This is a genomic window from Cupriavidus pampae (assembly GCF_914271485.1).
Taxonomy (GTDB): Bacteria; Pseudomonadota; Gammaproteobacteria; order Burkholderiales; family Burkholderiaceae; genus Cupriavidus; species Cupriavidus pampae.
On the sequence record NZ_CAJZAG010000013.1, the window covers coordinates 171,564 to 223,165 of the forward strand.

Here is a 51,602-nt window from a genome sequence, read left to right on the forward strand (position 1 = left end):
GCGATAGCCTTCCGCCGGCGCTGCGAACATCATGGTCTCCATAACAAGTACTACGGAGACAGTAATGCAACGCAGACAGTTCATTCTCGGGGCGGCGGCCGGGTTGGCGGTTCCCTCCCTCGTGTGGGCGGCCGATATGGCGGGCCCCGTGCGAATCCTGGTCGGGTTCGCGCCCGGCGGCGGCACCGACGTGCTGGCCCGTGTACTGGGCAACAAGCTCACGCAGATGTGGAACACCAGTGTGGTGGTCGAGAACAAGCCGGGGGCATCGGGCTCGATCGCCGCCGGTTATGTCGCCAAGCAGCCGCCCGACGGCACGACCCTGCTGATGGCGCACGTCAACAGCCATGCCATCGCGCCCGCGATGCTGGACCTCAAGTACAACCCGCGCGCCGACTTCTCCCCGATCGCGATGGTCGGCGTCACGCCCAATATGCTGACCTGCCGCGCCGAACAGAAAGTACGGACGGTCGCTGAAGTCGTGGCGCTCTGCAAACAGAAGCCCGGCAAGGTCTCTTTTGGTTCTTCCGGCATCGGCTCGTCGCAGCATCTGGCGCTCGAACTGTTCCGCATGCAGGCCAAGATCGATGTGGTCCATGTCCCCTACAAGGGATCTGGCCCGCTGGTGGCCGATCTGCTCGGTGGTCAGATCGACTATGCGTTCGATACGATGACCGCCGCCACGCCATTTATCCAGCAGGAGAAGGTCGTCGCCATCGCGCAGACGCGGCTGAAGCGCGCTGCCGCCTATCCGAACGTACCGACGCTCGCCGAGTCCGGATTTCCGGGTCTCGATGCCGCGTCCTGGTATGGGCTCGTTGGCCCCAAAGGCATGTCCCCCGCGCTGGTCGCGCGCATGAATGCCGACGTCAACCGCGCGTTGGCAATGCCCGATGTGGTCGAGCGGCTCAAGAGTTTTGGCGCAGAGGACTACGGTGGCTCCAGCCAGCAATTCGGCGACTTCATCGCCTCGGAAGCCACCAAATGGGCCAAGGTCGTGAAGGACGCCAACGTGAAGGCGGAAATCTAACGACCGCTCAACGCGCTACCCACCAGACAATCTCAGCAGGATACGACGATGACCGATGCGCACGACTCTCAGGCACCGCGCAGTGCCAACCCATTGCCCCTGGCTGGCGTACGCGTTCTGGATGTGACGCAGGTCATGGCTGGCCCCTACGCCTGCATGCTGCTGGCGGACCTTGGCGCCGACGTGATCAAGATCGAACCGCCCAAGGGCGGCGACCAGACGCGCGGTGCCATGGGCTTCAAGATGAAAGGCCCGGACAGCATGGGCTTTCTGAACATGAACCGCAACAAGCGCAGCATCACGCTGGACCTCAAGACGGCATCCGCGCGCGAGGTCTTCCTGCGGCTCGCCAAAACCGCTGACATCCTGGTCGAGAACTACCGCCCGGGCGTGATGAAACGGCTGGGAATCGACTACGAAACGCTCCGCGAGATCAATCCCAAACTGGTCTATTGCAGCATCTCGGGCTTTGGCCAAACCGGCCCGTGGGCCACGCGCCCCGGCTTCGACCTGATGGCGCAGGCCATGTCAGGCATCATGAGCGTTACGGGGTATCCCGACGGACCGCCGGTGAAGGCAGGCGTACCGGTGGCCGATATCGGCTGCGCGCTGTTCTCGATCTACGGCATGCTCTCCGCTTACATCGGCGCGAAGGAAACCGGCAAGGGCCAGTACGTCGACGCGTCGCTGTTCGACTCCGCGCTCGCGTTCTCGATCTGGGATACCTCGGAATACTGGGGCACCGGTCGCGAGCCGGAGCCGCTGGGCACGTCCAATCGCATGAGCGCCCCGTATCAGGCGGTCAAGGCTGGTGACGGGTACTTCGTGATGGGCGCGACGAATCAGAAGCTGTTCACACTGCTGTGCAATACGCTCGGCCGACAGGATCTGCTCGCGGACGAACGCTTCGGCACGGTGGCATTGCGTCTGGCCAACCGGAACGAACTGATCGCCGCGCTCGAGGAAAGCTTCGCTGCCGATAGCTGTGACAATTGGATCGAGCGTCTGCTGGAGGCTGGCATTCCAGCCGGACCGATCCTGACGTATCCTCAGGCGTTTGACAGCGAGCATGGCCGGCATCGTCAGATGCGCATCGAGATCGATCATCCGATCGAAGGCAAGGTGCCCAATATCGGCTTCGCCGTCAAAATGGGTGGTACCCCGCAACAGGTACGCCGTCACCCACCGCTGTTGGGCGAGCATACGGCAGAGGTACTGGACGAGCTCGGACTCTCGAAGGACGAACAGGAGTCGCTGGCCAAAGCCGGCGCATTTGGCGAATGACAGAAGGTTCTGCACAGGGACAGGTCGTCCTCTCCAGACAGGGGGCGGTCGCATTCATCACCATCGATCGGCCGGCCGCACGCAATGCGATGACGTGGGGCATGTACGAGCAACTGGCTGCGCACTGCCGCCTGCTGGCGGCCGCGACCAACGATGCGCCGCGGGTCGTGGTGCTGCGCGGCGCCGGCGGCGAGGCCTTTGTCGCGGGCAGCGACATCGCGCAGTTCCAGCAGTTCTCGGGCGGCGACGACGGCATTGCCTATGAAGCGCGGATCGACGAGGGCATTCGGTTGATCGAACAGCTGCCGATGCCAACGCTCGCCGTCGTCGACGGCTGGGCCGTTGGTGGCGGACTCGCGATCGCGACCGCTTGCGACTTCCGCGTGGCCACCCCGAAGGCGCGCTTTGGCGTGCCCATCGCCAAGACGCTGGGGAATACGCTGTCGGCCGAGAACCTCGCCAAACTGCGCGCGGCGTGGGGGCTGCAGCCGGTACGGCGCATGCTCCTGCTGGCACAGATTCTGGATGCGGACAGCGCGTTGGCGTGCGGCTTTCTTCATGGCGTGTACGTGCCAGAGGAAATCGATGCACAGGTCGCCGTGCTCTGCGACCAGCTCGGCGCGCTGGCGCCGGTCACGCAACGGGTCGTCAAGGAAGCGCTGCGCCGACAGACCGTCGAAGCCGTGGCCGACACCGACGACCTCGTGCGGGCGTGCTACGCCAGCGAGGACTTCCGGGAAGGCGTCGATGCATTTGTGAATCGACGCCCGCCTGCCTGGAACGGACGGTAAAAGTAAAACAGCCCGCTTCAGAAAGAAGCGGGCTGTTTGGGTACTACGTCGTTACGACAACCTTACTGCGGACGGTTCACCGAAATATCGAAGAACAGCGATGCCGGGTCCAGGCTGATCAGCACCCCGACGCCGGTATTGCCGAGCACCAGCGAGATACCCTCGCGTGCCGTCGTGTCCGACGACTTCCCGCGATAGCGCAGGCCCGGTGTGGGCGAGTTCTGCGTCCACGCGTCGATACGGCCGTCGCTGGCGCGCTTGCGCGTGTAGGTGCCCGTGGCGGCATCGACCGACTGGATCGTCGTCGACGCAATGTCCATGACCACCGACAGGTTCGGCATGAATGTCGCATCCCAGTAGCTATTCGTCGAGCCGACGACCGGCAGCGGACGGGCAACCTGCTTGGATGCGATGACGATGCCGGTCTCGCGGGTGATGACAGCGGTGTACAGACCGTCGGTGCCCTTGAATACCGCTACGGCTTCCGTGCCGCTCGTGTCGGTCAGCGTGAACGCACCGTTCGACGTTGCCGCCAGCGTGGGCAGGTCAGCAGGCTCCCAAGGCGTGCAGCTATTTACGCCCGTGCAGTCGGCGCCCGCCGTGAACTTGCCGTCGGCGGCCAGCGTGAACGTGAGGCGCGTCGGCGCGAACACCTCCGACGTGTTATCGCGCTCGTAGCCCACCGCATTCCAGGTGCCCGCCAGTTCCGCAAGCGAAATCTGTTGTGCGGGGATCAGCAGGCCAGGCAGCAGCAGGCTGCCACCGGGGTTCGAGACGTTGCGTACCAGCGCAATGCCCGACTTCGACACCATCACGTCATTGACGGTCGAGTTGGCATTGGTGGTGAAGCGGCAGGCCTGGCCGCCCAACGGCGTGAACGGCAACTGTGCAATGGCGTTGCCGCTGGAGTCTAGCGCGGTCAGCGTGGAGGCAGCGGCATCGAACGAGGACAGTGTCTGGCTGCCCTGGCCGATCGCCCAATACTTGCCCGTGCGCAGACCCGCGCAGCTGTCCGAAGCCGGCTGGAGGATCGTCTGGATGGCGGCCGCACCGGCGTTGTTGCCAACGGCCGAGGACAGATCCGCCAGCGAGGTCTTGGCCTTGGTCAGGCCAGCGCCCAGTTGGTCGAGCAGCTTGTCGAGCGCATTGCCGGCGTTGGCGCCATTGGCAGCTACCAGCGTGCCCTTGATCGCGTCCACGCCCGTCAGGTCGAACAGGCCGAGCAGCAGTTGACGTACCGTGCCATTGGCATCGGTCAGGTTGGCAGCCGTCAGGCGCGCCTGTGCGTTGGCGTCGAACTGCGCGAAGAATGCGTTGGTGTCGCCCTTGGCCAAAGCGGCAGTGATCAGCTCAGTCAGCGGCGTGATGTTGGCCACCACCGCCGTGCCCGTGCCAGCCTCGATGACCGAATGCAGGACGGTGCCGTCCGGCGCGCTGACGCTCAGCACACAAGGGCGCTGGAGGTTGGCGATATTGATGGTGAAGGTGCCGTCCGCCGCTGTTGTGGCGGTACCACTACCCGATGCGCACTTGGCCTGCACCGTAGCGTTGGCGATCGCCGCACCGACTGCCGCGGTACCGCTGATCTTCGTGGTCGGCGCGGCTGCCGCCGGCGCGCTATCCCCGCCGCCACCGCCGCAAGCGGTCAGCACGGCGGCCATCAGGCCCGTCAAAAGGAGCTTCGATTTCATCCCTGTCGTCTCTTCTAAGGTGGCTTCTTCGGCCGCCCGCCGGGTGACCGACCCCTGGCCCCCTTGTATTTATGCGCGAGCGGAACTGCCACGGCGTGGGATGCCAGTGGCAGGCGGCGTAAAGTTTGGCCTCAAGGGGTTACGGCAGCTACCCCCCCTCGGGAAGCATTGACAGATGTCGCCTTTTTAATGTTTTAGTTACATAACATGTCGGATTGACCGGCCTCGCGATGGTGGTGCCGGCACGATCTGTTTCCAGCCTTGCCGATCAGCCGTTCTGCCTCCTGTGCGACGGCTGCTGGCACAGGCAAGGCCAACAACGCCTGCGAAGCGGTCTGCATCACCTTTGCGGACAAATCCGCCCCCGACATGTCTTCGTAGCGCGCCGGAATTCGCTCCCTGAGTCGAAACAGCCGTTGATGCGCCGATCGGGTGATCTGGCCGTAAGTGACCGCCTGAACCCGACCGCGCAGAACGCCTTCTTCCTTTAGCTCTTTCTCTCGCGTCGTCTTCGCCGCGATCTCGTGCCCCACCACAAAGGCCCGGAACAGCGGCGTCCCGTCTAGCGCACCGCTGCCAAGAAAGTCCTGCACATAGCCGTCGGCCTGATTCATTTCTTCACGCCCGACCGTGGACTTCCCCTTCTTGAGTTCGATGATCAGCACGTTCTGAATGCGCGTGAGCGTCGGATCAGCCAAGTCGAAGCCTTCGGTCCCGACGATTGAACACGTGGCATCGGCCAACACCAGTATGTCGGGACGCTGCTTGTGGTTGATGAACGCCTCGGCAGACAGTCTCTTCTTGAAGATCTTCTCGGCCGCTGTGCGCAGACTGACGTTCGATGAATACTCGCTACTGTCAAACTCGGGACCAAACAGCCACCGAGCTTGAGTGACCAAGGGATGCAGCGTGTGCAGTTCGTCTGTGGCATCGTCCCCGCACAGCTTCTCTATGGCCGCGAGCACGGCCAGGCGATGATCGATCTCGTCGAGCACCGACAAGGCGTCGCGGACCGTCCACTGGCCCAGAAGACGGTCGAGCCCATCGATATCCGACTCGTCTAGCTTGGTGAGCATATCAAGCAGAGCGGAGCCGCCGCGCGCCTTCTCCAGATTGATCAACGCCTGGACCGCAGCGGAAAGGACGTCTTGAGAGACCGTAGGCGTGGTCGTCACCAGCTCGCGCGCGAAGGTCGCGACCTCAGCACGACCTAGCTGCGACAGTTCCTTGAACTGTTCGCGATTTCGCAGCAGCGCCTCTTCCGAGCTCTCCTCGACGAGACTCGAAGACAACGACGTAAACACGCGCTGGGCATAGATCCGGACCGCCGCGAAAAGCGCATCCGCGTTTGGCCCATTCTTGAATCGAGCCCAGTCCGGTTCTACCTCAGACATCCAGCCATCGCTGGTCTTGACCACAATCGAATAGCGCTTTGCAAATCGAGCACGACCGTCGAGGACCGCATCGGCGCCGACAACCCAACCGGGCGTGCCGACGAGGCGGCCATTTACCCAAAAGGCAATGCCTTGGTAGATCGTCGATTTGGCAACCCTCGTTGAATCCACGACGTAGGCCTCCGCCGGTGGACACCCTTCGATGGAAAGGTCCACTCGCTCGATGAGCCCCGTTTGGTCCCCCAACTCGACGGACTGGTTGTTGACCCGTACAACAAACTGCGGGTCGTGCAGGAAGCGGGCGGACAGGATCTCTCGAATTCTGTCCGGGTGGGGCAAATGACGCTCGACGATCACCGAGAGCTTCGTTCCGTGGTCCCCTTGCAGGAAGCTGCCCTCCTTCTCAATCTTGAAGGGCGACTCCTGACCCTGCGTGCCGATTTCAAAGGCCGCACCCTTGTCCTCGCGCCAGGTCTCTACCGAGTACTGATCAGCGAAACACAACAAGCCATGACGCCCGACACCATTGTGCCCATAGGCTCGACGCCGCCAATCATTCCGTTCCGGCGGAAATTCCACGTTCGAGCTTTGGTGCCTGGTCCGGTCATAACCGAGTTTCATCCACCGGGCCTTGAACTGCGCTGCCGTCATACCGTGGCCATCGTCTTGAACCGTCAAGACAAGGTTGCGCGCTGGTGGAATGGTGAGATCGACCAGCGACGCTCCCGCATCCCATGCGTTTGCTACCAGCTCGGTGAGAGCAATCTCAGGATCGTGTGCGATACGGCCTAGCGTACGGACCAGGTAGTGCTCTTCAAAGAGTGAACCCATCGAGTCGTACGACTCCCGCTTCGGCCTTATCACTTCGCCCCCACATGCTTTTTGGCCTCTTTTTTGACTTTGTTGTTCGACACGATGGACCAGCTCCGGTTGCTCTCAACGACGTTTCCGCGACTATGCGCAACCCTCATCGCTGTCACAATCGTTGTCTTACGATAAAGTCGAAAAGCAATCACAGACGTCAATCAACCGATGAGACAACGTCTCAAACTGGACGATAGAGCACCATTACCGGACTTCCGCATCGGACCCGTGATCTACACTCCAAAGCTGTCCTCGCGAAGGTGTGGGACGTGATTCTGGTGGATATCTCATGAAGAAGGATGCGGCAAGTCAACATATGGATCCTCCGCTGGCGCGGATCTCGGGGGATCAGCTGGACGGTTTGTTATCGGCGCTGATCGTGGAGTTTGTCCGATTGACCGAGTGCCTGGTGAGTCCGGGCTGGCGCCTGAACCTCGGCGGCACCTCCGCCCCGGGGATACATTACGTGCTGTCCGGCCATGGTCGCATGGTCCTGGAAGGACATCCCCCCATCGCGCTTTCTCCCCACACGCTGGTCATTACGCCGCCTAACCAGTACTTCCATGTGGAAGTGCTGCCCGAGGACGCCGATAGCCGAATTTCAAACGAAGTCGAGGGTCGTTGGAAATCATTCCCACCCGATGCGATTCGAAGATTCGTCGCGGGCGAGGACGGCCCACAACTGATATTGATCTGCGGCTACTTCCAGGCGTCCTACGGTACGTCGCTGAGCCTGTTCTCGACGCTGAGCGCGCCCATCGTCGAGCAGTTCGATAGCGCGCAGCACATCGATCGCACATTGCAGTTAGCGCTTCAGGAACTCATCAGCCAGGAGCTGGCCATGGGCACCATGACGGCGACCTTGCTCAAAGTCGTGTTGATCGCATTGCTGAGGCGCTCACTGACCTCAATTAACTTGTGGGTCGAAGGGTTCTCGCTGCTGGGAGATATCAATATTGCGAGAGCTTTCTCGCATATGGCGGCGCGGCCGGGTGCGGATCATTCCGTGGACGCCCTCGCTCAAATCGCATTCCTGAGCAGATCATCGTTTATGGCCAGGTTCACGGAGGTCGTCGGCCTGCCTCCCATGACAGTCCTCCGGAAATTGCGCATGCGTCAAGCCGCATCGATGCTGAACACCGAAGAGTTATCGGTCGACCAGATTGCGCGCTCGGTCGGATACGCCAGTCGCAGCAGTTTTCTGAAAGCGTTCCACGACGCTTACGACACGCTGCCTTCCGACTATCGCGCTCGCCGACGGGCCAGTGAATGAGCCGCTTTGAAGGCTACGATGGTGATACACCGCTTTGTTGAATGTTCGCTTCCCAATACGATTTGGCTTCCTCGGCGAACGTCCGACGAAAACCGGTCGGGTCCACGCCGTGAAGTTCATTGAACGCGAGGGAGAAATTGCTCCTGCTGGAGAATCCGACGCGTTTTGCGACCTCGGCCACCGGCAGCGCAGTAGTAATCAATAGTCCGCTGGCGCGTCGTAATCGCACCAGCTTGACCAGATTCATCGGCGATTGACCGAAGGCGCGCCGGAACGCTGCGGCAAACGCTGATCGACTCATCCCTGCAATCATCGCAAGGCTGTCCACCGTATAGGCGACGGCAGGTTCATTGAAGATCGCGCACAACGCACGACTCAGCCGCGCGTCCGAAACGCCCGCCAACCACGGCAGCGGTTGGGCGTCGCACGCGACCCAGCGACGCAATGCCAGCACCAGACACTGTTTGACCAACGCCTCGGTCAACGCACGTGAACCCACTCCCGGCTGAGTCGATTCGGCCAGCAGCATCGCAAACTGGTCTCGCAATCCATCCGTATCGTCAAATCGGGCCACCAGTGGCTCGCGCAATGACGCGAATGGGTCTGCACCCCCAACCAACTCCACGCGCAACTCACCGCATGCCATGACGATGCCTTGCTGACCCGTGCCGACGAAACGGTAAGCAACCCCCGGCTGCAACAGCACGAAGGTATGCGGTTCCAGTGGAATAGAAGGCCCGCCGTGAACGGCGAGTACGCCAGCACCCTCAAGGCAGTAATGCAAGCTCGCGGTCTTGAAGGCGTCGACACGCATTCCCCAGCTTTCGCGTATATCGCGGACCTTGATATGAGGCACACCGATATCCATGGCGGCCAAAAAATAATCCAGACCTGTGTACGGAGACGATAAAAATTCGAACATGCATCGAGTATGAACGCAATTCAAACATCTCGATTATTCGCAGCAAACCGGAAATGAAAATATAGATTCGCGGGAACCATATCGAGACTGAACCGAGCATCCGTCACTCGGCGAAGCTCGCACATCTGGACGAATCCGAACCATTTCGAGACCACAAAGTACGCACGCGAAGCTACGATCAATGCTCAATTACTCTCCAGCCGTCGATTAAAAATGACCACTCAATCTATTGAATCTCGCTTACAGATTTCCGAGAAAGGCGTTGGGACACTCAACCATCTGGCTCTGCTCAGATGGGCACTCGTAGTGGTCTTTCTCTGGTTCGGCGGCATGAAGTTCACTGCCTATGAGGCCAACGGTATTGCGCCGTTTATCGCCAACAGCCCCATCATGAGCTGGTTGCACGCCCTCTTCGGCGTCCAGGGCGCGAGTTACGTCATAGGTGCATTGGAGCTCTCGACCGCAGCCGCGCTGATCGCCGGCGCGTTCCTGCCCATCTTCTCCGCCTTGGGCGCGGCGATGTCGGCGGCGACCTACTTCATCACCCTCACCTTCTTCTTGAGTACCCCTGGCGTAGCGGAAGCGACGGCGGGCGGATTTCCGGCCATTTCAGCAATGCCGGGCCAGTTTCTTCTCAAGGATCTTGTTCTGTTGGCCGCATCGCTTTCGCTCCTCCGGGCGTCGATACGCGCCTCGTGAACGCCTAACCACCTGATGAGAGCCGCACCATGACCAAACCGACCACGGTGACCAATGCCGTCATCGAATGCATTCTGAGCCGCAGTGCCGCCAAGTACTACGACCCTGACGCCACGCTGAGCGACGAGCAGATTCGCGAACTCGTGCAAATCGGCACCAGCGCGCCAACATCCTTCCATTTGCAGAACTGGCGCTTTATTGCGGTGCGCTCGCGTGCCGCCAAAGCTCGGCTGAGCCCTATCGCGTGGAACCAGCCGCCGATCACCGAAGCAGCCGTCACGTTCATCGTCTGCGGTCAGCTCGCGGATTCCAGCGTCATTCCGGATCGGCTCGCGCCATTGGTCGAGGCGGGCGTCATGCCGGAAAAGATGGTGCCGGAATGGGAGATCCCCGCCCGCAATCTGTATATGGAATTCCCGCAGCGCCAGCGCGACGAGGCAGTGCGTACCGGCACCTTTGGTGCCGCCGCGATGATCTATGCGGCACGCTCGATGGGATTGGGATCGACGCCGATGATTGGCTTCGACGCCGACGCCGTGCACAGCACCTTCGGATTGGCGGCGGACGAAGTGCCGGTCCTGCTGTTATCCGTAGGCGTGGAACGATCCGGAAACTGGGCGCAAAAGCCCCGCCGTCCGATCTTTGAAGTGTTGGATATCGTTTAACGCCGCGTTTAACGAGTCATTAACTACTCAATTCTCAAGGAAGATTACGATGTCAAGAATCCCCGCTCTGAACCCGGAACAGGTGCCGGCCGCTTCGAAGGCAACGCTCGATACCTTCACCAAGAACATCGGGTTCACGCCCAATATGATGACTGCCTTCGCGCAGAGCCCCATCGCGTTCAACGCTTGGGCTACGCTCCTCGGCTCGTTGAGCAAGGCACTCGATGTGAAGACGCGTGACAGCATCGGATTGGCTGTGTCCGAAGTGAACGGCTGCAACTACTGCCTGACGGTTCACAGCTTTACGGCGCAGCACATGGCCCAGCTGCCGGCAGACGAGATCATCCTCGCGCGAAAGGGTCATGCCACGGACGCCAGGCGCGATGCCGCGGTCCAGTTCGCGCGCAAAGTCATCGAGACCCGCGGACAGATCAAGGACGCCGATCTGAAAGCGATCCGCGATGCCGGCTATACGGACGCAAACGTCATGGAGATCGTCGCACTGGTTGCCATGTACTCCCTGACAAACTTCTTCAACAACGTGTTCGATCCCGAAAAGGACTTTCCGGCTGTAGCACCGGCCGGTTCGATCTGAACTTAGGGCCGGCCCCGCCGCTTTCGGCTAAGATGCCGCGATGACTCGAATCTTCGTCTTCTCCTGCTGATCGCTTGAGCCCCGCTTGAGTCCAAGCCCTGGGCTCAGCGAGCGATCTGTTTTTGGTGCCGGACATACGCCGGCTGGCCAATTGCACCTGCGTTTCGACACGGCACAAGCGCGTGCCAGGCGAACGCCGCGTTGCCTATGGAAGATTTCTGTCATGCATAAGCCATCCCTTCTCGTCAGCGGGATCTCGGGCCAACTTGGTCGATCTGTGATTGAACAATTGTCTGGTCGCCCTGGTTACCGCCTGATTGGCACAACCCGTACCCCCACGTCGCGACTCGACTTTGCAACCCACGGTATCGATGTCCGATATGCCAACTTCGATGATCCGAGCTGCCTTGCGAAGGCATTTGACGGCGCAGATCGCATCCTGCTGATAAGCACCAGTGCCGAATACTGCGGGCCGCGCCGCGTGGAACAGCATCGCCATGCTATTGCGGCTGCTCGCGATGCCGGCGCACGGCAATTGATCTATACGTCGCTACTCAATGCCGACGCCTCTACGCTTGGACCGATTGCCAGCGATCACGCATTAAGTCTGAACCTCGAGGACAGTCAGATCCTGAACATCACAGGCGATGTCCCCGGCGAGCGACGACTTTCGCCTGCTCACCGGATACCGCGCGAGTGCTGTGGAGGATTTTCTGATCTCGCACCGCGAGTCGTTGCTACGTTTTCTCCGGCATCGCTGATGAATGATGGCTCGTAATCAACCATTGCGAGCCATCCCAGCGGTAAGTGTAGGTATAGCGAGCCTTAACAACCGCTCCAGTCCTTGCGAACGTGAACGTGTAGAGGCCGGCGTCCACGGCGGAATTACACCCTAGCTCAATGGTACGGAAGTCGATCTTTCCCGACGGACCGTTTTTCAGAAACTCATTGAAATAGTCCACTTTTTCTGCCGGCGTCAGCCGAGGCTTATTGGACACTGTCGCAAGAAGGATCGAGCGGTCCGCATAGTTGGCCGCTACCTTGGCGGAATCGCCTGTCTGCAACGATCGGTTCCATCGATCGAACAATGCCGCGATCTCCTGCTCCGAAGTCTGCTTGCAGGATTCCGTGCGCGACGATTGTGAGGCTTGTGGAGTGGGTGGCGTCCCTGGACTCGTAGCACATCCTGCCAGCAACAGAGCCAACGTCGCAATGGGAAGTATCTTCATGGCAGGGCCCTCCGACTGGCGCATTCAGGATCAACCACGTATTCAATGAATACGAACGCCCTGAACTCGGCTATTGACCTTTAGGGTAGCTCGCAAGCGACAATAGTCCCGTGATGATCAGTGGCGGATGATGGGTGATCGCTCATCGTGGGTCTCGCTATTGGCTTCTCTGGCTGATGGCTCGCTATTGCAATTGGCTGGAATGCGGTTATCCTTTGCGCTGGTTCGAGATCCCCATACATCGTGCATCGCATCGCTCGCCGGCATTCGTGGATTGCCGGATTCCTTCTGGTTGTGTTCCTGTCAGTGCAACTGGCAACGGCTGCCTACGCCTGCACGATGGGCAAGGCTGCGCCTGCGGAATCACCGATGGAAGCGCCGATGGAAGCGCCGATGGAAGCAATGACGTCCTGCGCGGAGATGGCCGATCAGGTTGCAGTGCAGAACAACGGACAGAAGGCCCTGTGCATGGCCCATTGCCAGGCCGACGCCAAGCACGCCGATCACGCCGCGCCGCAGGTCCCCGCATTTATCCCGGTGCTTGCGAGCATCATTGTCGAGCCCCCCGTGCTCGACGTTACGCCAGTCATCGCGCTGCATGCGCAGGCTCGGCCGCGCGCCCCGCCGCCGCCGCACGCCATCCTTCACTGCTGTTTCCGCACCTAGCCTCCGAAGCTGCGCCACGTTCTTGTCGCTCCCGATTTCCCGGGAGTAGTGGTCGTCGTTTCCGGAGGCTTTATGTCATTCCCGCGTTGCCTGAGGCTGGCGCTGCTTTGCGCGTCCACCTTCGGCATGTCGGTGTCGCTTGCCGCGCCCCCACATGCCATCCCCGCTCTATCCATTGAAGAGGCCGCCGCGCTCGCCACAGCGCATGCGCGCGATGCCGAGAATTCGTACGGTGCCATCGAGTCGGCAGTACAACAGGCGGTGGCTGCCGGGCAGTTGCCCGACCCCGTCCTCAAAGTTGGACTGAACGATGTCCCCATCAACGGCACGGACAAGTTCTCGCTGAGTCGTGACTCCATGACCACGCGCTCAGTCAGCGTGCTGCAGGAGTTCACGCGTGCTGACAAGCGACGGGCACGCACCGCGCGTTTCGAGGCCGAAGCCGCTTCCGCAGATGCGCGGCGCATGCTCGGCATGACCAACGTCCAACGCAACGCCGTGGCCGCATGGATCGACCGCTGGTACGCCGAGCAGGCGGCCGTCTTGCTCGGTCATCATTCGCATCCGTTGAATCTCGCGCAGGAAGCCGCCAATGCAGCCTATCGCGGCGGCCGAGGCACGCGCGCCGACGTGCTATCCGCACAACTGGAAGTGCAAAAACTGCGCGACCGAGAAAGCGAGAACCAGGCGGTGCTCGACACTGCCACCGTCAATCTATCGCGCTGGATCGGCGCGGATGCGACCCGGCCACTTGGCGAGCGCCCTGTGCTGGCCATACCGGACCGAGTCGAGCAACTCATCCGCACACGTTACGACGGCGTGCCGGAAGTTGCCGCCGCCCAGCGCGAGGTGACCCTGGCGGAGAGCGAGGTACGCGTGGCGGACGAAGCGCGCAAGCCCGACATCGCGGTGGAGTTGATGTACAGCCAGCGTGGCGCCGCATATTCCAACCTGACTTCGATCAACGTGAGCTTTCCGCTGCCGTGGGATCGCGCCAATCGGCAGGATCGCGAGGTGTCCGCTCGGCTCGCGCAGGCCACGGAGGCACGTGCAAAGGCTGAAATCATCCAGCGTAATACGGACGCCATCGTTGGCGCGCGCCTCGCGGAGTTGCGTCGCAACCTCGAACGCCTCAGGCGGTATGACGATGCCACGCTGCCGCTGGCCAATGCACAGGCCGAAGCCGCGCTGACGGCCTATCGCGCCAATACCGGGTCGCTGCTGGCCGTGGCGGAAGCCAACCACCGTGCCATCGATACCGCCTTGGAACGGCTGGCGCTCGAACAACGCACGACCCGCCTCTGGGCCGAACTCACCTTCCTGACCCCATTGGCCACCGCACAAACCGAACCCGCCACCAAGGACGTCAAATGAATCCACGACTGAAAGTTGCCGCGGCGTGCGTGGTGCTGATCGGTGCGGCCGGCTATGCCGGCTATCGTCTCGGCGTTTCCGAAGGCGCGTCCGCGATGCAAGGCCCATCGATGGCAGGCGCGACGGCGGCTCCCGGCAACGTCGATCCGCAAACTGGCAAGACAGTGCTCTACTGGCACGATCCAATGGTGCCGGGGCAGCGCTTCGACAAGCCGGGCAAATCGCCATTCATGGACATGCAACTGGTGCCGGTCTATGCCGATGGCAATAGTGCTGACGCGAGCGGTGTCACGATCGACAGCCGGGTCACGCAGAACCTCGGCATCCGTACGGCAGAGGTAAAGCCCGCGCAAGCCTCCTCCATGCTCGACGCCGCCGGCAACGTGGCGATCGACGAGCGCAGCGTCCAGGTCATTCAGGCAAGAACCAGCGGCTTCGTGCAGCATGTGGGCGTGCGGGCCACACTCGATCCGGTGCGACGGGGCCAGACCTTGGTTACCCTCTACGCCCCCGACTGGGTGGCAGCGCAGCAGGAATACCTGGCCGTGGCGCGACTGTCCCAAGGCGATCTCTCGGATGCGGCAAAAGCGCGCATGCTGCAAGCCGGCATGACACCAGCGCAGGCCGATGCAGTCGTCCGCTCGGGAAAGCTGCAGACGGCCCAGGGAATCGCCAGCCCGCTTGATGGCGTAGTGACTGAAATCGCGGTCCGCGAGGGAATGACGGTCACGCCGGGTATGACCTTGTTCCGATTGGCCGATCTTGGCCAGGTGTGGGTAATTGCCGAAGTGCCCGAGGCGCAGGCGCGTGGCATTACACCGGGGCAAGTTGTCACCGTTTCTACCACGGCCGCCCCCGAGCCGGTCACCGGCAAGGTCGATGCAGTTCTCCCCGACGTCAATCCCGCCACACGCACCATCAAGGTCCGCATCGTCTTGCCAAACCACCAGCGCAAGCTGGTGCCCGGCATGTTTGCCAACGTGCGGTTTCAAGGCGGTAAACAGCCCGACATGCTGCAGATTCCATCCGAAGCCGTGATTCGCACGGGTCAGCGCACCATCGTCATGGTCGATGCTGGGGCGCAAGGGTATGTGTCCACAGAAATCCGCACCGGTCACGAAACCGATGGCATGACCGAAGTCCTTTCCGGACTGTCTGCCGGCCAGAAGGTCGTGACGTCTGGCCAGTTTCTGATCGATTCCGAAGCCAGCCTGCGTGGCACGTCGACACGCCTTGCATCGCCGACAGAGCCATCCGCGCCCGCCATGCCGGAAAGCGGAAGCATGGGACAAGGAGCGAAGCCATGATCGCGCGCATCATTCTGGCATCGATCCGTCATCGCATCCTCGTGCTGCTGGCTACAGTCATGCTGATCGCCTGGGGGTTGTGGGCGATTCACGGCACACCACTCGATGCGCTGCCGGATCTGTCCGACACGCAGGTCATCATCCGCACACCGTTCCCCGGGCAGGCGCCACAGCTGGTGGAGAATCAGGTGACCTATCCGCTCACCACCACGATGTTATCGGTGCCGGGGGCAAAGACGGTACGGGGCTACTCGTTCTTTGGAGATTCGTTTGTCTACGTCCTGTTCGAAGACGGGACCGACCCGTACTGGGCGCGCTCGCGTGTGCTGGAGTACCTGAATCAGGTGCAGTCGCGACTGCCGGCGGCAGCCAGGCCTGCGTTAGGGCCCGACGCTACCGGCGTGGGCTGGATCTATGAGTACGCGTTGGTCGACCGCACCGGCCAGCATGACCTGAGCCAACTGCGCGCGTTGCAGGACTGGTTCCTGCGCTTCGAGCTGAAATCCCTGCCGAACGTCGCCGAGGTGGCATCACTGGGTGGCATGGTTCGCCAGTACCAGGTGGTTCTGATGCCTGATCGTCTGCGCGCCTATAACCTTTCGCAGGCCAAGGTGCTCGCGGCGATCCGTGGCGCCAATCAGGAGGCAGGTGGCTCGGTACTGGAACTCGGGGAAGCCGAGTACATGGTGAGGGCATCGGGCTATCTCAAGACGCTCGCCGACTTCAGACAGATTCCGATCGAGACCAGCGGCGCGGGCATCGCCGTCCGACTCGGGGATATCGCCAACATCCAGCTCGGGCCGGAAACGCGACGCGGAATCTCCGAGCTCGATGGCGAGGGCGAGGTGGCTGGCGGCGTGATCGTGATGCGTTCGGGCAAGAATGCGCTGGAGACGATCGATGCGGTCAAGGCCAAACTGGAAGCGCTCAAGAAAAGCCTGCCCGCCGGCGTCGAGATCGTCACGACCTACGATCGATCCGGGCTGATTCACCGTGCCGTGGACAATCTCACCCACAAGCTCATCGAAGAATTCATCGTCGTCGCACTGGTCTGCCTGGCGTTCTTGTTTCATCTGCGTTCCGCGTTGGTGGCCATCGTGTCGCTGCCTCTTGGTGTGCTGGCCGCCTTTGTCGTCATGCGGTACCAGGGCGTCAATGCCAACATCATGTCGCTGGGCGGCATTGCGATTGCAATTGGCGCGATGGTGGATGCTGCCGTGGTGATGATCGAGAACGCGCACAAGCATCTGGAGCGCTGGCATGCGGGACATCCTGACGAGCCGATGTCCGGCGCCGAACGCTGGCGCGTGATTGGCGAAGCCGCCGCGGAGGTAGGTCCGGCGCTGTTCTTCTCGCTGCTGATCATCACGCTGTCCTTTGTGCCGGTGTTCACGCTCGAGGCGCAGGAAGGCCGCCTGTTTTCACCCCTGGCCTTCACAAAGACGTACTCGATGGCGGCCGCTGCGGGTCTGTCGATCACGCTGGTGCCCGTGCTCATGGGCTACCTTATTCGTGGCCGTATCCCCAGCGAGCACGCCAATCCACTCAACCGTTGCCTGATCCGCGCCTATCAGCCGTTCCTCGCACATGTACTCCGGCATCCACGCGCCACCATCGTGGTCGCCGTTGTCGCGCTGGCGGCAACGGCCTGGCCCATCTCGCGCATCGGCGGCGAGTTCATGCCACCACTCGATGAAGGCGATCTGCTCTACATGCCCTCGGCACTCCCGGGACTGTCCGCTGGCAAGGCCGCTCAGTTGTTGCAGCAGACAGATCGGTTGATCAAGTCGGTGCCGGAAGTCGCCACCGTCCACGGCAAGGCCGGCCGCGCCGACTCGGCGACCGATCCAGCGCCACTGGAGATGTTCGAAACCACGATCCAGTTCAAGCCACGCGACCAATGGCGCGCGGGCATGACACCGGACAAGCTGGTGGAGGAACTCGATCGCGTGGTCAAGGTGCCGGGCCTGTCGAACATCTGGGTGCCACCGATCCGCAACCGCATCGATATGCTGGCCACCGGCATCAAGAGTCCGATCGGCATCAAGGTGGCGGGCACCGACCTCAAAGAAATTGACCGGATTGCGACGCGTATCGAGGAGACCGTGAAGACCATCCCCGGTGTCACGTCCGCGCTGGCGGAGCGGCTCACCGGCGGGCGTTATATCGACATCGATATCGACCGTGCGGCCGCGGGTCGCTATGGACTCAATATCAGCGACATTCAGAGCATCGTTTCCTCGGCGATTGGTGGCGACAACATTGGAGAAGTGGTCGATGGGTTGGCGCGCTTTCCGATCAATCTACGATATCCGCGCGACTACCGCGATTCCGTCGAGCAACTGCGCAGCCTTCCGATCGTGACGGATCGTGGCCAACAGATCGTCTTGTCCGATGTGGCACGCATCCACGTGGTGCAGGGGCCGCCGATGCTGCGCAGCGAGAATGCCCGGCTGTCGGGTTGGATCTATGTTGACCTTCGCGGACGCGACCTGCGTTCAGCGGTGCGTGACATGCAGGCTGCGGTGGCCAAGGCGGTGCCGATGCCGGCCGGCTATTCGCTGAGCTGGTCGGGGCAGTTCGAGTATCTGGAGCGCGCAAGTGCCAAGCTGAAGCTGGTGGTGCCGTTCACGTTGCTGATCATCTTCGTGCTGCTCTATCTGGTATTCGGGCGCCTCGATGAGGCACTGCTGATCATGGGGATGTTGCCGCTGTCGTTGATCGGTGGCTTCTGGCTGCTATACCTTCTCGGGTACAACCTGTCTGTGGCGGGCGTGGTCGGTTTCATCGCATTGGCGGGCGTCACGGCCGAATTTGGCGTGATCATGCTGCTTTACCTCAAGCACGCGTGGCGCGACCGACTTGAGCAGGGAGAAACGGGAACCACCGCGCTGCTTGCAGCCATTCAGGAAGGCGCCGTGCAGCGTGTGCGCCCCAAGGCCATGACGGTGGCCGTCATTCTCGCCGGGCTGATCCCGATCATGTGGTCGCATGGCACCGGTTCCGAGGTCATGCAACGCATCGCAGCGCCGATGATCGGCGGCATGATCACGGCACCGCTGCTGTCGCTATTCGTGGTTCCCGCGGTCTACCTGCTGATGCGCCGTCGTCAGGCGACGCCGGCCGCGACGGGGTCCGTGCCCAACATCAGGCGGCCTTGACTGCGAGCGTCTTCGACCATCCTGAAGAAACGGGCAGCGGTGTCCGCCATGATGGGTTCGGCGGGCATGCTGTCCTTGTATTCGTCGGCGCTGACGTGACCATCCTCGTTCGCGTCCATCGCATCATGGATGCTGGCCAGTTCATCATCGCTCTTGCCAACGAGCTGCTTTGCGAGCTCGCTTCGCGAGATGAAGCCGTCCTCATTGCTGTCGGTGGCCTTGAGCACTTCGTTCTTCTGTGCGTCAACCATGTCGACGACCTTGATATCGAAACCACGGGCGCGGAAGCCCGCCATGGCGTCCGCATTTGCCGCCGCAGTGTCAGCCGCCTGCGCGCGCCGCGTTGTCGACCACGCCTGGGCATTGCGCACCGCGTCCGCGCCACCGATCGTCAATCCATTCATCAAGTTCTCTCCTAGATAGACATCCACCGGGACATTCCGGCAATGGAATCGTAGTGGGCGGCTACTGGAATTGACGTTGGATTAAGTGCGGTTTACGGCGCTAATTTCAGTATTTTAGGCATTGGTTACCGCATCTTTTTGCTTTTTATTTCAAGCAAGGTATCCACCGACATATCACAGGGAAAGTGAATGCTGATGAGCTGCTGTCTCAGAAACTTTCACATCTATCACCAAATCTTTGACTTCTCGCCGATCGTGTCTCTGTGCAGTATTGAGTACTGAACTTGATGAGGTCGACGATGGCGGAACGGGACAAGGTAGACACCACTCGCAGGCTGCTCACGGTCCTCGGCGCGACTAGCCCCCTGACGTTGGCATCGCTATCGGCGGCGCCATTGCCGGCGGCGGCGGCCGAATCAAAAGGGGGGGCCCGCGAGCCCGCCACCGCCGCCAACAAAGAGGTTCAGCCACCGGCCGGCCTGCCGATGCACGCCGGCTATGCGCAGGTGATCGCGCGCATGGCCTATGTGTGGGGCTGGCCCATGGTCAATATGCTCAACCGCTTTGCACGCATTACCCAGGCGCCCCACCCCGGCCTGCTGAACGGCGTATTGCCAGCAGCGCCTCGCGGTCAGGTGGGCATGCTGCACGACTACATCGATCCCGCGGAAACGTTCGTGACCTGCCCGAACCAGGACGTGGTTTATGGACTGGGCTTTTTCCAGCTGGATGAAGAACCCGTCGTGGCACAGGTCCCCAATTTTGGCGATCGGTTCTGGGTCTACGCGCTGTACGACGCACGAACCAATCAGTTCGGTCAGATCGGCAAGCCCTATCGCACTAAGCCCGGGTTCTACCTGCTGGCCGGGCCGAACTGGAAAGGCAGCAAGCCCGCCAACGTCACGGCGATCATCCGCTGCCCGACGTCGCTGGCCAACGCTATTCCGCGGGTCTTTATGAACGACACGGCCGAGGATCGCAAGGCGATTCAGCCGGTTATCAATCAGATCGTGTTCTACCCGTTGAAGCAGTTCGATGGCCGCATGAAAACCATCGACTGGGCAAAGGCGCCCGAGATTCCCGGCCCCAAAGCCGATGCCGGCGCCAGCGACGGCGAGACCAAATGGGTCATCCCGGAGAAGTTCTTCGACCAGTTCGGACAGGTGCTGGACACCGTGCCGCCACTCCCCGGCGAAGAGGCGCTATACGCCCAGTTCCGTTCGCTGATGGAAGTCGCCAACCGCGATGCGGAAATCAAGAAGGTGCTCGTGTCGACGGCCGTCGAGACCGAGCGTGACGCGATCGGGCCGTTCTTCGAATGGCGCCGCAACGGCTTGCCCGCCGGCAACGGCTGGAACCGCTCGACCAACAACGCTCAGACCGGTTTCGACTACTTCGATCGCACCGGCACGGCCAAGTCGAACATGTTCGACAACCGCCCTACCGAGACCCAGTATTTCTACACCGACTTCGATGCGGCCGGCGTGGCATTGAGCGGCGCCAGCAACTACGAGATAGTCTTCCCCGCCGGACAGCAACCGCCAGTCAATGGCTTCTGGTCGCTAACGCTCTATAACGACAAGCACCTGTTCCACCCCAACAACCTCAAGCGTTATTCACTGGGCACCAAGAACACCACCCTCAAGCGAAACGCCGACGGATCGCTAACGATATATGCCGGCGCGACATCGCCCGGCGCGGAGCGCGAGTCCAACTGGTTGCCCGCACCCGCCGGCGCCTTCTCGCTCTATATCCGTGCCTATTGGGGCAAGCAGCCGATTCTCGATGGTTCGTGGAAGCCTCCCGCGATTCGCAAGATGGCGTAACGATCGACAACCCTCCGCGAACACATACAACCTAGGGCTTGAGATGAAGAACTATCCCTGGATTTCTATCGCATTGAGCACCGTTGCGCTCGGCCTCTCCAGCGCCGCGGTAGCGCAAAGCTCTCGCTACGATGCCCTCGCCAATGCCCCGTTCGAGAAGGATTACCCCACGCCCGAAACCTCGCGCATGCTGCAGGAGGAACTGATCTTCCAGCGCGCGACGCAAGCGTATTTGTGGGCGTTGCCGGCCCTCAATATCTGGGCGATGATGGAAGGCTCGGAGAAAGTCTTCGGTGGAGGCTACAACGTTCTGCCGGTCTGGAAGGAACGAATCAAGGCTTCCACGCAGGTAACGACGCCAAACTCCGACGTTGTTTATGCGATGGGCTATCTGGATCTCAAGAAGGACGGTCCGATGGTCGTCGAAGCGCCGGCTGGGGTGCAGGGCATTATTGACGACTTCTTCCAGCGCCCACTGGTGGGCCCAACCACCGACGGCCGCAGTTGGACTGGCGATGTGGGCCTGGCCGGTCCGGACAAGGGCAAAGGCGGAACCTACGTCCTGCTGCCCCCTGACTATAAGGGTGAGCCGCCGAAGGGCACCCTGCCCAAGGGCGCATTCGTCTACCGGTCCCGCACGTACAACGTGTTCCTGTTCTGGCGCACGTTCTTCAGCGATCCGAAGGACCTGTCGAAGCCGAACGCCCAGATTGCGGCTACACGCATCTATCCGCTGGGCCAGAAGGCGTCGGCCAAGCCAATGCAGTTCCCCGACGCCAATAGCAAGCCAGCCAATCTCCTGTTTCCGCGCGATGCGAGTTACTTCGACATGATGTCGCGCTTTATCGACAGCGAATACGTGGATCCCGCCGACCTCGACATGCGGGGATTCCTGCATACGATCGGCATCGAGAAAGGCAAGCCGTTCTCGCCGAGCCCGGAAATGCGGAGCCTGCTCGAGCGTGCCGCGCAAACCGGCTTCAAGATCAGCAAGGTCGTGATCGCCGATATGGTCGCGAAGGAGCCCGGCGGCAAATACTATCCCGATCGGCAATGGGTCAACGTATTCGCCGGCGAGGACACCTCGTTCCAATCCGCACACACCTATACCAACCTCGAACAGCGGTCGGGGTATTTCACCAGCGCCTATTCCGCCAGCCCGGGCATGGTGAAGAACATCGTGAACGCGGGCGCAAAGTATCCGGTCACCTCGCGCGACAAGGATGGCAACTTCCTCGATGGCGCTCAATCGTACGCATTGCACCTGCCACCGAATATCCCCGCAAAGAACTTCTGGTCCGTCACGGTCTACGACGGCACCACGGCGTCCGGGCTCGACAACGGCCAGCCGTTCCCGTCGCTCAACCAGATGGACAAGCCTGTACAGAATGCCGACGGCTCGACCGACCTGTACTTCGGCCCGACCGCGCCGGCCAACAAGGAAAAGAACTGGCTCCGCACGGTGCCGGGCAAGGGCTACTTCGTCATTCTGCGGCTATATTCGCCCGAGAAAGCCTTCTTCGATCAAACGTGGAAGCCCGGAGACATCGAGAAAGCGCGCTGATGCGTGTGCGCATCTGACACCGTACACCCGCGACCATGAACGAGATCATCCGCCACCCCGCCGTCCTCTTCGTTCTGCTGCTCGTGTTGCTGGCGATAGCCACGGCCATTGGCGCACTCGTGCTGCGCCGGATCCGGCCGATCCGCGCCGATGGTCGTGACGACTTCAATATCACCCAGGGTGCGACGCTGACACTACTGGCGTTGCTGATCGGGTTCACGTTGTCGATGGCGGTCGGACGATACGACCAGCGCAAGAACCTCGAAGAGGAGGAAGCCAATGCGATTGGCACCGAGTACCTGCGCGCGGAGCTGATCGAGGGTGCGGACGCCGACAAGGTGAAAGCGCTGCTGGTGCGCTACCTCGACCAGCGGCTTCTCTACTATCAAACGCGCGATCGCGAGCAACTGCGCGCGATCTCGACGGCCACCGCCGCGATCGAGGACGAGATGTGGAGAACCGTGCGAGGCGTTGCACGCGAGAAGCCCAACCCAATCACCGCGCTGGTGGTAGCGGGCATGAATGACGTCATCAATTCGCAGGGCTATGCCGAGGCGGCGTGGTTGAACCGCATTCCAATCGCCGCATGGTGCCTGATGATCATCATCGCCTTCTTCAGCACGCTGATGCAGGGCTATGCCGCACGCGCCGAAACGTCGAATGTGTTTCTGCTCTTCATCCTGCCGGTGACCGTTTCGCTATCACTGTCGCTGATCGCTGATGTCGACAGCCCGCGGGGTGGCCTGATTCGCGTGACGCCACAGAATCTCATGAGCCTGAAGGCTTCGCTGCATCCCTAGGCAACGCTGGCCGCACTGACAGTTAGCCCGGCTCCATGCCGGATTTCTTGATGATCGGGGCCGCCTCAGGTGCGGTGAGGAATTTCATCAGCGCCTTTGCGGCTTCCGGCGCCAACGAAGTCGTGGGCACGCCTGCCGAATACGTCGTCACGTATTGAATGTCGGCGGGTAACGGTCCGAGGTAGTCGATACCCTTGGCATGCACCAATTCGCTGACCTGCTGAAAGCCAAGATCGGCCTCCCCGCGCGCGACCAACTCGGCAACTTGCGCCCCCGAGGCGGGCTGCTTCAACTTGTCCTTGATCTGGTCGGCGATACCCATCTTCTTGAACATGTCCGCCAGATAGAAACCGCTCGGCCCTGTGGAGTAGGCCACTGAGTTGGCTGCCAGGACGGCCATCCTGACCTTTTCGCCCGACGAAATATCAGGCCTCGGCAGGCCCGCGCGCAAGGCGATGCCAATGCCGACCTTGGCGAAATCCACGCGATTGCCTGCGGCCAGCTTGCCGTCGGCACTCAGCTTGTCCATGGCGCCCGCGCCGATAATGACCACGTCGATCATCGCACCGTCATTGACCTTCCTGGCAATGGCTTCGGTGCCGCTCCAGCTCACGGCAACCTTGTGCCCGCTCGCGCTTTCGAAGCCCGCAATGAGATCGAGGAGTGGTTCCTTGACGGCATTGGCAGCCATCAAGGTCACTTCGGCTGCGTGGGCTCCGCTCATGCCAGTCGCCACCAGAGCAGTGACGAACACAGTTCGAAACGCAGCATTCCATAGCATCCGCATGACAGGTCTCCTCGCGCTTTAGTCGCCCTACTCTCCCCCAACCGCCTCCTGCCTCGCTTTTCTGCGCAAGATATCAGCCGGCACACCAAAAGTCCGTACGAACGCACGGCGCATGCGCTCCCGGTCAGCGAAGCCTGCTTCCTGCGCCACGACGCTGATCGTATGCCGCCCTTGCTCGATCATGAATCTGGCCGCCTCCAGTCTCAGTTGCTCCACGGCTTTGGCCGGAGACTGGCCAGTCTCAGCAAGGAAGGCACGACTGAACTGGCGAGGGCTCAGGTTGGCCACATCCGCAAGTTCCTCGATCGTAAGTGGATTGCGCAGGTTGCGACGAATATGGGTCAAAACGGATTCGATGCGATCCGACTTGGGCGTCATGTCGAGCAGCGCGGAGTGCTGCATCTGACCGCCTAGCCGACGCTGGTTCATGACAAGGAGTCTGGCGGCCATTCTCGCGGTATCGGGACCTAGATCGTTGTCGAGCAATGCCAGTGCAAGGTCGATGCCGGCCGTCATGCCAGCCGAGGTCCAGATCGGACCATCGTTCACGAAGATCCGGTCCTCCTCCGTTTTGACCTTCGGAAAGCGCAATCGGAACTCGGCAGCGTGTGCCCAGTGCATGGTCGCGCGCCGGCCATCCAGAAGACCCGCCTCCGCAAGGACAAAGGCACCACTGCAGATGGAGGTGACGCGCCGCGATGCCTTGGCGGCCTCTCTGACGAATGCCACCACGCCAGCATCCGCGCTGGGCATCTTCATCTCGGTGATCGAGCCCACGATGACCGTGTCGAACGCCGTATCCCCGAACGCCTCGGTTTCCAGCTTCATTCCGCCCGACGATTCAACGCTTCCGCCGTGCTCGGAGAGTAGTCGGATCACGTAGCGCTGCCCCGCCGGTGGCAGGTTCGCCATTTCAAAAACGGTGAGCGCGGCAAGGCTCATCATCTGAAACCGTTTCGGCACGATGAAACCGATGCGATGCATATCCAGTCCTGCGTCCTCAATATGACCTGGCGTAGTCAGGAATGGCTGGATTGTATTCCCAAGCGCAGGCCAATGCGCTTGACGCGTGGGTGCCCTCCCTTGCGATGACGGACGTCATGAATGGTGGCAATAACGACCGACGCCGTCGCGACCGGCCCTCTAATGTTCAAGCACTTCTCTTACTTGCCGCAGGGCCAAACAAAGGATACGCACACCATGTCGAGAATCATTCGGGCCGCCGCCGTCCAGATATCTCCAGTTCTATACAGCCGGGAAGGCACCGTCGACAAAGTCGTCCGGAAGATCCTGGAACTGGGCAAGCAAGGCGTTCAGTTCGCCACCTTCCCGGAAACCGTCGTCCCTTACTACCCCTACTTCTCGTTTATCGAATCGCCGTTTGCGATGGGGGCCGAACATTACAAGCTGCTCGAGCAATCGGTGACGGTGCCGTCCGACACCACCCGTGCGATTGGCGAAGCCGCCCGCCAGGCCGGAATGGTGGTGTCGATCGGCGTCAACGAGCGCGACGGGGGCACGATCTACAACACCCAGCTCCTGTTCGATGCGGATGGCACGCTGGTACAGCGCCGCCGCAAGCTATCGCCGACTTATCACGAACGCATGGTCTGGGGCATGGGCGACGGCTCCGGCCTGCGTGCCGTGGATACCGCCGTTGGCCGCGTAGGCCAGCTGGCGTGCTGGGAGCACTACAACCCGCTCGCGCGTTACGCGCTGATGGCCGATGGCGAGGAGATCCATTCGGCCATGTATCCGGGCTCGTTCGCCGGGGATCTGTTTTCAGAGCAGATCTCCGTCAACATCCGCCAGCACGCGCTGGAGGCTGGCGCCTTCGTGGTCAACGCCACCGCGTGGCTCACCTCGGAACAGCAACAACAGATCCTGCACGACACCAACACCACGCAGGTGGGCCCGATCTCCAGCGGGTGCTTTACCGCGATCGTGTCGCCGGAGGGCGAGTACCTCGGCGGTCAGCCGCTGCGCGAAGGCGAGGGAGAGATCATCGCGGATCTGGACTTCTGGCAGATCGACAAGCGCAAACGCATGATGGACTCGCGCGGTCATTACAGCCGACCGGATGTGCTCGGACTCCTGATCGACCGTACGCCGAGAACGCATGTAATCGAACAAACGCGGCGCGTGCCAGGCGAAGAGCAAGGCAGCGAACTCGACCTCTTGGCCTGAACACGAAGGAGCAAAAAATGGAATTCAACAATGTCATGCTTCAGCGCAACGCTGAGTTTGCCACCATCGACTTCGCACCCGAGTTGAAGATGATGCCGTCCACCGGGACCGTCGTCGTCGGCTGCGTCGATCCCCGCGTGGATCCGGCCAATGTCCTCGGGTTGAAGCAAGGCGAGGCCGCGGTCATCCGCAACGTTGGCGGCCGCATCAACAAGCCATTGCTGGAAACGCTGGCAGTGCTCAGCGTGGTGGCGAAGGCCGCTGGACGCCCCGATGGCGCGCGCAATCTCGTGCTGCTGCAGCACACCGATTGCGGAATCATCGGCTGCCATCACCATGCGCCAGCACTGCTCGCCAAGCATTTGGGGGTGGAGACGAACGCTCTCGACGCACTCGCGATCACAGACCCCTACAGGGCCGTGGCACTCGACGTCGCCGCACTGCGCGCCAACACCGACCTGCCTGACGGCCTGACCGTGTCCGGTCTGGTCTATGACGTCAAGACTGGCCTGATCGATACCGTCGTCCCGCCCGCCCCGCTGCGCGCGCCTGCCGCCTGACCGCCTCCCTCCAACTCGAGTTTGAAAATGAACAACGCTTTGTATCTGATTACCGGCGCCACGGGTGCCACCGGCGGCGCCGCGATTGAAGAACTGCTGTCCCAAGGCGCACGCGTCCGCGCCCTTGCCCATCGCGACGACGAACGCGCCGCCGAGTTGCGCGCCAGGGGCGTCGAAGTCGTGGTCGGCGATCTGCTGGACCATCGCGCGGTGGAAGCCGCGCTGCAAGGCGTGTCCGGCGCTTACTTCGTCTACCCGATCATGGAGCCCGGACTCGTCGAGGCCACCGTCTGGTTTGCGCATGCGGCGAAGCTTGCGGGCGTGCGCGCGATCGTCAATATGTCGCAGATCTCCGCGAGCGCGGACGCGCAAAGCCAGGCGTCGCTCGCGCATTGGTACGGGGAACGCGTGCTGGATTGGGCAGGCGTTCCGGTGACGCATCTGCGACCGACGTTCTTTATGGAATGGCTGACGTATGGCTTTCAGCGCTCGCAGATCGCCAACGACGACCTGTTGCGCGTACCCGCCGGAGGCGGCCGCCACGCGCCGATTGCAGCCGCGGACCAGGGCCGCGTGATCGCCCGCATCCTGCTGGATCCTGCCACGCATGCAGGCAAGACCTACCCACTGTTCGGCGCTGAAGAACTGAACCACGAGCAAATCGCGGCAATCCTCGGCGATACGCTCGGCCGCCCGGTGCGCTACGAACCTGAAAGCATCGAATCATTCGAAGCGCGCCTGAAACGCATCAACTTGTCAGCCCACTTTATTCAACACATCACATCGGTGTACCGCGCCTATCAGGCAGGCGAGTTCGCCGGCATCAACAACGTCGTCGAACAGATCACGGGACAGAAGCCCGTTACGGTACGCGACTATGTGGTCGAGAATCGGGCGTTGTTTCAGCCGGCAGGTTGAGCGACCTCAAATCGTCCAGTCTGGACAACAACAGCCGCAGGATCGGTGAAGTATTGCTAGCGCTATAGCCCACCACCAGATCGATGTTGGGCACTTCGCCGGCCAGCGGTCTGCTCACCACAGACCACGGCATCAGCTTTTGCACATAGGCGGGAATGAGCGTGACGGCGCGGATCGAAGCAATCAAAGACATCACCATCGCAGGGTTGTCCACGCTCTGCGCAATCTCGACTTCGACGCCGGACTCGAGCAAATAGTCATCGACAACCTTCCGCAATACCTTTGCCTTGTCCGCCATCGCAATGAACGGCTGATGTCGAAGGTCTTGCGGATGCACCACATCTTGCGCCGTCAGCGGATGATCGCTAGGCATCAGCACCACTAATGGCTCATGGCCGACGACCTCATAGTTGAGGTCGTAACCTGGCTCCGCGCGCATGAACGCAAGGTCTAGCTTGCCATGTGCCACGGCAGCAGCGAGTTCCGTCGAGTAGTCGCTCGATACCGTCACCTCGATGTTCGGTAGCTCCGCGCGCAGCAGATGCATGGCATCCGTCAGCCAGGTCATTTCCTGGCCAGTAAGAAAGCCCAGCCTGAACTGCGGCTTGGATGGCTGTGCGGCGCGCCGCGCGGCTTCGACCGCAGCGTCGACCTGCGCCATGGCCAGCCGCGCGTGGTCCATAAACGCCTTCCCTGCTTCGGTCAACGTCACACCATGGGCGCCGCGTTGCAGCAGTTCCACGCCGACCTGGTCTTCAAGGTCGCGAATCTGCCGGCTTAGCGATGGCTGCGAGGTATGCAGTCGATTGACCGCGGCTTCGGTCAGGCTGCCCGCCTCTGCCACCGCGATGAAATACCTGAGATGCCTTAACTCCATGATTCGCCATGCCTGCGAGGCATGCCCTCCCCCTTACTAAGTCTTTTTCAGAGGCGACGAAAGTCCCTAAATTGGCTCCTGTGGTCACCCGAACCCGTTGCAAACGCCTCTTCAGGCATGCGTTGCAGCGATACCTTACAGGAGTTTCACATGAACGCAATCTGGTCGATCAAGCCGTTGCACGTTTCGGCCGCCTGGACGTTGCTGTCAACAATGCAGGCACGCATTGCAGCCAGCGAAGCCGAAGCAGTCGTTAAGATCTCACGTTCCACTTGACATCAACCAACTAGTTGGTAGACTGTTGCCCATGGAAGCACTCGACCTCTCTCCCAAGGCCGTCGAAATTGTCGTCTGCACGCAGTCTTTGCTTGCTACACGCGGTTACAACGGCTTCAGCTACGCCGATATCTCTGAAAAGGTGGGCATCAGCAAGGCCAGCATTCATCACCACTTCCCCAGCAAGGCGGAACTGGTGCAGATCGTGGTCAAGCTGTACCGCGAGGAGACTCGCAAGGGTGTGGCGGCAATCGAGGCGCATACCGGGGATCCGCTCGAGCAATTGCGCGCGTACACCGGTTACTGGGAACGTTGTATCCGCGAAGGGACCGCGCCGATCTGCATCTGCGCGATGCTGGCGTCCGAGCTGCCGGCGATTCCCGAGGCGGCTGCGATCGAGGTGCGCGGGCATTTCCAGGATCTGACCGGCTGGCTGGCTTCGATCCTGGCGAAAGGCGCGACAACCAAGACGTTCCGTTTGCGCGGCACGGCGGATGCAGAGGCTGCGGCGTTTCTGGCCACCGTTCACGGCGGCATGCTCGCGGCGCGTGTGCATGGCAATCCCGAGGCATTTGTCTCGATCGTCGAGCGATCCGTACAGGTTTTGTGTTCCGCAGCCTGATGGGCTGAGTCGTCCTCGGATATCGGGGACTTTTATTTGACCACGCAGTCTACCAACTAGTTGGTAGCAATAAACACCACAGGACAGGACATGGACTACACCCCTAATACCCGATCGCAGGCAAGCGTCTGGCTCAAGCCTTACTACTACTCGCGCGCGGCATTCTCGATCGTATGGGTCGCCGCTGCGTTCACGATCGGCAGGACCAACCCCGCAGTGGCGGCGATTCTGCTGATGGTCTATCCCGCGTGGGACGCCCTGGCCAACCTGTTCGATGCGCACCGCAATGGCGGCATGAAGCGCAACCCGACCCAGGCGCTCAATGTCGTGGCGAGCGGCGTCATCACCGCCGCCGTGGCAATTGCGCTCGGCATCAGCATGAACGCGGTACTCGGCGTGTTTGGCACATGGGCCATCCTCGCTGGCCTGTTCCAGCTTGGCACGGGCGTGCGTCGCTGGAAGAGCGCGGGCGCACAGTGGGCCATGATCCTCAGCGGCGCGCAGTCGGCGCTGGCCGGTGCGTTCTTTATCAAGACCGCAGCCGGCAGTCAGGTTCCGGGCATCACCGATTTCGCGCCATATGCCGCGTTCGGAGCGTTCTACTTCCTGATCTCGGCGATCTCGCTGTCGGTGGCCGACATGCGTCGCGCCAAGGAGCGGCGACTGCAAGCCTGACGCGCGCGCAGGCAGTTGCTACGGCAGCGCCCCTACCTGCTTGAGCACGGTGCGGGCGATCTCCTGCCGCTTGGCGCCGACTTCGGGCTGCGGCATATCGAGGTTCATGGCGAAGACGTAGGTGTCTTCACCGCGCGTCACCCAACCGACCCACCAGCCCACGTCGACCTTGCCCGACGTCGCCCAGCCGGTCTTCGCGCGCAGCGTGTACGCCGGCGTCTGTTCGATGATCAGGATGTCATCGAGCGCCTTGAAGCTGTGCTCGGAGATTGCCGGGACCGTGTGCGCGGCGGCGTTGCGCAGGAAATCGATCTGCTGGTACGTGGTGATCTGCAGATGACCATTGAGCCAGAACCGGTCTACCGGCCCCTCGACATCGGCATTGCCGAAATGCGCCGCACCAAGGTACTTGCGATACTGCGCGGTGCCCACGCGGCGCGCGAGCGCCTGATAGGCGGGCACGCATGAATTCTTCAGCGCCACGCGCAGCGGTACCTCGGCATTGCATACCGCTGGCAGGATCGGCTTGCCGTGGTGCATCCATACCTTGCCGTCCCATGGCAGCTTGTCGTTATCGACATCGGCTACGGCGCCGGTTTCCAGTCCGATCAGCGAATTGAAGATCTTGAAGGTCGAGGCCGGCGAGTACGCAGTGGCCGCGCGCTTCGGGTTGTAGGTCAGCATGCGTTGCTGCCGCACGTCGTAGACGACGATGGTGCCGTCGACACCTGCCGCATCGAACAAGGGCTTGGCATCGATGGGCGTCTCCGCGGCTTGCACGACGCCGGCCGCGCAGGCCAGCAACAACGGCATCAACAATCGGTGGACCAGTTTGCTTCGCATATCACCTCCGTGGGTTGTTGTTATGGGTTGGTGCGGAGCATAGGCGCGGGCTTGAAAGTCGCCAACCTGCGCGGGTGTAACACGCGTAACATGACGGCCAGATGGCCACCTCCAATACCCTTCTCATCGATCTCTCGGGCCCCTACTCTGTCGGCGCGCACACTGCGCGCTATCAGTCGGTCTGGCTGCTCGCGCGCATCTGGCTCGCCGCTTCGCGCGATCGCGAAGATCTTGCCGTAGCGGCCGTGCGCGCGCGCTTCGCGGAAGCGGCAAATATGCGGATGATCGTGTCGCGCGCGTTTGGCGACTTCGCGCTGTGGGGTGTGACGGTGGGCTGGGGCCATGACAAGACGCTCGACCCTGCCGCCCTGCGCGCCGACCGGCGCAGCCGTGGTCCTTTCTGGATGACCACCGCTACGGCACGCAAGCTGCGGTTCAGCGCCCACGGCAAGACGCTGCAAGCCGCGGGCGTTGCGCGGTGGCTCGGACAGGCCTCCACCGAAAGCACGCCGGCGAGCGAGAACACTGAAGGCCTGCAATACGTGATGCGCGACATGGCTTTCTGGCGCCATCTGACGCTTGCCATGCGTGGCGCGCAAGACGGCTTTGCTGGCGCTCTGGACCATCCGGACCACAGCGTGGCCGAGTCTTTCCGCGCCGCGCACCGCAGCGCGGCCGACGAATTCCAGCAGGCGCTGTCGCTGCTCAAGGAAAGCCTAGCCTGGCGCCGCAGCGATCGCCTCGACAAGAGCCGTGCCGCGCTGCGGCGTTTCGAAAAAATCGTGGCGGCGGGCCGGATCGACGCTGCGCTGCCGACATTCGCCGCCATGGCGCACGTGGTACGTGGATGGGAGCACTACACACGCGGTGACCTCGATGCCGCGCAGCACGAGCTGGCTCGGCTATCGGGCGATGCCGAGCTGCGGCCCGTGGTGCGCTACAACCCGCGCGTTCGCTTCGAAGCGTTGAACCTCGACGCACTGATCTGCAAGAGCATTGCGTTGCGACCCAGTGCAGCGGGAACGGCGAACGCCTCCTTGCAACGAGACGCCGCACGCCGCGCGCTCGGCGGATTCTCCGACGCGCTGCAAGCCGCGTACGAGGCCGACTCGGTTGACGCCGCACAACACGCCGCCGCCAACATCGGCTGGTCGCTATGGCTGTTCTGGCAATACGGATTGGTGGACGAGTCGGTGGACGACAGGCGCGCGCTGAGCGCGGAACACGTCCAGCATCAGGCCATGCGCTGGCTCGGCCTGTCGGAATGGATCTGCGATCGTTTCGGCGTGGGCGGCGGGTCCGCCTGGAACACGATCTTCCTGCTGCGCGTGGCACGCGGCAATCTCAGTGCCGACGCGCCCACGTCGCTGAGCGCGTTTCGCGCACGCAAGCCGCTGACGGTGGCCGCCGCGATTGACGCGTTGCGGCCGTTTCATGCGCCATTCGCCCCGGCCAAGGGCTTCGTACGCTGGTCGTCGGTGGCCACCTTCGCGCTCGAGGAACACGACACTGGCCGCGTCCGCTACAACGCGCTGCAAGTGGCCAACCTGCTGCTGGAATCGGCGTGGTATCTCACGCAGGAGCAAGGCGCATCGACGCAGGCGTACGCAGCCATGGAGCGATTGGCGACACAGCTCGGCGCATTGCGCGCGGCAGAGCGTGGCTTCTTCCATGCGGAGATTCGCACCTTCCCGCCAGAGCTGCGTGACGTTGCCAAGGAGGCAGCGCGAACGAAGCGCGCTGTCGCCTAATACGCCGTCCCCTAACGCGAGGCCGTCAACGACTCCGCCGTATCCACCAGCACCTGCCGGAACCACCGATGCGCGGGATCCTGCCGATATCGCACGTGCCACGCGATATCCACCGGGAACGTACCCAGATCAACTGGGGCCGGCAATACCTTGAGCCGTGAGTCCTTCGCGATCTGATTGCAGATCAATCGCGGCAGCGTCGCGCAGTAGTCGGTGGCCGCAATGATCTCCGGCACCGCGAGAAAATGCGTCACGGAAATCGCCAGCTCGCGCCGCAGGCCCTGTCGCTCGAGCGCCTGAAACAGGCCCACGCGCAGCCGCCCCGGTGGCAGGACATTGACGTGCCGCAGCCCCTCGTATTGCTCGCGCGAAAGCGTATCGCCAACCTCAGGATGATCGGCACGCACCACGCACGCGAGGCCATCGTCCATCAGATGCTGGATCACGAGGCTGTCGGGTGGGTCGACGATGCGGCCGAGCGCCATATCGGTGGTCCCCGAGATCACGCCGGTCTCGGCCAGATCGCTGCCAAACGGCGTCAACGCCACCTTAACCCCCGGCGCCGCGCTCCGCAGCGTGGCCACCACCTTGGGGATCAGCACGATCTCCGCGTAGCTGTTCGGGGCGATATGGAACTGCCGGACCGAGGTGGCGGGGTCAAAGTGCTGCTGCCCAAGGATCACGTCATCGAGCTTAGCCAGCGTATCGGCCACCACAGGTGCGATCGACTCCGCGAACTGCGTCGGCTTGATGCCGTAGCGCTCGCGCACGAACAGCGGATCTCGCAGCGTCTCCCGCAGCCGATTCAGGGCATTGGACAGTGCCGGCTGCGTCATGCCGAGGCGAGCCGCCGCGCGCGTGACACTGCGCTCCTCCATCAGAGCGATGAAGACTGGCAGGAGATTGAGGTCGTAGCGCATCACTTATTCTGTCACATGAATATCTAAAATAGAACAAATAAATTTCTCAAATATCTGGCCATTACGCATAGTTAGGGCAACCAAGCGCCGCCCACCAACGGTTGGCGGCACAGATGCAAATTTGAGGAGTTTTACATGACTAACTCAGTACGGCTGGCCGATGAACCCCAGCCATCTCTTACCCCTTCGAGCAGCCTGTCCCGCTCGCTGGCGCTGTTCGCGCTGGCCCTTGGCAGCTTCTGTATCGGCACGTCCGAGTTCGCCAGCATGGGTGTGATTCAGCTGTTCTCAGCAAGCCTCGGAATCGATGTGCCGCAAGCCACGAGTGCGGTAACTGCCTATGCGCTGGGCGTGGTGGTGGGCGCGCCGGTGGTCACGCTGGCCGCGGCACGGCTCAATCGCCGTACGCTGCTGCTCGCGCTGATCGCACTGTTCGTGGTCGGCAATGTCCTGTCGGCGATCGCGTCCAGCCTGCCCTTCCTGATCGTTGCCCGCTTTATCAGCGGTCTGCCGCAGGGCGCGTACTTCGGTGCGGGTGCCATGGTCGCGAGCTATATCCTCGGGCCGGGACAATCGGGACGTGCCTTTGCCATCGTCATGACTGGCCTGACCGTGGCCACGATCATCGGTTCGCCGCTGGCGACGTTCCTCGGTCAGACGCTTGGCTGGCGTGAGACCTACCTCGCGGTGGCGGTGCTGTCCGCACTGGCATGGCTTGCGATCCGCCAGTGGCTGCCGCGTACCAGCGCACTCGATGGCACGCCGGTCGTGCAGGAACTGTCCGCGCTCCGCAGCGGCAAGGTGTGGGGCGTGATGGCCGTGGCCACTGCCGGCATCGCCAGCCTGTTCGCGATCTACACCTTCGTTGGCCCGATCGTGACCGATGCCACAAGGCTCGCGCCGAGCATGATTCCGGTGGCCCTCGCGATCTTCGGTATCGGCATGACGGTGGGCAACTCGGTGGGCGGTCGTCTCGCCGACCAGTTCCCGATGCGTGGGCTGGTGCTGGGCCTGAGCACTGCGCTGATCGTGCTCGTGATCATCGCGATCGATGGACAGACGCCTTCGGTGCTGTTCCCCGCGCTGTTTGCGCTCGGTGCCGCGCTGATGGCCTCGATTCCCACCATGCAGGTCCGGCTGACCCGCTTTGCCCCGCAAGCGCCTTCGCTAATGGGTGCGATGACGCTGGCTGCCTGCAACCTCGGCAATGCCATCGGTGCATGGGCGGGTGGCGCCACGATCGACGCCGGCTTCGGTTTGCTGTCGGTGGCCTGGGCGGGCTTTGCCCTCACCCTGGCCGGCCTTGTGATCTTCGGCCTGACCCTCGTCAACGCAACGTCTCAACCATCCTTGGCGGCCAACACCTCCGCGCAAGTCTGACCTTCGATATCACTCTCTCTCTCTTCAAGGAGCACATCATGTCTATCAAGCACGTACTCTTCATCCTGACCAACGCCGCTGAAATCGGCCCGAACCATCGCGCCACCGGCTACTTCTTCCCCGAAGTCGCCCACCCGTACGAAGTGTTCGCCGAGTCCGGCGTGGCCGTCGAATACGCCTCGCTGCAAGGCGGCACGCCGCCGGAAGACGGCTACGACGCGAACGATCCCGCGCAACTGGCGTTCCGCAACAGCGCGGCCATCCGCCGCATGGCACATAGCCGCAAGCTGTCGGAAGTGGACGTCCTCGACTATGACGCGATCTTCTTCCCGGGCGGCCTTGGACCGATGGTCGATATCGCCAACAACCCTGAAATCCAGCGCGCGGTCGAACGCGCCTGGCAAGCCGGCAAAATTGTCGCAGCAGTCTGCCACGGCCCCGCCGCACTGCTCGGCGCAAAGAACGAAGATGGCACCCCGCTGGTCAAGGGCCGCAAGCTGACGTCCTTCTCCAACGCCGAAGAGTCGGGCTACGCGCAGGCCGATGTACCGTTCCTGCTCGAAGACGCGCTGCGCGCCGAAGGCGCCGAGTATTCGTCTGTTGATGTATGGCAAGAAAAGGTGGTGGTGGACGGCAAGCTGATGACGGGCCAAAACCCTGCATCGGGCGGCCCGCTCGCCAAGGCCATCGTGGCAGCGCTGCGGTAAGCAGCTTCACGTCTGAACGAAGGGCCACATCGTCGCGCTAGCGACATGCGGCCCTTCGTTTTTCGACCTCGAGCATAGAAAAATTTTGCCGGCACGCGACAACTGTCGTGCATCCTATGACGTCGTATTGCAACTTCGTTCCGTGAGGACTTTATGAAAAGAACTTTTGAGATATGGGAAGGTACGGATGAAGATGGCGATCGACAGAAATGTGTTATCGGGAAAGGTCAGTTTGTTCAACAAGCAAGGTCGATTGGATCCGATCCAGTGCTCCTGACAACCTTTGATGCAGACAGCGCGGAAGAAGCATCGATTTTTCTTGATAAATTTTGCTGGGGTGACTAGTCGAACTGAGTTGCGTTAGGTCATCGCGAGGGTGACGCAAATAGCGACCCCAATGAGAGCAAGAAAAAGGCCCAAATACTTCCATCCTTTTCGCGTACTAGGAAACTCGCCCATACCGTCCGTGAGGAACGCCCATCCGATCACGAAGATGATGAGGATCGGCTTACTTAGTAAGCTGGCTACCTCCGCTAGTCGGCATCCAATTCGTTGCCGATCAGATCGGAAAAGGCGGCGGTTTCGAGGAAACATCTGAGAGCAGGTTTGTAGAATTTCGCAATCGCTGCCGGAGCGTTGCGGCGCGTTGAGGAAGCGGTTTTGAAGACCGCAAATTGTCGTTGATTCTCGCTTCAACGTCGAACTATCGCTGGTGATGGAGAACGAAGCCATGTGCGTATCGGGTAAAGCGGGACGCGGCTTCCGGACCCATCTCGGCCAGATAAGGCAAGCTTGACCGGCGGTTATCAAAAGCCTTTCCGCCGGTCAATGGTGTCTGTCGAGGTTCGCTTAACACCTAGCTTGGTTAGTCGACGCAATTCCTATATCAAGGCTGCTGGTAGAGCCACACAGATCCGTCGACAAGCTTGGCGGCGATACGCACCTTGCCGTTCGCGTCGAGCGCGCTCACAAAGTCTGTTGGTGTGCCGGCGGCAGGCAGCGCAATCGTCGTGGTAGCTCTGGTGTCCGTATTGAACAAAGTCCACGAAGACGCCGACAGCCCCACCAGGAAATGCGGAATAGCGCTCAGCTTGATCAAGGACGGCACCGCGCTCCACACGTTTGCGTAATGGGCGCCGGGCGAAGGTCTGCTTACGATACCGAGGCTACTTGCATAACCATAGACCTGTGCATTCTGATCCGCCGCATTTGCGGCAACCGCCCCAAAGCTAAGCGTGGAGGTTGCCGTATAGACATATGCCATCGTCATGCCATTCGACTGGATAATCTCGTTGACGCCGTCATTGTGAAGCGTCATGGCGCCACTTCCATCCGGGAACGGACGAGCATCGAGAACCGGTGCATCGCTAAATTCGCCAGTAGGCTGCATCATCCCTCCAACCCGCTCCCACCACGACGTCGTCCACGACACCATATTGGGACACCAGCCGGTCGAATCAATGTTGCCGCCGGTCGTGGTCACAAAGTTGCGTCCCGTCGGGGTCGGACCACATCCCCGCAAGGATGTGTCGGCGCGCGCGCCGGCAAGGTCACCGTCGAAGCTGCCGAATGAAACGCTCGAGCCATCGGCACCGAGTTGCACCATCACAGCCGAATTTGCCGGGTTCGCAGCTGCCGCGAGCCAGATACCTTGTGCGGTAGCCGGCAGCGCCGAGCCGGGCTCGACCGCTGTATCATCGGCAGCACCGAAACGCTCCAGTCGTGCCGGCTGACTGCCATCCGCAGTCAGGCGCCACACACGCGTGCCGTCGATCGCCAGGCTGATGATCGAGGGGCTGGCGATCGGTGCATCCGGCAGGCGCGTCCATACGCCCGGTGACGACAGCGGCAGTGTGCTGCTGTTCGAGCGGCCATCCGGATACGTTGCCGTGACCGTCAACGTCGCGGTATAGGCGGTAACCTGAGCAGCATCCATGCCGATCGTCACGCTCCCGCCGTTACCCACGCTAACGATGGAGGCCGCCGTGCCGCTTTGCTGGATCGACCAGGCCAACGTCACCTGACCTGCCAGGTTGGCACCCTGTGCATCGGTCAACGTTACCGACACGGTACCGGTGAGCCCCGGCCTCACGCTCAGCGACGACGCCGAAAACGCGATCGACGGCAGCGGCACCAGCGCCCGTGTGAGCGCTGCATTGCTGCACAGGCGGTCACCTGCGGGCGTGCTCGCGCACGCGGTGAGCTGGCCCGTAGCCGCGAGCGTGCCCGTAGTCGAGACCTGCGCCGAATGGCTGTCCGACGCCGGCGTCACCGCAAACGTGTTGTTGTCGATCGCCCACGACCAGTCCTTCAGATCCGCTGCGCCATCCACACCGTCCGAACGCTGCACCACCGCCGTGACCACTTGCGGCGCGGCACCAGCGTTGACCGTCAGCGTGGACGGCGACAGCGTGAGTGAATAGGTCTTGGCGGCCGCAGGCTGCACGGCCAGATGCGTGGTGCTGGCGGCCTGGCTGCCATCGGGAAGCGTGGCCGTGGCAATGACATTGGCCTCGCCCGGTGCCAGCAGGCGTACCGTCGCGTAAATACCGACCGGCTGCGTGACGCTGGCCGCCGCAGCAGGTGCCAGATCGGACGCGGATACTACGGTCGCGACCGCTTCATTCGATGACGACCACGCGAACTTGGCGCCCTTGACCTCTTGGCCATCGGCACCCAGCAGCGTTGCCTTCAGCATCATCGTGCCGCCCTGTGCCGGTGCAGCGGTGCCGGTATCGACAACGAGGCGGCTGGTAGGCGTTTGCGCGGGAGGTGTTTGCGTGGCAGGAGGGGATTGTGTGTCATCGCTGCCACAGGCGGACAGCAGGCTTGCCGCAAGGACAAGCGATATCAGACCGGTGGTGCGAGCGCGCGCCCCGGCGTGGAAACAGTAAAACATGTGACCTTACCCGTTATTGTTGGTTTGAAAGCGCATGTCGCCGGCGTGCCACGGTGCCTTATCTAGCGACCGATATCGGGCGCAAGCGATATGTTCGGGCGAATCTAGCAACGATGCCCTTACGCCCTCCACCCCACTTCGGCACTATTAAGTTCTGAGAATTCGTGCTCAGACAAACAACAGCCACGCACCGTAGGCAACGAACAGCCACACGCACATAACCAGCACCGCTCCCCAATAGCTCGTCGGCTTCTTTTGCTGGTCCTCAAGCCATTTATCGGCGTGGCTGCGACATTCCTTCAGCACCTCATGAGGTATCAATCCCGTCTTTCGGCCACGCTCGCGATACCCCGTCAGCTCGACAGCCTGACACGCCCGAATGCAGCCAGAATGGTCAGGTCATAACCAATCTTCAAAACACCGCAGGCTACCAATGGGGCTCCGGCCCAACCCATTGCCATGAGCCCGCCGGCAAGCGCCGGACTAATCGCGGCGGCGAGGCTACGTGGCACTGCAGTCAGACTTGCCGCCGCGGCTCGCTCGGCGGGGGTGACCACCGCCATCACGAATGCCGTCCGCGTTGGCACATCCATTTGGGACAGAGCACTGCGCGCCAGCAGCAATAGCAACGTCAGCGTCAACGACGGTGAGAATGCGGCGGCAATCAGGAACGCACTAGAGGGTATGTGCGTGAACACCATGGTGTTCACCAGACCGATCTTACGGGCTAGCGGAACAGCGGCGAACTGGGAGGCTGTTGTGAGTAGTCCGGCCCAGAAAAAAAACTGGCCCGCCGTGCCCGGGGACATCCCGAAACGCTGCATTAGCCAGAGCGACAGCAAGGCATTGACGACCAGGCCACCTGCAAACGCATCCACACTGAACAGCATCGCGAGTCGGATCACGATTCGGCGTGATGGGCCCAGTGGTGCGGCTGTCGATGTCGACTGCGGATGTGGTTCAGGCAACCGCGCGTAGAGCGCCCAGAGAGCAATACCCGTCAAAGCGTAGACGACAAACATCAAGCGCACGGCATCGAGAAACGGCAAGCCAGCATGCTTGGCAAGCGAGGCCGGTACTGCTGCGGCCAGCGCCCCAAATGCAGCGGACAGCGAGCCCGCTATACCGTAGCGTGCGAACAAAGCGGTGCGTGCGTCGGGTGCCGCGGCCCCGGCAAGTCGTGCCTGCTCCAGCGGCAGGAATACGCTGACATCCCCCGAGCTTGGGTTTAGCGTGCCGACAAAGGCAACAATCAGCAGCGGCCAAAGCGAAGACAGACCCGCAAAAGCCGCCCCGGTCGCGCACATCAGGACCGCCGCAAACATCAGCAGGCGACGTTGTGAAAAGCGGCTCCCGATGAGTCCGACCAGAATGGTTGCGATGGCGGAGCCAATCAGCGTGACGCTGCTGATTAGCCCCACGGCGAACTGGTCGAAGCCGAGCGCCAGCAGGTAGGCGGGCAAGAGTACAGCCACGAATCCATCGCAGAACCCACGCAGTGCCCGCCCGGCAAGCAGCGGCGTTATTTCCTGTGGCATTAGTGATGCAGCAGCGGATAGGCTGCGAGGCCAATCAGTGCCGCGCCCGCGACGATCATCGGTTCAGGCAGCTTCTTGAACTTCAAGAGCAGGGCTACAGTGACGAGCGCCAGCAGCGTGGAAGAGAAGTCATGCAACCAGCTTAGTGGGTTGTAGTCCCCGCTTCAACGTTGTAGCGATCTCTACATCCAGTCTTGGGATGGATTCGATGCTGTTTGCTTACTTGATGGCGAAACGCACCGTGACGGTCTTGCCGTCGGCAAACTTGACGGTCGCGACACCTCCCAGCCTACTCGTGTGCCATGGGCTTGAAGTCGATGTAGTGGCGTTCGGTGCCGCCCCAGAAGGCACTGCGCTCATATTGCGTAAGACCGTGGTTATTGCGCAATCGCTCGGGAAGATCGGGGTTGGAGGAGAACCATCTTCCGAATGCCACAAGATCGGCATCCCCACGCGTGAGGATGGCCTCTGCACCGGCACGGTCGAAGCCGCCAGCAGCAACGATCGGCCCGTCAAAGTGTTCTCTCAAGTGAGCGGATGCTGTCGGCTCAGCACCCTCCGTGAGCGTTTCGGTTCCCATGACACGCGGCTCTATGACGTGTAGATACGCGAGGCCGAACTCGTTAAGACGTTTTGTGAAATAGCTGAACGTGCTTTGCGGGTTGCTATCCGAAATGCCGCCCCACTTGCCACTTGGTGACACGCGTACGCCGACGCGGTCTGCACCCCAGACCGACGCGAGTGCCTCCACCAGTTCAAGCGAGAACCGGGCACGTTTTTCAATGCTGCCGCCATACGCATCGGTCCGCTTGTTGGTCCCGTCTTGCAGAAAGGTATCGGCAAGATATCCATTAGCGTTGTGCAATTCGATGCCGTCGAAGCCCGCATCGCGCGCCCGTGTCGCGGCAACGCGGAAGGATTCAATGATCGCCGGTATCTCGTCGGTGCCGACGGCTCGATGAGGAGAATTTGGAACCCAGCCATTCCGCGTAAGAACAGTTGTCTCGAACGGCACGACCGACGGAGCAATTGGCAGGCTTCCGTGGCTTAGATCTACGTGGGACTGGCGACCATCATGGGCGATTTGCACAAAAATGCGCGCTCGCCGTTGGTGAACGGCGGCGGTAACCTGGCCCCAGGCGGCGACGTGTGCGTCGGTATAGATACCAGGCGCGCCCTGGTATCCGCGACTGTCGTACGATGGGTGTGCACTCTCGGTAATCAGCAAGCCGCCATCCGAAGAACGTTGCCGGTAGTATTCCACCATCATTGCGCTTGGGCTGTCGTCTTCGTTGGCGCGCAGGCGAGTCATCGGGGCATGAACGACGCGGTGATTCAGCGTATGGGGCCCTACGGCAACCGGCGAGAATAGTTTCATTTTGGGGAAATATGTAAGGAAGTGCGGTGGCCATCTTTCGCGAAAGAACCGTGTATGGCTTCCGTAATGACGGCCACCTACCAAAGCAATCAGGCTGACGTACTCGCACGAGCTGAAACGGCGTCATGCCATCGTTTCAGTGCGTCGTGACTCTCGGGAATTGGCATCGAAAATGCCTTCGTCGCAAAGTCCAGCGTCACCAGCGCAGTGATGTCGGCTGCAGAGAAAGTGTTTCCTGCCACGAACGTGCTGCGACTCAGTTGAGCATCGAGATCGTTATAGAAGTTGACCACGCGCTGCCTGCTGCGCTCAACGAGCTCTGGAATCTGGTCGTAGCCGTGAGGTCCGGACAAGGCGCGTCCCTTGAGCCCAGGCGCGTTGTTACGCACACCTTCCATAACGGCCGCGAACCCTTCAATTTCCATGCGTCGTTCCCACATCGCGACGACTGCCTTTTCGGCCGCCGTCGTGCCGTATAGCGAGGGCGTCGGGTGTGCATCGTCCAGATAACGCATGATGGTGGACGCCTCCCCGATCGCGGTGCCGTCGTCCAGGACTAGCGTCGGCACGACACTGCGGGGATTGATGGCGCGATAGGCCTCGGAGTTCTGCTCTCGCGTCCCCAGGTCTACGGGTAAGAGTTCGACTTCGATGCCTTTCTCTGCGATCAGGATTCTCACTCGGCGCGCGTTGGGCGATCCGTTTGCATGGTAGAGCTTCATCAATTGACTCCGATTAGAGTTTGGAACCGCCATCGACGCGCAGCGTCTCGCCCGTGATCCACCGGGCCTGGTCGGATGCAAGAAATTCGATGGCAGCGCCGATGTCGCTGGGATCAGCCATGCGCTTGAGAGCCTGCATGCCGAGCGTGAAGGCCTTGCCCTCGTCGCTCTTGGCAAAGCTGGACATGTCCGTTGGCACGACACCAGGGGCTACCGCATTCACGCGGATCCCCCGCTCGCCGAGGGTGGCGGCGAAGTGCTTGACGAGCGTGTCGATCGCGCCCTTGGTGGCCGCATAAGCGGACAGCGTTCCCATGGCCGAATGCGCGGCAAGCGATGACAGCAGGACCACGCTGCTCCCTTTGCACATGGCGGGCAGCAACTGCTGCACCAGGAAGAATGGCGCCCGTACATTCACTGCGAAGAGATTGTCGAAATCCTCCACGGTGGTGTCTTCGATGGGTGCGGCCAGCGCAATGCCGGCGTTGGCCACCAGGATGTCGAGGCGCGAACCGATGATGGCCCTGGCTTGCTGCGCGAGCTTGTGCGGACCATCGGGGGCACGCAGATCTGCGGCGATGGCCTCGGCCTTGCCGCCGAGCGTCCGGATTTCGGCAACCACTGCCTCGGCTTCGCTCGCGGCACTGCTGTAGTGAACCAGCACCTGAGCACCCGCCTTCGCTAGCGCCAATGCGCTCGCGCGACCGATTCCCCGCGATGCGCCTGTTACCAGTGCGGTCTTGCCAGTGAGAGTTTTCATGTTTGACAGTTCCTGTATTCAGACGCCTTGCCAGGCGGGGTAGTCGGTGTAGCCGCGCGAATCGCCGCCGTAGAACGTGTTGCGGTCGTAGGGATTGAGCGGTTGCCCGTCGCGGATTCGCGATGGAAGGTCCGGGTTGGCGATGAAAGACCGTCCGAACGCGACGGCATCGATGTGCCCGTGTCCGATCTCCAATTGCGCCTCGTCGCCGTTGAATCCGCCAGCGGCGATCACCGGGCCGTCGAAATGCGCTCGCAGATCGCGCGCCGCGACGGAGCGGATGTCCTCGGCAACGTCTTCCGATCCAACGACGCGGGGTTCGACCACATGCAGATAGGCCAGACCCTTGCCTGAGAGCGCTCCGGCGATGTAACGAAAATCGGATTCGGGATCGCTGTTCGACATGCCGTTGAAGTGGCTGCTTGGCGTCAGCCGCACGCCCACGCGTCCGTCGCCCCAGACCGCTCGCACGGCATCAACGATCTCGATCAGCAAGCGAGCGCGATTCTCGATTGGGCCGCCGTACCGGTCTGTACGACGATTACTGCCGTCCTGAAGGAACTGGTCGATCAGGTAGCCATTGGCAGCGTGGATTTCCACGCCGTCGAAGCCGGCTTGCTGCGCTCGCTTTGCAGCGCCGACGTACTCCTCAATGACTGCCGCGATCTCGGTGGTTTCGAGAGCCCGTCCCGGCGATGCAGGTACCCATCCTTCGCTAGTGAAGGCAACGCCCTCGTAAGGAACGACCGATGCCGTTACCGGCGCCGCGCCTGCGAGCAGGCTGGAGTGCGCAGTTCTGCCAACGTGCCAGAGTTGGGCGATCATGTGCGCGCCGCGTGCATGCACGGCCGTCACGATTTCTTGCCAGGCGTAGCGCTGCGCGTCGGTATAGAGGCCGGGTGCGCCGAGGTAGCCGCGCCCAGTTGCCGACACCGTGGTGGCTTCGCTGATGATGAGGCCGCCCGCGGACGCGCGTTGCGCGTAGTAGTCGCGCATCAGCGCATTCGGAATGTCGCCGTCTCGATCGGCACGGAGGCGCGTTAGCGGTGCCATGACCACGCGGTGGCCAAGCTGGATCTGGCCCAATGCCAGCGGGCTGAATAGTGTGTTGGACATTTGATATCAGCCTGCAGTCTTGCCGCCGTCAACGGTGAGGATCTGCCCCGTCACAAACGTGGCGCCTTCGGATGCCAGGTAGAGCACTGCCGCGGCAATTTCCTCCGGCTTGCCGACGCGGGCGAGCGGTACGCCGCTGGCGAGTGCCGCTTTCCGTTCCGGCGTCCCGGTGAAGCGGTCGAGCATGCCGGTCTCCGTCGGCCCGGGCGCGACAGCATTGACGCGTACACCCGTGGCCGCGACTTCGAGCGCCGCCGACTTCGTGATGCCTTCCACTGCATGCTTGCTGCCCGCATACACCGAGGCATAGGCGGCGCCTTCATGACCGTAGGTCGATGAAATATTGATGACGTTGCCCGAGCCCTGGGCGGTCATGACGCGCAATTCGTGCTTGAGGCTCAGCAACGTCCCTAGGACATTGGTGTCGAACGTCGCGGCGTAGCTTTCCGCGGTTTGCTCCGTTATACGGCCGGGCGTGCCTTCCGTGCCGGCGTTGTTGACAGCAACATCGAGACGGCCGAAGCGTGTGACGACCTGGTCGACCAGCTGGCCTACCTCTTCGTCATGGCGAACATCGGCTTGCACGAACACTGCGTCGGCGCCCAGCTTGCGCAACTCGGTTTCGAGTGCCGCACCTTCGGCCGGACGACGGCCCGACACAACGAGCCGTGCGCCGGAGCGGGCAAAAGCAAGGGCGGTTGCACGACCGATGCCGGTCAGTGCGCCAGTGATGAGAACGACGGGACTATCCACGAGAAGCTCCTGTAAGGTATCGCTGCGACGCATGCCTGATGTCGCGTCGGCAACGGGATCGGGGTGACCACAGGAGCTAATTTATGGGCTATCGCCGCCCAGGGATAAGACTTTGTAAGCTGAGGGGCATGCCTGTTGGGCATGGGAATAAGCCCGCGCGGCTCCATACTGCCGCCCGGGCTTCATGCCTGACTCACGGCAAGACCGGCTGCGCCGTAGCCCGCGCGATGATTGCGTCCGCATCGCGTTGCAGCAGGAACCGCTGCGCCACCAGATTGTTGGCGGCCGTTGTCACCGCCGCCACATAACCCGCCTGATTCACGTACAGCGATTCCAGCGATGGTCGGCCATCGCCAGCCGCGATGCGCGCCGCGTCGGTCTTGTGGAGCGGGATGAACGCGCCCGTCAGGTTAAAGCCGGCAAGATCGTGGCAGCGGTCTGCCACGGCCCGGCCGCACAGCTCGGCGCGAGGAACGAAGATGGCACCCCGCTGATCAAGGGCCGCAAGATGACGTCCCTCTCTAAATCATCTTGGGCCGCTGATCATCGCAATGCACGCCGATCTTCGCCTCGGACGCGAGCGCGTCAACATGGTGAAGTCGATCTACGCGAAGGAGGATCGTGCCTTTGAATCCGAGTGGCGCGAAGAAGGATTGCTGCTGTGGGAGCAGCAATAGGCCTGAAGGTGGTTGCCAAAGAAGGTGGCCGCCAAAGACAAAGGGCCGTCTGTTCGACGGCCCTTCGAAAAAACCTACCACCTACGCGACACGACTGTCCGGCTCTGATTGCCCTAAGTGGGACGCCCCGCAGGTGGTAGGCAGGAGTATAGGAAAATTTTGCCGGCGCGACAACCGTCATCCAGCCTATGTCGTCGTGTTGAAACTATCTGTCGAATTCAGAGAGAAACTATTTCACGCCGAGAAAAATGATGCCAGCTGCATGGCCTCCCCGAGGAACGCGGCTGACGCCGTGCCGGAGGTTCACGCGAGAGCTTCCTTATGTGCCCTACATCGGTCGGCTGTGAACGGCGCAGGCGACTGCCCCCCGTCGGCAGCTCATAGGCAATCGCGGCGGGCGGCTATCGGACCCAATAGGGTCATTCAACTTTCGGTAGACCGGACATTCGCCAGCGTCGGTGTCCTCGGTTGGATAGTGCCTGACTAGCGTTATCCGTGCCATTCAGTGCTGAGCATCGCGTACCGATGCTCGTCGTGCCACACACCGTGTACGAGCATGCTTTCGCGCGTCGTCCCTTCGCGACGCATGCCCAAACGCTCCATCAAGCGGATGGATCCAGTATTTTGTGTGCTTGCGTTTGAGGTTAGACGATGCAACCGCCGCTCTCCGAATGCGTACTCGATTAGCCATTTTGCCGCTTCGGTCGCATAGCCTTGACCAGAAAAAGCCCGATTTAGCGACCATCCGATATCACCGGTCCGCTTGCTGCCAGATTCGATATACATTCCGACCTCTCCGATCATGCCCCCGCTCTCTCTCAGTTCTATCGCGAACATGAGCCAGCAGTTGTCAGCATCAGAGGTGAGCTCAGCCTGTTTCGCCAGAAACTTCAGCGCCTCGGCGTGAGGCATACGCTCAATCGGCTGCAGGCGCATGTTCTCGTGGGCGTTCCGATAGGCTAAAAAAGCCTGCAGGTCTTCTTGTCTGGGCCGGCGAATGACAAGCCGATCTGTGTACACAAGAGTCATTGTTTCTTGATTTGATTTTTGAAATGTTTTCATGCGTAGCGATTTGCGTCGAGCCCAGGCTCGCAGCTTTTCGGAAAGCCTCATACAAACTCAACCATTCAGAACTTGCAGGCTCTCGATCTGGCTGAGGGGTAAGCCGCCCGACTATCTAACCGTTTTCCGAGTAGATGTTGATCAATTTCGAGCTATTCCCCTTTCCTGTGGTTAGCCACAAGATGGAATGCATGCGAAGCGATCGACCAATGGCACGTGTCCGAACCAGTCGGCAGGCCCGGGAAGGTCCGTGACGCATCTCCGTTTGATATCTCCTTCGTCAAATTGACCTAACCAATGAGAAGCACCTGAAAATGAAGCTCAAGAACAAAGTTGCATTCATCACTGGCGGCACCTCGGGCATCGGCCTGGAATCCGCAAAACTTTTCCAGGCCGAGGGCGCCCAGGTGGTGCTGGTCGGCTCGAACGCAGAGCGCCTGGCCGCAGCCGGCAACGAACTTGGCGGCAAAGCGCTTCTGGTTGGTGCCGACATCCGTAAGGTGGCCGACATCGAGCGTGCCGTCGAAGAAACCCGCGCCAAGTTCGGTCGCATCGACGTCCTGTTCGCGAACGCGGGCGCGACGACGGTCGCTCCGCTGGAGGCGGTGACGGAAGCGTATGTCGCCGACAACCTTGCGCTCAACTTCACCGGGACGTTCTTCACGATCCAGAAAGCGGCTCCGATCATGACTCAGGGCGGCAGCATCATCGTGACGACGTCGTTCCTCAACACCATCGGCTATCCCGGCCTGTCGATCCTGGCGGCGACCAAGGCTGCGGCGCGCTCCCTCGTCCGCACCCTGGGTGCCGAACTGGCGCCGCGCGGCATTCGCGTGAATGCAGTCAGTCCAGGCGCGATCGCGACCCCGTTCTACAGCAAGATCGGCTTGCCCGACAACGTGCTATCGGAGGTCGCCACCAGCATCACGCAAAGGATCGGCCTGAAGCGCTTCGGCGACGCAGTGGAACTCGCGAAGACCGCGCTGTTCCTCGCCAGCGACGATTCGTCGTACACAACCGGCGCCGAACTCGTCGTCGACGGCGGCATGACCCAGTTCTGATCACCTCAAGGAACCAGAGTGTCGTGGCCAGCGCTGGGCTTCGGCCCGGCGCGCTCAAACGAACGAGAGTGCATGACCGGTACCGTACCCGTGGTCCTCGGCGGCCCGGCCGAAATCCGATGAATTCTAAGGAACACTGACATGCGCATTTTTCTTCTCGCCGTCCTCGCGGCATCGCTAGGCCTTGTCTCCCAGACATCGGCTCAGGCCCAGGTGTCGCTCAGCGGCAAGACGCTTGCCCTGAGCACCGCAATACTCGCCGCCCAGACCGCGGTCGACACCTGCAAGGCCAACGGCTACGACGTGACCGCGACGATCGTTGATGTCTCCGGCACGCCGCAAGTCGTTCTGCGCGGCGACCACGCAGTGATCCACACCAAGGACAGCAGCTTCCGCAAGGCCTATACGGTCGTGACCATGGGTCCGATCTTCCACGTCGATACCACCAGCGGATTCATCGGCGTCCTGGCGAAGTACCCACCACTCGTGGCGCAGTCGCTGGCCAGCACGCCCAACGTGACGGCCCTCCCCGGAGGTGTCGCGTTCAAGGTGGGGGACGAGACGGTTGCCGGCCTCGGCGTTGGCGGTTCGCCCGGCGGCGACAAGGACGAGGTCTGTGCTGTGGCCGGTGTCGCCAGGGTGGCGGAACTCGTGAAGAAGTAGACGCGACGACAGACGTTCGAAGCGCTCGCCCGCCGCCTCAGGATCGATTGAGCGCGGCGCGCATTTTTTTCAACGGGATGGCCGGCGCCCGAAGCCCGCGAGCGCCTCACGGAGCTTCGGCACAGTGAAGTCGATGAATCGACGTAGCTTGACCGGCATCATGTCCCGTGACAGGTGAACGAGATGCACTGGTATCGGGTCGACCTCAAACTCTTGCAGGATGAATCGGAGTTTCCGGGCGCGCACCGCCTCCGCCACGTCGTGCTCGAGCAGCAGCGTTGCGCCCACGCCATCGATAGCGGCATCGGCCGCCGCATCCGGCGACGACACGAGCAGTCGCGGCGTGTCCGTGACCGTGTGAACCTCGTTCGTATTCGGATGACGAAAGCGCCAGGGCGAAAGAAACGGGCTGTTGAACACGACGCGTGGGTATCCCTGAAGATCCTCAGGGCTGCGTGGTACGCCCCGCTTCTTCAGGAGCTGCGGGCTGGCTACCAGGACGACCCGCAACATGCCGACGCGCGTCGCGACCAGGCTGCTGTCGCGCAGGTGGCCGATTCGGATCGCGACGTCCGCATGCGAATCGACGAGGTCGATGTTGCGGTCGGACTGCAGCAGCTGGATCCGGATCTCGGGAAACTGAGTGAGGAACTGGTTGACGATGGGAAGCACCCGCAGGCGCGCCACCTGCACCGGCGTCGTCACGACGAGTTCGCCGCGCGGCTCCGTGAATTCGCCGGCCGCGCGACGCTCCTGCTCGTCGACCTGCTCCAGGATGTGCCTCGCTGCGGCAACGTAGTCGGCTCCCGTATCCGTCAGCAACAGCTTTCGTGTCGTTCGAACGAGAAGCTTGGTGCCGACTATGGACTCCAGGTCGTTGACATTGCGCGTGAGCGTGGCAACGGGAATCCCCAGTTTTCTGGCGGCGGCTGACAGGCTTCCCTCTTCGACAGAGGAAACCAACATTGCCATCGCTTCCAGTCTGTCCATTGACGCACCTCGACAAGCCAGCGGCAGGGACCCGCCGAGCTGCGGCATCGAACAGCCGCGAGGCGCTATTCTACATGCGCTCAGTACAATGCACCGTACCCTCCACTTCGCAGCGGGTGCAATCGACGCGCAGGCCGACGTACCGTTGATTCGACGCCAGCCAGAATGTTGAGCCCCCACGCTATCTGCCGCCACGCTGACCTGTCTATGACGCCTGAGCAAATCTGAACCGGCCGGTCATAGGGCCTCAGCAGTTACGCCGATGATTGGCCCGGCCAGGTTCGTCACTTCGACCGTGAACCGGACATTCCCCGATAGCTCTACACCCGTGGCTCCCTGTCCGACGAGCTGAGTGAACGGAAGCGCCATCAAATACGCCGGGCGCTCTTCCGCCCCGGGAATGTTGACCATCCGGCGGATCAGTAGATACGGGCTCCCCGGAACGCCGCGATTCCACTCATCTGGAAGACAGTATTCGAGGTAGTAGTCCCATGCCGGGTTCGCGCGAATGTTCCTCAGCTTGATGCCGAGATTGGCGCGGGCGCCGGGACGTGAGATCGGCGCGAGCGGCACGGTGATACCCGCACGCATCCAGTTGCCATCGTCGACGAAGAGTCGTCCTACCGGCAGCCAGTCCTTCTGCACCATGTGGGGCAGGCAGACGGCGGGGCCGAACGCGACGTTCCAGGGCGGCCGGATGAACGCGCCGTTCTGGCTCATGATGCACGCCGGGTCCGAATAGTCGGACGCGGTCGTGAGATCGGGTCCGACGTCGTGGTTCATCCCGAAACCGTGCCCCATCTCGTGCGCCGTGATGTTGCCGTCGAACGGCGGTGTCAGGCACACCCGTCCGCGCCCATCCGCGCTGCCGTCAATCCAGAACGGCGCCCATTCCGGATTGCGCCAATCGGCTCCCCGCGGCGCGCCGTCCTTCGCCCAGTTGCGCGTATACACCACAATCTGACTATGGAAGCCGGTGAGCGGATCCTCGCCACGCGCTTGCGCGGCACGAATCCCGGCATCGATTAGTGCCTCGCGGCCGATTCCCCCGGCGTCGATCCTACGCATGTCGGTTTCGACCCATCCGAAGACACGGCTGCCGGTGACGTCGACGCCGCCGTGCGACACCTCGTGCCAGTACTCGATCAAACCTCCAGTGCCCGGTGTGAAGGCTTCGCGGAAAAAGCGCTCTGCGAAGCCTTCACGACTGGCGTCCGCCGGGTCGCCCTTGAAGCGGCAGAGGATAACCGACCATGGCTGATCGTTCGAGTGCTGTCCCCAGAAACTAGACCAGATGTGGTTGTCGAAGCCAATGACGAACAGATCCAGGTTTCCCGGTGCTCGGGTGACTGCGGCTATCTGCTGCTTTTGGTGATCGAACACATGCTGCCCGGGTAGCGGGAACCACTCGCCGTTCCATTGACCCGCGGCATTGGGCCAGAACGTGGAATAGACGCGGTTATCGAAGCCAATAACGAACAGATCCAGGTTTCCCGGCGCCCGTGAGACCGCGGAGATCTGCTGCGTCTGGTGGTCGAACACATGCTGCCCGGGTAGCGGGAACCACTCGCTGTTCCATTGACCCGCGGCATTGGGCCAGAACGTGGAATAGACGCGGTTGTCGAAGCCAATGACGAACAGGTCCAGGTTGCCCGGTGCCCGGGAGACTGCGGCGATCCGCTGCTTCTGGTGATCGAACACGTGCCGCCCGGGTTGCGGGAACCACTCGCTGTTCCAGCCGACCTGATCGTTCCAGAACGTGGAGTAGACGCGGTTGTCGAATCCAATGACGAACAGGTCCAGGTTGCCCGGTGCCCGGGAGACCGCGGTGATCTGCTGCGTCTGGTGGTCGAACACATGCTGCCCGGGTAGCGGGAACCACTCGCTGTTCCATTGACCCGCGGCATTGGGCCAGAACGTGGAATAGACGCGGTTGTCGAA

49 protein-coding genes and 2 pseudogenes (1 of these 51 only partly in view) are annotated in these 51,602 nt (G+C 61.7%); 29 read left to right on the forward strand and 22 right to left on the reverse strand.

Annotation, left to right across the window (positions count from 1 at the left end; genetic code table 11):
* The 4 genes in view from LDO41_RS29075 to LDO41_RS29090 are tightly spaced (at most 57 nt apart) and all read left to right on the forward strand, a layout consistent with a single transcriptional unit that may run on beyond the window.
* Positions 1-7, forward strand: partial view of a LysR family transcriptional regulator gene (locus LDO41_RS29075; RefSeq protein WP_223994585.1) — the final stretch only. Its footprint begins 938 nt before the window's first position; 7 of the gene's 945 nt are visible here — the last part of the coding sequence; its start codon lies off the left edge, out of view; its stop codon occupies positions 5-7.
* A gap of 57 nt (positions 8-64) precedes the next feature.
* Positions 65-1,030, forward strand: a complete 966-nt coding sequence (locus LDO41_RS29080) for a Bug family tripartite tricarboxylate transporter substrate binding protein (protein ID WP_223994587.1) — start codon at positions 65-67, stop codon at positions 1,028-1,030.
* A 48-nt stretch (positions 1,031-1,078) separates the two neighbouring features.
* Positions 1,079-2,314, forward strand: a complete 1,236-nt coding sequence (locus LDO41_RS29085) for a CaiB/BaiF CoA transferase family protein (protein WP_223994589.1) — start codon at positions 1,079-1,081, stop codon at positions 2,312-2,314.
* Positions 2,311-3,105: an enoyl-CoA hydratase/isomerase family protein gene (locus LDO41_RS29090; protein ID WP_223994591.1), complete on the forward strand. Its 795-nt coding sequence runs from the start codon at positions 2,311-2,313 to the stop codon at positions 3,103-3,105. The genes LDO41_RS29085 and LDO41_RS29090 overlap by 4 nt, the downstream gene beginning before the upstream one ends.
* A 62-nt stretch (positions 3,106-3,167) precedes the next feature.
* Here LDO41_RS29090 and LDO41_RS29095 read toward each other — a convergent pair whose 3' ends face one another.
* Together LDO41_RS29095 and LDO41_RS29100 are read right to left on the reverse strand one after the other, a co-directional pair.
* Positions 3,168-4,796, reverse strand: a complete 1,629-nt coding sequence (locus tag LDO41_RS29095) for a hypothetical protein (RefSeq protein ID WP_223994593.1) — start codon at positions 4,794-4,796, stop codon at positions 3,168-3,170.
* A gap of 194 nt (positions 4,797-4,990) precedes the next feature.
* On the reverse strand, positions 4,991-7,021 hold the full coding sequence (locus LDO41_RS29100; RefSeq protein ID WP_223994595.1) for an ATP-binding protein: 2,031 nt from the start codon (positions 7,019-7,021) through the stop codon (positions 4,991-4,993).
* Between the two features lie 322 nt (positions 7,022-7,343).
* Between LDO41_RS29100 and LDO41_RS29105 the strand changes: the two genes are divergently transcribed.
* Positions 7,344-8,327, forward strand: coding sequence for an AraC family transcriptional regulator (locus LDO41_RS29105; RefSeq protein ID WP_223994597.1), 984 nt, complete (start codon positions 7,344-7,346; stop codon positions 8,325-8,327).
* Positions 8,328-8,340: 13 nt separating this feature from the next.
* On the opposite strand, the gene LDO41_RS29110 is transcribed toward LDO41_RS29105, so the two are convergent.
* The gene (locus LDO41_RS29110) at positions 8,341-9,249 is read right to left on the reverse strand and encodes a helix-turn-helix domain-containing protein (RefSeq protein WP_223994599.1); all 909 of its coding nucleotides are present in this window, start codon (positions 9,247-9,249) and stop codon (positions 8,341-8,343) included.
* 213 nt (positions 9,250-9,462) lie between these two features.
* Between LDO41_RS29110 and LDO41_RS29115 the strand changes: the two genes are divergently transcribed.
* The 4 genes from LDO41_RS29115 (at position 9,463) to LDO41_RS29130 (ending at position 11,986) form a co-directional block, all read left to right on the forward strand.
* Positions 9,463-9,948: a YkgB family protein gene (locus LDO41_RS29115; protein ID WP_223994601.1), complete on the forward strand. Its 486-nt coding sequence runs from the start codon at positions 9,463-9,465 to the stop codon at positions 9,946-9,948.
* A 29-nt stretch (positions 9,949-9,977) separates the two neighbouring features.
* Positions 9,978-10,613 carry a nitroreductase family protein gene (locus tag LDO41_RS29120; protein WP_223994603.1) on the forward strand — a complete coding sequence of 212 codons (636 nt, stop codon included), beginning with the start codon at positions 9,978-9,980 and terminating at the stop codon, positions 10,611-10,613.
* 49 nt (positions 10,614-10,662) lie between these two features.
* Positions 10,663-11,208 carry a carboxymuconolactone decarboxylase family protein gene (locus tag LDO41_RS29125; protein WP_223994605.1) on the forward strand — a complete coding sequence of 182 codons (546 nt, stop codon included), beginning with the start codon at positions 10,663-10,665 and terminating at the stop codon, positions 11,206-11,208.
* A 223-nt stretch (positions 11,209-11,431) separates the two neighbouring features.
* Entirely contained in the window at positions 11,432-11,986 is a 555-nt protein-coding gene (locus LDO41_RS29130) for an NAD(P)H-binding protein (protein WP_223994608.1), read from the forward strand.
* On the opposite strand, the gene LDO41_RS29135 is transcribed toward LDO41_RS29130, so the two are convergent.
* Complete coding sequence (locus tag LDO41_RS29135) at positions 11,946-12,437, reverse strand: DUF4440 domain-containing protein (protein WP_223994610.1); 492 nt, start codon at positions 12,435-12,437, stop codon at positions 11,946-11,948. The two genes, LDO41_RS29130 and LDO41_RS29135, sit on opposite strands and share 41 nt — an antisense overlap.
* A 243-nt stretch (positions 12,438-12,680) precedes the next feature.
* Between LDO41_RS29135 and LDO41_RS29140 the strand changes: the two genes are divergently transcribed.
* The 4 genes from LDO41_RS29140 (at position 12,681) to LDO41_RS29155 (ending at position 18,945) form a co-directional block, all read left to right on the forward strand.
* Positions 12,681-13,103, forward strand: a complete 423-nt coding sequence (locus tag LDO41_RS29140; RefSeq protein WP_223994611.1) for a copper resistance protein — start codon at positions 12,681-12,683, stop codon at positions 13,101-13,103.
* A gap of 72 nt (positions 13,104-13,175) precedes the next feature.
* Positions 13,176-14,477, forward strand: a complete 1,302-nt coding sequence (locus tag LDO41_RS29145; protein ID WP_223994612.1) for a TolC family protein — start codon at positions 13,176-13,178, stop codon at positions 14,475-14,477.
* On the forward strand, positions 14,474-15,784 hold the full coding sequence (locus tag LDO41_RS29150) for an efflux RND transporter periplasmic adaptor subunit (protein ID WP_223994613.1): 1,311 nt from the start codon (positions 14,474-14,476) through the stop codon (positions 15,782-15,784). Before LDO41_RS29145 ends, LDO41_RS29150 begins: the two co-directional genes overlap by 4 nt.
* Positions 15,781-18,945: an efflux RND transporter permease subunit gene (locus LDO41_RS29155; RefSeq protein ID WP_223994614.1), complete on the forward strand. Its 3,165-nt coding sequence runs from the start codon at positions 15,781-15,783 to the stop codon at positions 18,943-18,945. Before LDO41_RS29150 ends, LDO41_RS29155 begins: the two co-directional genes overlap by 4 nt.
* Here LDO41_RS29155 and LDO41_RS29160 read toward each other — a convergent pair.
* Positions 18,894-19,340 (reverse strand): CREC-EF hand family protein, encoded by a 447-nt coding sequence (locus tag LDO41_RS29160; RefSeq protein ID WP_223994615.1) that lies wholly within the window; start codon positions 19,338-19,340, stop codon positions 18,894-18,896. The two genes, LDO41_RS29155 and LDO41_RS29160, sit on opposite strands and share 52 nt — an antisense overlap.
* Positions 19,341-19,648: 308 nt before the next feature.
* Here LDO41_RS29160 and LDO41_RS29165 point away from each other — a divergent pair, with 308 nt between their 5' ends.
* The 3 genes from LDO41_RS29165 to LDO41_RS29175 are packed head-to-tail and all read left to right on the forward strand — an operon-like array spanning position 19,649 to position 23,539.
* A complete protein-coding gene (locus LDO41_RS29165; RefSeq protein ID WP_223994616.1) occupies positions 19,649-21,175 on the forward strand; it encodes a DUF1254 domain-containing protein in 1,527 nt (508 codons plus the stop codon).
* Between the two features lie 43 nt (positions 21,176-21,218).
* Positions 21,219-22,739 carry a DUF1254 domain-containing protein gene (locus LDO41_RS29170; protein ID WP_223994617.1) on the forward strand — a complete coding sequence of 507 codons (1,521 nt, stop codon included), beginning with the start codon at positions 21,219-21,221 and terminating at the stop codon, positions 22,737-22,739.
* Positions 22,740-22,774: 35 nt separating this feature from the next.
* Positions 22,775-23,539, forward strand: coding sequence for a bestrophin-like domain (locus LDO41_RS29175; protein ID WP_223994618.1), 765 nt, complete (start codon positions 22,775-22,777; stop codon positions 23,537-23,539).
* A 22-nt stretch (positions 23,540-23,561) separates the two neighbouring features.
* Here the strand turns inward: LDO41_RS29175 and modA are convergent, their stop codons facing one another.
* Both modA and LDO41_RS29185 read right to left on the reverse strand, forming a co-directional pair.
* Positions 23,562-24,326: a molybdate ABC transporter substrate-binding protein gene (gene modA / locus LDO41_RS29180; protein ID WP_223994620.1), complete on the reverse strand. Its 765-nt coding sequence runs from the start codon at positions 24,324-24,326 to the stop codon at positions 23,562-23,564.
* Between the two features lie 27 nt (positions 24,327-24,353).
* Complete coding sequence (locus LDO41_RS29185) at positions 24,354-25,310, reverse strand: GlxA family transcriptional regulator (RefSeq protein WP_223994622.1); 957 nt, start codon at positions 25,308-25,310, stop codon at positions 24,354-24,356.
* A 216-nt stretch (positions 25,311-25,526) separates the two neighbouring features.
* Here LDO41_RS29185 and LDO41_RS29190 point away from each other — a divergent pair, with 216 nt between their 5' ends.
* Genes LDO41_RS29190 through LDO41_RS29200 form a run of 3 tightly spaced genes read left to right on the forward strand, consistent with a single transcriptional unit; the run spans position 25,527 to position 27,991 of the window.
* The gene (locus LDO41_RS29190) at positions 25,527-26,513 is read left to right on the forward strand and encodes a nitrilase-related carbon-nitrogen hydrolase (RefSeq protein WP_223994624.1); all 987 of its coding nucleotides are present in this window, start codon (positions 25,527-25,529) and stop codon (positions 26,511-26,513) included.
* Between the two features lie 17 nt (positions 26,514-26,530).
* Positions 26,531-27,073 (forward strand): carbonic anhydrase, encoded by a 543-nt coding sequence (locus LDO41_RS29195; RefSeq protein WP_223994626.1) that lies wholly within the window; start codon positions 26,531-26,533, stop codon positions 27,071-27,073.
* 27 nt (positions 27,074-27,100) lie between these two features.
* Entirely contained in the window at positions 27,101-27,991 is an 891-nt protein-coding gene (locus tag LDO41_RS29200; protein WP_223994628.1) for an NmrA family NAD(P)-binding protein, read from the forward strand.
* Here LDO41_RS29200 and LDO41_RS29205 read toward each other — a convergent pair.
* Positions 27,936-28,868 (reverse strand): LysR family transcriptional regulator, encoded by a 933-nt coding sequence (locus LDO41_RS29205; RefSeq protein ID WP_223994630.1) that lies wholly within the window; start codon positions 28,866-28,868, stop codon positions 27,936-27,938. The two genes, LDO41_RS29200 and LDO41_RS29205, sit on opposite strands and share 56 nt — an antisense overlap.
* A 150-nt stretch (positions 28,869-29,018) precedes the next feature.
* Here LDO41_RS29205 and LDO41_RS34280 point away from each other — a divergent pair, with 150 nt between their 5' ends.
* From LDO41_RS34280 to LDO41_RS29215, 3 genes are all read left to right on the forward strand, one after another.
* Entirely contained in the window at positions 29,019-29,144 is a 126-nt protein-coding gene (locus LDO41_RS34280; RefSeq protein WP_290370925.1) for a hypothetical protein, read from the forward strand.
* 31 nt (positions 29,145-29,175) lie between these two features.
* Positions 29,176-29,766, forward strand: coding sequence for a TetR/AcrR family transcriptional regulator (locus LDO41_RS29210; RefSeq protein WP_223994632.1), 591 nt, complete (start codon positions 29,176-29,178; stop codon positions 29,764-29,766).
* Between the two features lie 90 nt (positions 29,767-29,856).
* Positions 29,857-30,441, forward strand: a complete 585-nt coding sequence (locus LDO41_RS29215; RefSeq protein WP_223994634.1) for a DUF308 domain-containing protein — start codon at positions 29,857-29,859, stop codon at positions 30,439-30,441.
* Between the two features lie 18 nt (positions 30,442-30,459).
* Here the strand turns inward: LDO41_RS29215 and blaOXA are convergent, their stop codons facing one another.
* Positions 30,460-31,284, reverse strand: a complete 825-nt coding sequence (gene blaOXA / locus LDO41_RS29220; RefSeq protein WP_223994636.1) for an OXA-1206 family carbapenem-hydrolyzing class D beta-lactamase — start codon at positions 31,282-31,284, stop codon at positions 30,460-30,462.
* A gap of 101 nt (positions 31,285-31,385) precedes the next feature.
* On the opposite strand from blaOXA, the gene LDO41_RS29225 reads away from it, so the two are divergent.
* A complete protein-coding gene (locus LDO41_RS29225; RefSeq protein WP_223994638.1) occupies positions 31,386-33,035 on the forward strand; it encodes a hypothetical protein in 1,650 nt (549 codons plus the stop codon).
* Positions 33,036-33,046: 11 nt separating this feature from the next.
* Here LDO41_RS29225 and LDO41_RS29230 read toward each other — a convergent pair whose 3' ends face one another.
* Complete coding sequence (locus LDO41_RS29230) at positions 33,047-33,955, reverse strand: LysR family transcriptional regulator (RefSeq protein ID WP_223994640.1); 909 nt, start codon at positions 33,953-33,955, stop codon at positions 33,047-33,049.
* 135 nt (positions 33,956-34,090) lie between these two features.
* On the opposite strand from LDO41_RS29230, the gene LDO41_RS29235 reads away from it, so the two are divergent.
* The 3 genes from LDO41_RS29235 to LDO41_RS29245 all read left to right on the forward strand — a co-directional run bounded on the left by LDO41_RS29235 (position 34,091) and on the right by LDO41_RS29245 (position 36,387).
* Positions 34,091-35,335, forward strand: coding sequence for an MFS transporter (locus tag LDO41_RS29235; protein ID WP_223994642.1), 1,245 nt, complete (start codon positions 34,091-34,093; stop codon positions 35,333-35,335).
* A gap of 38 nt (positions 35,336-35,373) precedes the next feature.
* A complete protein-coding gene (locus tag LDO41_RS29240; RefSeq protein ID WP_223994644.1) occupies positions 35,374-36,042 on the forward strand; it encodes a type 1 glutamine amidotransferase domain-containing protein in 669 nt (222 codons plus the stop codon).
* A gap of 153 nt (positions 36,043-36,195) precedes the next feature.
* Entirely contained in the window at positions 36,196-36,387 is a 192-nt protein-coding gene (locus LDO41_RS29245; protein WP_223994646.1) for a hypothetical protein, read from the forward strand.
* A gap of 541 nt (positions 36,388-36,928) precedes the next feature.
* On the opposite strand, the gene LDO41_RS29250 is transcribed toward LDO41_RS29245, so the two are convergent.
* From LDO41_RS29250 to LDO41_RS29290, 9 genes and pseudogenes are all read right to left on the reverse strand, one after another.
* A complete protein-coding gene (locus LDO41_RS29250; RefSeq protein ID WP_223994648.1) occupies positions 36,929-38,941 on the reverse strand; it encodes a hypothetical protein in 2,013 nt (670 codons plus the stop codon).
* A 353-nt stretch (positions 38,942-39,294) separates the two neighbouring features.
* Complete coding sequence (locus tag LDO41_RS29255; RefSeq protein WP_223994650.1) at positions 39,295-40,479, reverse strand: MFS transporter; 1,185 nt, start codon at positions 40,477-40,479, stop codon at positions 39,295-39,297.
* A pseudogene (locus LDO41_RS29260) lies at positions 40,479-40,610 on the reverse strand (chromate transporter); the annotation flags it as partial. The gene LDO41_RS29255 and the pseudogene LDO41_RS29260, both read right to left, overlap by 1 nt.
* Before the next feature lie 158 nt (positions 40,611-40,768).
* Positions 40,769-41,857 carry an alkene reductase gene (locus LDO41_RS29265; RefSeq protein ID WP_223994652.1) on the reverse strand — a complete coding sequence of 363 codons (1,089 nt, stop codon included), beginning with the start codon at positions 41,855-41,857 and terminating at the stop codon, positions 40,769-40,771.
* Positions 41,858-41,946: 89 nt separating this feature from the next.
* Positions 41,947-42,579, reverse strand: a complete 633-nt coding sequence (locus tag LDO41_RS29270; protein WP_223994655.1) for a glutathione S-transferase family protein — start codon at positions 42,577-42,579, stop codon at positions 41,947-41,949.
* A gap of 13 nt (positions 42,580-42,592) precedes the next feature.
* Positions 42,593-43,339, reverse strand: a complete 747-nt coding sequence (locus LDO41_RS29275; RefSeq protein ID WP_223994657.1) for an SDR family NAD(P)-dependent oxidoreductase — start codon at positions 43,337-43,339, stop codon at positions 42,593-42,595.
* Positions 43,340-43,357: 18 nt separating this feature from the next.
* On the reverse strand, positions 43,358-44,455 hold the full coding sequence (locus LDO41_RS29280; RefSeq protein ID WP_223994659.1) for an alkene reductase: 1,098 nt from the start codon (positions 44,453-44,455) through the stop codon (positions 43,358-43,360).
* Between the two features lie 6 nt (positions 44,456-44,461).
* Positions 44,462-45,208 (reverse strand): SDR family NAD(P)-dependent oxidoreductase, encoded by a 747-nt coding sequence (locus LDO41_RS29285; RefSeq protein WP_223994679.1) that lies wholly within the window; start codon positions 45,206-45,208, stop codon positions 44,462-44,464.
* Between the two features lie 193 nt (positions 45,209-45,401).
* A pseudogene (locus tag LDO41_RS29290) lies at positions 45,402-45,635 on the reverse strand (alpha/beta hydrolase domain-containing protein); the annotation flags it as partial.
* 124 nt (positions 45,636-45,759) lie between these two features.
* Here LDO41_RS29290 and LDO41_RS29295 point away from each other — a divergent pair.
* On the forward strand, positions 45,760-45,885 hold the full coding sequence (locus LDO41_RS29295; RefSeq protein WP_253074810.1) for a hypothetical protein: 126 nt from the start codon (positions 45,760-45,762) through the stop codon (positions 45,883-45,885).
* 489 nt (positions 45,886-46,374) lie between these two features.
* Here LDO41_RS29295 and LDO41_RS29300 read toward each other — a convergent pair whose 3' ends face one another.
* Entirely contained in the window at positions 46,375-46,947 is a 573-nt protein-coding gene (locus tag LDO41_RS29300; protein ID WP_223994661.1) for a GNAT family N-acetyltransferase, read from the reverse strand.
* A gap of 314 nt (positions 46,948-47,261) precedes the next feature.
* Here LDO41_RS29300 and LDO41_RS29305 point away from each other — a divergent pair, with 314 nt between their 5' ends.
* Together LDO41_RS29305 and LDO41_RS29310 are read left to right on the forward strand one after the other, a co-directional pair.
* Positions 47,262-48,008 (forward strand): SDR family oxidoreductase, encoded by a 747-nt coding sequence (locus LDO41_RS29305; RefSeq protein ID WP_223994663.1) that lies wholly within the window; start codon positions 47,262-47,264, stop codon positions 48,006-48,008.
* Positions 48,009-48,149: 141 nt separating this feature from the next.
* Positions 48,150-48,671: a GlcG/HbpS family heme-binding protein gene (locus LDO41_RS29310; protein WP_223994665.1), complete on the forward strand. Its 522-nt coding sequence runs from the start codon at positions 48,150-48,152 to the stop codon at positions 48,669-48,671.
* A gap of 69 nt (positions 48,672-48,740) precedes the next feature.
* Here LDO41_RS29310 and LDO41_RS29315 read toward each other — a convergent pair whose 3' ends face one another.
* On the reverse strand, positions 48,741-49,661 hold the full coding sequence (locus tag LDO41_RS29315; RefSeq protein WP_223994667.1) for a LysR family transcriptional regulator: 921 nt from the start codon (positions 49,659-49,661) through the stop codon (positions 48,741-48,743).
* 237 nt (positions 49,662-49,898) lie between these two features.
* Positions 49,899-51,602, reverse strand: a 1,704-nt coding sequence (locus LDO41_RS29320; RefSeq protein WP_223994668.1) for a hypothetical protein, incomplete at its 5' end; no start/stop codon positions are given.

Coding starts and splice junctions, on each gene's coding strand:
- LDO41_RS29135 (WP_223994610.1), bottom strand. CDS start 12,437: ATGAAGATACTTCCCATTGCGACGTTGGCTCTGTTGCTGGCAGGATGT.
- LDO41_RS29275 (WP_223994657.1), bottom strand. CDS start 43,339: ATGAAAACTCTCACTGGCAAGACCGCACTGGTAACAGGCGCATCGCGG.
- LDO41_RS29110 (WP_223994599.1), bottom strand. CDS start 9,249: ATGTTCGAATTTTTATCGTCTCCGTACACAGGTCTGGATTATTTTTTG.
- LDO41_RS29245 (WP_223994646.1), top strand. CDS start 36,196: ATGAAAAGAACTTTTGAGATATGGGAAGGTACGGATGAAGATGGCGAT.
- LDO41_RS29080 (WP_223994587.1), top strand. CDS start 65: ATGCAACGCAGACAGTTCATTCTCGGGGCGGCGGCCGGGTTGGCGGTT.
- LDO41_RS29200 (WP_223994628.1), top strand. CDS start 27,101: ATGAACAACGCTTTGTATCTGATTACCGGCGCCACGGGTGCCACCGGC.
- LDO41_RS29165 (WP_223994616.1), top strand. CDS start 19,649: ATGGCGGAACGGGACAAGGTAGACACCACTCGCAGGCTGCTCACGGTC.
- LDO41_RS29240 (WP_223994644.1), top strand. CDS start 35,374: ATGTCTATCAAGCACGTACTCTTCATCCTGACCAACGCCGCTGAAATC.
- LDO41_RS29170 (WP_223994617.1), top strand. CDS start 21,219: ATGAAGAACTATCCCTGGATTTCTATCGCATTGAGCACCGTTGCGCTC.
- LDO41_RS29105 (WP_223994597.1), top strand. CDS start 7,344: ATGAAGAAGGATGCGGCAAGTCAACATATGGATCCTCCGCTGGCGCGG.
- LDO41_RS29225 (WP_223994638.1), top strand. CDS start 31,386: ATGGCCACCTCCAATACCCTTCTCATCGATCTCTCGGGCCCCTACTCT.
- LDO41_RS29205 (WP_223994630.1), bottom strand. CDS start 28,868: ATGGAGTTAAGGCATCTCAGGTATTTCATCGCGGTGGCAGAGGCGGGC.
- LDO41_RS29100 (WP_223994595.1), bottom strand. CDS start 7,021: ATGGGTTCACTCTTTGAAGAGCACTACCTGGTCCGTACGCTAGGCCGT.
- LDO41_RS29155 (WP_223994614.1), top strand. CDS start 15,781: ATGATCGCGCGCATCATTCTGGCATCGATCCGTCATCGCATCCTCGTG.
- LDO41_RS29175 (WP_223994618.1), top strand. CDS start 22,775: ATGAACGAGATCATCCGCCACCCCGCCGTCCTCTTCGTTCTGCTGCTC.
- LDO41_RS29195 (WP_223994626.1), top strand. CDS start 26,531: ATGGAATTCAACAATGTCATGCTTCAGCGCAACGCTGAGTTTGCCACC.
- LDO41_RS29270 (WP_223994655.1), bottom strand. CDS start 42,579: ATGAAGCTCTACCATGCAAACGGATCGCCCAACGCGCGCCGAGTGAGA.
- LDO41_RS29120 (WP_223994603.1), top strand. CDS start 9,978: ATGACCAAACCGACCACGGTGACCAATGCCGTCATCGAATGCATTCTG.
- LDO41_RS34280 (WP_290370925.1), top strand. CDS start 29,019: ATGAACGCAATCTGGTCGATCAAGCCGTTGCACGTTTCGGCCGCCTGG.
- LDO41_RS29145 (WP_223994612.1), top strand. CDS start 13,176: ATGTCATTCCCGCGTTGCCTGAGGCTGGCGCTGCTTTGCGCGTCCACC.
- LDO41_RS29210 (WP_223994632.1), top strand. CDS start 29,176: ATGGAAGCACTCGACCTCTCTCCCAAGGCCGTCGAAATTGTCGTCTGC.
- LDO41_RS29295 (WP_253074810.1), top strand. CDS start 45,760: ATGCACGCCGATCTTCGCCTCGGACGCGAGCGCGTCAACATGGTGAAG.
- LDO41_RS29280 (WP_223994659.1), bottom strand. CDS start 44,455: ATGTCCAACACACTATTCAGCCCGCTGGCATTGGGCCAGATCCAGCTT.
- LDO41_RS29190 (WP_223994624.1), top strand. CDS start 25,527: ATGTCGAGAATCATTCGGGCCGCCGCCGTCCAGATATCTCCAGTTCTA.
- LDO41_RS29130 (WP_223994608.1), top strand. CDS start 11,432: ATGCATAAGCCATCCCTTCTCGTCAGCGGGATCTCGGGCCAACTTGGT.
- LDO41_RS29150 (WP_223994613.1), top strand. CDS start 14,474: ATGAATCCACGACTGAAAGTTGCCGCGGCGTGCGTGGTGCTGATCGGT.
- blaOXA (WP_223994636.1), bottom strand. CDS start 31,284: ATGCGAAGCAAACTGGTCCACCGATTGTTGATGCCGTTGTTGCTGGCC.
- LDO41_RS29085 (WP_223994589.1), top strand. CDS start 1,079: ATGACCGATGCGCACGACTCTCAGGCACCGCGCAGTGCCAACCCATTG.
- modA (WP_223994620.1), bottom strand. CDS start 24,326: ATGCGGATGCTATGGAATGCTGCGTTTCGAACTGTGTTCGTCACTGCT.
- LDO41_RS29115 (WP_223994601.1), top strand. CDS start 9,463: ATGACCACTCAATCTATTGAATCTCGCTTACAGATTTCCGAGAAAGGC.
- LDO41_RS29090 (WP_223994591.1), top strand. CDS start 2,311: ATGACAGAAGGTTCTGCACAGGGACAGGTCGTCCTCTCCAGACAGGGG.
- LDO41_RS29235 (WP_223994642.1), top strand. CDS start 34,091: ATGACTAACTCAGTACGGCTGGCCGATGAACCCCAGCCATCTCTTACC.
- LDO41_RS29185 (WP_223994622.1), bottom strand. CDS start 25,310: ATGCATCGCATCGGTTTCATCGTGCCGAAACGGTTTCAGATGATGAGC.
- LDO41_RS29300 (WP_223994661.1), bottom strand. CDS start 46,947: ATGAAAACATTTCAAAAATCAAATCAAGAAACAATGACTCTTGTGTAC.
- LDO41_RS29095 (WP_223994593.1), bottom strand. CDS start 4,796: ATGAAATCGAAGCTCCTTTTGACGGGCCTGATGGCCGCCGTGCTGACC.
- LDO41_RS29305 (WP_223994663.1), top strand. CDS start 47,262: ATGAAGCTCAAGAACAAAGTTGCATTCATCACTGGCGGCACCTCGGGC.
- LDO41_RS29125 (WP_223994605.1), top strand. CDS start 10,663: ATGTCAAGAATCCCCGCTCTGAACCCGGAACAGGTGCCGGCCGCTTCG.
- LDO41_RS29310 (WP_223994665.1), top strand. CDS start 48,150: ATGCGCATTTTTCTTCTCGCCGTCCTCGCGGCATCGCTAGGCCTTGTC.
- LDO41_RS29265 (WP_223994652.1), bottom strand. CDS start 41,857: ATGAAACTATTCTCGCCGGTTGCCGTAGGGCCCCATACGCTGAATCAC.
- LDO41_RS29255 (WP_223994650.1), bottom strand. CDS start 40,479: ATGCCACAGGAAATAACGCCGCTGCTTGCCGGGCGGGCACTGCGTGGG.
- LDO41_RS29215 (WP_223994634.1), top strand. CDS start 29,857: ATGGACTACACCCCTAATACCCGATCGCAGGCAAGCGTCTGGCTCAAG.
- LDO41_RS29315 (WP_223994667.1), bottom strand. CDS start 49,661: ATGGACAGACTGGAAGCGATGGCAATGTTGGTTTCCTCTGTCGAAGAG.
- LDO41_RS29230 (WP_223994640.1), bottom strand. CDS start 33,955: ATGCGCTACGACCTCAATCTCCTGCCAGTCTTCATCGCTCTGATGGAG.
- LDO41_RS29250 (WP_223994648.1), bottom strand. CDS start 38,941: ATGTTTTACTGTTTCCACGCCGGGGCGCGCGCTCGCACCACCGGTCTG.